This is a genomic window from Janthinobacterium sp. 35, assembly GCF_002754575.1.
Taxonomy (GTDB): domain Bacteria; phylum Pseudomonadota; class Gammaproteobacteria; order Burkholderiales; family Burkholderiaceae_D; genus Janthinobacterium; species Janthinobacterium tructae.
Window position 1 is genome coordinate 3,785,498 of sequence record NZ_PEFN01000001.1, and the last position, 55,936, is coordinate 3,841,433.

Here is a 55,936-nt window from a genome sequence, read left to right on the forward strand (position 1 = left end):
CGCGCAGGAACATCGGCATCAGCAAGGACGCGAAGAAGGAGCCGAAGTTGATGATCCAGTAAAACAGGTCGAAGACCAGCTTGGCCTTGTGCTTGTTGGTCTGGTCGAACTGGTCGCCGACAAACGAGGCGACAAGGGGCTTGATGCCGCCGGAACCGAAGGCGATCAGGAACAGGCCGAAATAGAAGCCGTTGACGCTGTTTTCAAACAGGGCCAGGCAGGCATGGCCGGCGCAATACACGAGGCTGAGCCAGAAGATGGTGTTGTACTTGCCGAAGAAGCGGTCGGCCAGCCAGCCGCCCAGCAGCGGGAAGAAATACACGCCGATGACGAAGGTGTGGAACACGTGCTTGGCTTCGCCCGTGCGTTGGTCGATCGGGATCATCAGCAGCAAGGTGCTGATGAGGAACGGCGTCAGGATATTGCGCATGCCGTAAAAGCTGAAGCGTTCACAGCCTTCGTTGGCGATGATGTACGGTATTTGCCGCGGCATTTTGCCCGTGGCGGTTTGTGTCTCGGCCGATGACATTGGCTCTCCCCCAAGTTTTTTTTGTAAGCCGCGATGCTAAGGCCTGCCGCGTTTGCTTGCAACAGAAAAAACGGCCTGTCCGCTATTTCGCAGGGATTTGTAAGGTATTGATTTTCATAAAGACATTACTTTCGGCACTTGGGCTTGCACTTGCACTGGCACTGGCACGAGCGGGGCGGGGCAGCAACAGCTGCAGTGGCAGCATGCCCTCCGCTGCGGGACCGTCCGCCAGGGTAAAACCGCAGCCCAGGTACAGGCTCAACGCCGCGTGGTTGTCCTGCGCCACGGCCAGGCGAACGCGGGCCAGCTCGGGAATGGCGCAGGCATGGTCGATGGCGGCCTGCACCAGTTGCCGTCCCGCGCCGCGTCCACGCGCCTGCGGCGCCACATACACGCCCCACAGACTGGCCTTGTCATGCACGACGGCGATCGGTTCGCGGCGCAGGCCGGCAATGGCGATCAATTGTTCTTCGTTGAAAGCGCCAAATATAATTTGGTGCGAGGTGGCGCGCAAGCGCTGGGCGATCTGTGCCAGCGGCAAACCGCTTTCCGCTGCGTGCGTGGTGCAGAAGGCGGCGGGCAGTTCGGCGATGCCGGCCAGGCGCAGCGCGCGGTAGGCGCTGGCGTCGTCTGGTGCAAGGGGGCGGACAGAGGTGGCGGGCATGTGGACGAGTATCGCGCTTCGATGCCAGAAAGTAAACCTTGCCGTCCACCGCCGCCATCCTTAAGATCTGCCGCATGAAACCTGTACCGAACCCTTCCCCTGATATGTCCGCTGGCGCGGCCCTGACGCCGGCGCGCGAACGCGCGATGCTGTGGCTGCTGGCGCTGACGCAATTTACCGTCATCATGGATTTCATGGTGATGATGCCGCTGGCGCCCCAGCTGATGCAGGCGTTCCACATCGGTCCGGCGGCCGTCTCGGGCGCCGTGTCCGCGTATGCCTGGTGCGCGGGCCTGTCCGGCTTGCTGGCGGCCACGTATATCGACCGCTTCGACCGCAAGCAGCTGCTGTTGACCATGTTTTGCCTGTTTACCGTGTCGAACCTGGCTTGCGCGCTGGCGCCGAATTTTCATGTGCTGCTGTGGTCGCGCGCGTTTGCGGGGCTGACGGGCGGCGTGCTGGGCGCCATCGTCATGGCCATCATCGGCGACGTGATCCCCGCCGAGCGGCGCGGCGCGGCCACGGGTATCGTCATGACCTCGTTTGCCATGGCGGCCGTGGGCGGCGTGCCCATCGGCGTGGTGCTGGCCGCACACTTTGGCTGGGCCTCGCCGTTTTTCCTGCTGGTCGTGCTGTCGCTGCTGATCTGGCTGGGTGCGGCGCGCGTGCTGCCCACGCTGACGGCGCACATGGGAGCGGCGCCCACGCCGCTGCGCCAGGTGCTGCCGAAGTTGCTGGCGCTGTTCCGGGAACGGCGCCACCTGGAAGCGTTTGCCTTGTCCATCGTTAACATGACGGCCGGCATGCTGGTCATTCCCTTCATCTCGCCTGTGCTGGTGGGCAATCTGGGGCTGGCGCCGGCCGACGTCACCTGGGTGTATCTGGCGGGCGGCTGCGCCACGATCTTCACGGCGCGCCTGATCGGCCGCTGGGCGGACCGGGCCGGCAAGCAGCAGGTGTACCGCTGGGTCTCCCTGATGTCGATCGCGCCGCTGCTGCTCATGACCCACTTGCCCCAGTTGCCGCTGCTGGCGCTGATGCTGGTGTTTCCGTTTTTTATGGCTCTCGTCTCGGGACGCACGATACCGCTGCAGGCGCTGCTGACGACGATCCCGGAGCCGCACAAGCGCGGCGCGTTTCTGAGTGCCAATTCGGCCTTGCAAAGCCTGGGCAGCGGCCTCGGTGCCTGGCTGGGCGGCCTGACCCTGCAGACGGACGCGGCCGGCCATATCAGCGGCTATGGCATCAATGGCTGGCTTGCGGCAGGTTTGTCGCTGTGGACGGTGTGGTGGGTGGCGCGCGTGCGCGGCGCGGCGCCGGCCTAGGGCGTTATTGCGTGGCGATGCGCTGCATGGGCGCGCTGTCCTTGCGCCATTGTTCCAGGCTGATCAGGTCACCTGTGACGATGTCGTCGACGAGGATGCGCTTGCCATCGGGCGTGACGACAAAGCTTTCCCAGCGGTGGGCTGCGTCCGGCGTGCTTTCGAAAAAGCTCAGCTGATAGCTGGCGACGCCATCGACGAGGCGCGTCTCGGGCGACGTTTCCATCACGGCGCCATGGGCGCGGCCGCCCGATGCCTTTTCGATATGCGCCGACCACGCCTTGATTTCCGGCAACGCCAGCAGCGCATCGACGGCGCGCGCATTCTGCTCCTGCGCCGCCTGGCTGTTCGCGGCCGGGGCATTGCTTGCGTGCGGCGCGCCCTGCTGGTGCACGTAGAAAGCGACTAGCCCGGCGGCCAGCAAGCCGGCCAGGATGCCGGCAATGATGGTGGTTTTGGAAGAAGAGGCGCGTGGCGGCATGATGGTGGCATGGGAAAGAAGGACGATGGCGGCCATGCTAAAGCAAAAAGTGCAGGCGGGCAATCGCCGGGCTTGCCAAATGGTATGGCCAAACGGGTTTGCCAAACGGGTTTGCCAAATACATCGGCGAAAAAAAAGCTACCTTCCGTAGAAGATAGCTTTCGGGGCTGCCGGGCAGGCGCTGGCAGCTTTTGGTCTGCCTGTCCTGTCCCGGCGATGCATCCCCGCGTGCCGTCGCCTGCGCGCGGGGATGCCGGACATTACATCATGCCGTCCATGCCGCCCATGCCGCCCATACCACCCATGCCGCCGCCCATGCCGCCGCCTGCTTTGTCGTCAGCGATTTCGCAGACCATGCAGTCGGTTGTCAGCATCAGCGAAGCGATCGAAGCGGCGTTTTGCAGCGCCGAACGGGTCACTTTGGCTGGATCCAGAACACCCATTTCCACCATGTCGCCATACGTGCCGTTGGCAGCGTTGTAGCCGTAGTTGCCCGTGCCAGCCAGTACGGCTGCCACGACGACCGAAGCTTCTTCGCCAGCGTTTTGCACGATCATGCGCAGTGGCTCTTCCATTGCGCGCAGGACGATCTTGATACCGGCATCTTGATCAGGATTGTCGCCCTTGACCGTGATGTTGGCGCGTGCGCGCAGCAGGGCTACGCCGCCGCCTGGCACGATGCCTTCTTCCACGGCAGCGCGGGTCGCGTGCAGTGCATCTTCAACGCGGGCTTTCTTTTCTTTCATTTCGACTTCGGTGGCTGCGCCAACCTTGATCACGGCAACGCCGCCAGCCAGTTTGGCTACGCGCTCTTGCAGTTTTTCACGGTCGTAGTCCGAGGTCGCTTCTTCGATCTGTACACGCACTTGTTTTACGCGTGCTTCGATCGATGCTGCTTCGCCGGCGCCATCGATGACGATGGTGTTTTCCTTGCCCACTTCGATGCGTTTCGCCTGGCCCAGTTCGGCCAAGGTCACTTTTTCCAGGGTCAGGCCGACTTCTTCAGCGATAACCTGGCCGCCGGTCAGGACAGCGATGTCTTCCAGCATGGCTTTGCGGCGGTCGCCGAAGCCAGGTGCTTTCACTGCGCACGTTTTCAGGATGCCGCGGATGTTGTTCACAACCAGGGTGGCCAGCGCTTCGCCTTCGATGTCTTCTGCGATGATCAGCAGTGGACGGCCAGCTTTGGCGACTTGTTCCAGTACCGGCAGCAGGTCACGGATGTTCGAGATTTTCTTGTCGCACAGCAGGACGAATGGGCTGTCCAGTACGGCAACTTGTTTCTCTGGGTTGTTGATGAAGTATGGCGACAGGTAGCCGCGGTCGAACTGCATGCCTTCAACGATGTCCAGCTCGTCGTTCAGCGACTTGCCGTCTTCTACGGTGATGACGCCTTCTTTGCCGACTTTTTCCATCGCTTCAGCGATACGCTCGCCGATCGAGTAGTCCGAGTTCGCCGAGATCGCGCCAACTTGGGCGATTTCTTTGGTCGTGGTGCAAGGACGGGCGATTTTCGCCAGTTCTTCGACGGTCGCAGCAACTGCTTTGTCGATACCGCGCTTCAGGTCCATCGGGTTCATGCCGGCGGCAACGAACTTCATGCCTTCGCGCACGATGGCTTGTGCCAGCACGGTGGCGGTGGTGGTGCCGTCGCCGGCGTTGTCGCTGGTGCGGGAAGCAACTTCCTTGACCATTTGCGCGCCCATGTTCATGAGCTTGTCTTTGAGTTCAACTTCTTTCGCTACCGACACACCATCCTTGGTGACGGTAGGGGCGCCGAACGAGCGCTCCAGTACGACGTTGCGGCCTTTCGGGCCCAGCGTTACTTTGACTGCGTTGGCGAGGATATTGACGCCTTCGACCATCTTGGCGCGCGCTGCGTCGCCGAATACTACTTCTTTAGCTGCCATGTTCAATTCTCCTGAGTTTCGGGATGTATCTGTCTACAACGTGGAAACAATTACTTGACGACGATCGCCATGATGTCTTCTTCGCGCATGACCAGCAGCTCATCGCCGTCAACTTTGACGGTTTGGCCGGCGTACTTGCCGAACAGGACGCGGTCGCCCACTTTGACATCCAGAGGACGGACTTTGCCGTCGTCGAGAATCTTGCCATTGCCTACGGCAAGGACTTCGCCTTGATCCGGTTTTTCAGCAGCTGCATCAGGAATGATGAGGCCGGACGCAGTTTTGGTTTCCTGGTCGAGGCGTTTGACGATGACGCGATCGTTCAATGGGCGCAGATTCATACAAAACTCCTTAAAGTTCAATGGATAAGTGTTGCTAAATGAATACATGTCCGGCACAGCGCCAGACGTGCTTTCAGTGACCGCCGTTGAAAGCAGCCCGCAACGGTCAAGCAAACCCCATGGCATCGGTGCGTGTCGGCTTGAGCAGTGGTGCATCGCGGCGTCGCCCGCCGCGTAGCGTTCCCTGCTGTTGTCCGGCATGCACCATCAGTCCTGAGGATTGCTACGAAAGAGTTTGTTAGCACTCTCTACTAACGAGTGCTAATTATAGGGACGGTAGGGGGCTTATTCAAGGGCTTATTCTCCGGGAAGATAAGCTTAGACGTTCCGCGCAGCCTGCATTTACGCAGGGTTTGCGCAAACGCAAGCCTCGCTCCCGGGCGTCAGCAACATCAGCGACTCTAGCATGCCCTCCGGGCGGACGGCGTTCCTGTACGCACAGGAAACAGAGTTTTACTATGGACTTTGATAAGATGATTAGAATTGCATATCAATATCGCCATTCGCACCTGAAAGCTCACTCACCATGCCATCGACTCTTTCCCGTCCCGCCCTGCGCCTGCTGGGCGCCACCGTCCTCGGTTTTGCCTGCCTGGGCAATGCCGCCGCGCACACGCCCAGCATCGCCGACGAGATCACCGTGGCCACCCTGACGCCGCAGGAAAAAGAGAGGCTGCTGGGCGATTTGTTCAACGACCTCAACAAGGATGACGACGATCAGGAAGCACATGTGTGGGACAACGGCGGCGACAGTGGCGTGCTGGTGAAAGTCACGTATAACTTCAGCAACTCCGGCATGACGGAACACAGCCTGAAGGCACACATCTGCCGCGACCTGAAATTCGTCGTCACGGCGGGCGGCAAGTCGCAAGACCTGAGCCGGCGCACCTGTTCGCAAAACAGCGGCAAGTGGGACGTGCAGGGCAAGGACCCGGCGCCCGCCGTGTATCCGCCTTTCCTGTCCGACGTGACCATCGCCAAGCTGAATGCGAAGGAACAGCAAGCCTTGCTGACGGCCGCCGTGCGCACTTTGAAAGATGAAGAGGATGGCAAGACGCGCCAGTGGAGCAACAAGGGGTTGGGCAATGCAGTACCGCTGGCAGTGCGCCTGACGCCCTCGGGGACGGACGCCAAACCTGGCAGCTACCGCCGTACTTGCCGCGACTTGACGATGGTGCTTGATGGCAAGGGCGGACAACAGACGCTGGTGCGCCGCTCGTGCGAAAACCGCTATGGCGGACTCGATATCGAAGCCGATTACGTCGACGAGTAAAACGCTGCCATCGCGGCGCCGGCAGATGCGCGCACTTGGCGAAAAGCGCCGGAAAAAGCCTGTATTGTCCGCCAACTGCCCTGCATTGATGTAAATATGTGTGACAGCGGCGTGATTCGATTGACGCCCATGGAGCGTCCGCCCTATAGTGGCGGGATGATTTCCGAATTCAATGAATTATCCGACAAAATAGGCCTGCTGGCCGAAATGACCCATGCGCTGCGCCGTGAAAACGCGCAACTGCGCAAGGACAATGCCGCGCTGGCCGCTGAGAACGCCCTGTATGTGCAGCGCATGCGCGAGGCGCAGGAGCGGGTGGAAGCGTTGCTGGAAAAAATTCCCGAACTGGTGCAAGCTGGCCTGGAGCAAGCCGCTTCGGAAGCGGGTGCCTATATTGCCGAGAACGAGAAGGAAGCGTAATGCCGCGTGTCGATGTCAATATCATGGGCCAGTCCTACAGCATGGTGTGCCGCGACGGTGAAGAGCGCGCACTGCGCGAAGCGGCAATCTATCTCGATAGTAAAATGAAAGCCATTCGCGACGCGGGCAAGGTCAAGGGCAATGACCGCATCGCCGTGCTGGCCGCCCTGGGCGTGGCCGCCGAATTCCTCTCCGTGAAGTCGCCGCAAGGTCCGCTGTCGGAATTGACGATACTCGAAGTGAAGCAAAAGATCTCGGCCATGCACACTGTCCTGGATAGTGCACTGACGCCCCAGGAAAACCTTTTTTAAGCGTGCACGCGACGATTTGTCTTTGCGATGCGCGGCCAAAGGAGTAAACTTGGGTCTACCCTGCGGTGTTCGCGATTGCCATATATTCCTTGAACCATTTATGCGCATCGGTTGCGAATTTTGTTTGATGGGAGTGAGCGTCGCTCGTTCGACGAACCCGAAATTGAACTAACGTGACCACCTTGAACCGTTTGGTTCGGGATGCCGGCATAGCGGCACAGGCGGGGCCTAATTTGCATTACATTTGTAAGTACAACTGAAAACGGTTGCCGCATCATGCGCAACCGTTTTTTTACGTCTGTCGCTTTCACACGGAGTCTAGATGAAACAATATTGGCTGATGAAATCCGAACCCGATGAAGTAAGCATCGACGACCTGATGGCCGCGCCGCAGCACACCATGCCGTGGTTCGGCGTGCGCAACTACCAGGCGCGCAACTTCATGCGCGATGGCATGCGGCCTGGCGATGGCGTGCTGTTTTATCATTCCAGCTGCCCGCAACCGGGCGTGGCGGGCGTGGCCGAAGTGGCCAGCGGCGCGTATCCCGATCACAGCCAGTTTGAAGAGGGGGGCAAGTATTTCGACCCGAAGGCGACGCTTGAACAGCCGCGCTGGATCAGCGTCGACGTGCGCGGCGTGAAGAAGACGGCACTGCTACCCCTGTCCGAAATGCGCCAGATGCCGGAACTGGAAGACATGCTGTTGTTGAAGAAGGGCAGCCGTTTGTCCATCACGCCGGTGACGCCGGCGCAATGGAAAGTGATTACAAGCAGGTTGAAGGCCTAGGGCAGCCGATCAGGCGTCCGCCACGCGGGCCTTGGTGGGCGGCGTGCCCATCACCTGGCTTTTATACGCCCACACCAGCAGCGCGATGGCGCCGACGATCATCGGCAGCGACAGCATCTGGCCCGAGGTGATCGGCACGCCCAGCCAGACGACTTCCCAGTCCGGCGTGCGGAAGTATTCCGTGAAGAAGCGCGCGCAGCCGTACAGCAGGGTGAACATGGCGCCCACGGCCATGCGCGGACGCTGCTTGCGCGCAAACAGCCACAGGATGATGAACACCAAAATACCGTCGACCAGCATCTGGTAGAGGGGCGACGGGTGCACGGGATACGGGATGCCCGGCCACTGCATGGCCCATGGCAGGCTGTCCGGCGCAATGCGGCCCGGCAGTTCTGCATTGATGAAGTTGCCCAGGCGGCCGGCCGCATAACCGAGCGGCACCAGCGGCGCGATGAAGTCGAGCACGTCGAACAGGTTGCGTCCCGCCTTGCGGCTCCACAGATACATGGCCAGGATGACGCCGAGGAAGCCGCCATGGAAGGACATGCCGCCATGCCAGACCATGAAGATCTCGAGCGGATTGTGCATGAAGTATGCGGGGCGGTAGAACAGCACTTCGCCCAGACGCCCGCCGATCACCACGCCCAGCATGCCGTAGAACAGCATGTCATCGAGGTCTTCCTTCTTCCAGCCCAGCACGGCGATGTGCGGCTGCTTGATGCGCACTCTGCCCAGGATAATGAACAGGGCGAAGGCCAGCACGTACATCAGGCCGTACCAGTGCACGGCGAGCGGGCCGATTTGTATGGCGATCGGGTCGGGCATCGGGTGGATCAGCATGGGGTTTCTTTCTTTGTTTAAAGCCAAGGTTGCGTAGTATGGGGGCGCTTGCGGTTTTTTGCCTTAGCGGCCACTTAATTTAATCGGCAGTCGCGCTGATCTGCTTGCGCAGCAGCGCCAGGAAACCTTGCAGCACGGCGGACGGATTGTCGCGGCGCCAGGCCAGGCCCGTTTCCACCAGCGGCGTGGCGTCCTGCAGCGGCCTGTATTCTACGCCCGGGCGCATCAGATTCGATACCGATTGTGGCACAAGCGCGATGCCCATGCCAGCCGAGACGAGGCTGACGATGGTTTGCATCTGGATCGCTTCCTGGCCGATCTGCGGCGTGATGCCGGCCGCGCGGAACACGCCGAGGATGGCGTCGTGCAGGGCGGGCGATATCGCGCGCGGGAAAATGATCAAAGGCAGGGGCGGCAAGTCGCGCAGGCGCACGGGGCCGGGCGTAGTCAATATGGCGAGGCCGGACGGCGCGGCCAGCACCAGCGCTTCGGCCAGCACGGGCAGGTAATCGAGCTCTCCCTTCGCCTTCTCGGGCAGGGGCGGGATCAACAGGCCTGCATCCGTGCGCCCGGCCAGCAATTCGTCAAGCTGCAAGTCGGAGGTGGCTTCCTGCAGCGCGATCTGCACTTGCGGATAGGCCGTCTGGTAGGCGCGCAGCAAGGGCGGCAGCACGCTGTAGTCGGCCGAGGAAACGAAAGCCAGGCTCAGACGCCCCGCCTCGCCCTGCGCGGCCCGCCGTACCAGCGCGGGCAAATCGAGCGCCTGCGCCAGCAGCCGGCGCGCCTCGGGCAGCAGGGCGCTGCCGGCCGGCGTCAGCTGCACTTCGCGCCGGGTGCGCACGAACAGGGGCGCGCCCAGCAGCTCTTCCAGCGCCATGATGGTTTGCGACAGGGGCGGCTGCGTCATGTGCAGGCGCGCGGCGGCGCGGCCGAAGTGCAATTCCTCGGCAACGGTAACAAAATAGCGCAGCTGGCGCAGTTCAAGGTTCATATGCGTTTCCATGCGGATTGATTGCTGTGATATGCAAAACGACTCACAGACATGTGCATCATATATTTGACAGTGGGGCGCGCACAAGGCAATCTGACGTACCCCCACTGCATGCAGGGTTTTGTTGAAAATCCGCGCAGTCAGGCATCAATCATCCTTGGAAGGACCCCATCATGCCGCAATACCGCTCCCGCACCACCACCCACGGCCGCAACATGGCTGGCGCCCGCGCCCTGTGGCGCGCCACCGGCATGAAGGATGGCGACTTCGACAAGCCGATCATCGCCGTCGTCAACTCGTTCACGCAATTCGTGCCCGGTCATGTGCATCTGAAAGACCTGGGGCAGATGGTGGCGCGCGAGATCGAGGCGGCCGGCGGCGTGGCCAAGGAATTCAATACCATCGCCGTCGATGACGGCATCGCCATGGGTCACGGCGGCATGCTGTATTCGCTGCCCTCGCGCGACCTGATCGCCGACTCCGTCGAATACATGGTCAATGCCCACTGCGCCGACGCCATGGTGTGCATCTCGAACTGCGACAAGATCACGCCGGGCATGCTGATGGCCGCCATGCGCATCAACATCCCCGTCGTGTTTATTTCCGGCGGGCCGATGGAAGCGGGTAAGGTCGTCAAGGTGGTCAACGGCACGCAGAAGATCATCAAGCTCGATCTGGTCGACGCCATGATCAAGGCGGGCGACAGCAGCGTGTCCGACGCCGACGTGGCGGAAATCGAACGTTCGGCCTGTCCGACCTGCGGTTCCTGCTCCGGCATGTTTACGGCCAACTCGATGAACTGTCTGACCGAAGCGCTGGGCCTGGCCCTGCCCGGCAACGGCACGATTCTGGCCACGCACTCGGACCGCCAGCAGCTGTTCCTGCGTGCGGGTCGTCTGATCGTCGAACTGGCCAAGCGCCATTACGAGCAGGACGATTACTCGGTGCTGCCGCGCTCGATCGCCACCAAGGCCGCGTTTGAAAATGCCATGGCGCTTGACGTCTCCATGGGCGGCTCGACGAATACCGTGCTGCACCTTCTGGCCGCCGCGCACGAGGCGGAAGTGGAATTCACCATGGCCGACATCGACCGCATCTCGCGCAAGGTACCGTGCCTGTGCAAGGTAGCGCCGATGACGGACAAATACCATATCGAAGACGTGCACCGCGCGGGCGGCATCGTGGGCATTTTGGGCGAACTGGCGCGCGCCGGCCTGCTCAACACCACTTTACCGACCATCCACGCGCCGACCCTGGCCGACGCCATCGCGCAAAACGACATCATGTGCACGGACAATCCGGCCGTGCATGAACTGTTCCGTGCCGCCCCGGGCGGCGTGCCGACGCAGACGGCGTTCTCGCAGTCGGAGCGTTTTGCGGCCGTCGACAAGGACCGCGCCACCGGCTGCATCCGCGACAAGGCGCATGCGTATTCGCAGGATGGCGGCCTGGCCGTCCTGTACGGCAACCTGGCCGAAAAGGGCTGCATCGTCAAGACGGCCGGCGTCGATGAAAGCATTTTGAAATTTTCGGGCAAGGCGCGCGTGTTCGAAAGCCAGGATACCGCTGTTGCAGCGATTCTGGCCGATACCGTGCATGAGGGCGACGTCGTCATCATCCGCTACGAAGGCCCGAAAGGCGGTCCCGGCATGCAGGAAATGCTGTATCCGACCTCGTACATCAAATCCAAGGGCCTGGGCAAGGCGTGCGCGCTGTTCACGGACGGGCGCTTCTCGGGCGGCTCCTCGGGCCTGGTGATCGGCCACGCTTCGCCGGAAGCGGCCGAAGGCGGCGCCATCGGCCTGGTGGAAGAGGGCGACTTCATCGACATCGATATCCCCGAGCGCAGCATCAACCTGCGCGTCACCGATACCGAGCTGGCCGCGCGCCGCGCCGCCATGGAAGCGAAGGGCGACGATGCCTGGCTGCCCGTCAAGCGCGAGCGCTACGTGTCGCAGGCGCTGCAGGCGTATGCGGCGCTGACGACGTCGGCCGACCGCGGCGCCGTGCGCGACCTGTCGCAGCTGAAAAAGCAGAAACGCTGATTTGTTGTATATGTGCGACGGCCGGCCCCGTTTGACTGTGCGGGGCTGTCTGTCGTTACATCGCCTTACAAACAACATGGTCATGCGTGCGCAGATGGGGCAGAATATGAGTGCCTAATCGCTACTACATTGCGTTACTACATTGAAACGCTTGATCTGGGCTCGTGGTGCATCTGCGGAAACACAGTAAAATGCCGCAGGAAGTAACTTTGGAGAAAAGACAAATGAAACGTTTTATGTTGGTGAGTGTATTGACCGTATCGGCTCTGGCATCGCAAGCAGCGTTGGCCAATCCGGACCTGGCAAAAGCAAAAAACTGCATGGCTTGCCATGCGGTGAGCACGAAACTGGTGGGTCCTGCGTATAAAGACGTGGCGGCCAAATATGCCGGTCAAAAAGACGCGGAAGCCAAGCTCGTGGCGAAAGTCATGAAGGGCGGTTCCGGCACCTGGGGCGCGATCCCGATGCCAGCCAATCCGCAAGTGAGCGATGCGGAAGCCCGCACCCTGGTTAAATGGGTACTGGCACAGAAATAATCTGTGCCGCAGTACCTGCAATTAGCGCGCCGGCAATCCCGGCGCATTTTTTTTTGCCTGCCGTCTTGTGCAGATTAGCCATGCTCGCCAATGTCGTTCGCACCGCCTCGTCGAGCGGCGTATGCGGCTCCTGGCCCAGCACGGCCAGCAGTTGCGCGTTGTCCATCTGTAGCGGAGTTTGCCACAGATAGCGCATCTCGCGCATTTCGCGCAGAGTCGCCACAAACGGCGACGCCAATGCCACCTGCCACCATGGAAAGCGCCGGATGGCGGGCGTGGCTCCCGTGGCCTGTTTCACCACGCGGGCAATCGCCCCCGTCATTTGCCGGCCGTCGTGGTCCCAGTGGCCGGCCATGTGAAAGCGCGAAAACGCGGGCAAGGTGGCGCGCATGGCCAGCAATTGCAGCATGGTGCGCGCCACGTCGGGCAGGTAGGACCATTGATGGCCAACGCCGGGCGCACCCGGATACAGCACGCTGCGCACGCTCTGGCCAGGCTTGACGAGGCCCTGCGAAAACCAGTTATTGCCGGCGCGGGGACCGAAGAAGTCGCCCGCGCGCACGATCAGGACCCTGGCGCCCTGGGTACTGGCCCGTTCCAGCCGTGCTTCCAGTTCCACGCGGATGGCGCCCTTGCGCGTCTGCGGGTGCTGCGGCGCGTCCTCTGCCAGCACGGGAAACGCGTCGGGGCCAAAGTTGTACACGGTGCCGGGTAGCACGATGGTGGCGCCTTCGGCAATCGCCGCGGCGATGGTGTTGTCGAGCATGGGCAGCACCAGCCGGCCCCAGTGGCGGTAGCCGGGCGGGTTGACGGCGTGCACGATGACGGCGCAGCCTTTGGCGGCCGCCAGCACGTCCGCGCGCGACAGCGCATCGCCGCGCAGCCATGCAACACGGTCGCAATGCTCCGGCTGCGTTTCTCTCCGCGTCAAGGCGCGTACCTGCCAGCCCGCCGCCAGGAGCTGGCGCAGCATCTCGCCGCCGATGCCGCCCGTGGCGCCCAGTACCAATACTGTTTTGTCCATATTGTCCTCCGTGTGGTTGATGGCGCCAGTATCTGCCGCGCAAGGCTAATTGAGAATTGACGAACATCGAGCAGAGGCTATACATTTATGTATGACTACCACCATTGCCTGGGAATACTATCGTTCGCTGCTGGCCGTGCTGCAGCACGGCTCACTGTCTGGCGCGGCCCGCGCGCTGGGCATCACGCAGCCCACCGTCGGCCGGCACATCGCCGCGCTCGAGCAGGCGCTGGGCGCGACCCTGTTTACGCGTTCCCAGCAGGGCTTGCTGCCCACGGAAGTGGCGCTGGCGCTGCGGCCCCATGCGGAAACGATGGAGCACACGGCGGCCCTGATGCAGCGCGCCGCCAGCAGCCAGGGGCAGGGCGTGGCCGGCGTCGTGCGCATTGCGGCCAGCGAAGTGGTGGGCGTGGAGGTGCTGCCGCCCATCCTGGCGCGCCTGCGCGAACGCCATCCGGAACTGGTCATTGAACTGGTGCTGAGCAACAAGGTGCAGGATTTGCTGCGCCGCGAGGCAGATATCGCCGTGCGCATGCTGCGCCCGCGCCAGGAACAGCTGGTGGCGCGCAAGGTGGGCGATATCGAACTGGGCCTGTACGCGCACGCGGATTACCTGGCGCGCCATGGCGTGCCGGCGGGTTTGCCGGATCTGGCGCAACACGCCGTCATCGGCTACGACGAGGCGAGTCCCTTCGTGCGCAATGCGGGCGCTGCCTTTGAGGATTTTTCGCGGGAAAACTTTGCCTGGCGCAGCGACAGCGACCTGGCGCAACTGGCCCTGATACGCGCGGGCGCCGGCATCGGCGTGTGCCAGGCGGGGCTGGCGGCGCGTGATCCGGCCTTGCGGCGCGTGTTGCCGCAAGCGTTTGCGCTACCGATGGAAACCTGGGTCACCATGCATGCAGACTTGCGCGGCAGCCTGCGCTGCCGCGCCACCTTCGACGCGCTGGCCGAAGGTTTACTCGCTTATGTGGCTGAACAGCCGCTTACTTGATGACTTCCATCTTGGTTTTCTTGCCATCCCGATAGGTGAACAACGTCAGCGCGCCATCCTTGATGTCGCCGTTGGCATCGAACGAGATCGGGCCCGTCACGCCCTGGTAGTGCACCTTGGCCAGGAATGGCAGGTAGACGGACGGTTTCGACGATTTGGCGTCGGCCATGGCGGTGGCCATGGTCATCACGGCATCGTAGACGTACGGCGCGTACAGCTGCACTTCCATATTGTATTTCTGCTTGTAGCGGGCGCGGAAATCGTCCATGCCTTTTTGCTGCGTGCCCGTCACGCCGCCCGCTTCCGCGCAGGTGACCATGTCTTCGCCCACGGCGTCGCCGGCCAGCTTGCCCAGCGGTTCCGTGCACAAGCCATCGCCACCCATGAACTTGGCCTTGATGCCCAGTGCCTTCATCTGGCGCAGCATGGGGCCGCCCACGGAATCCATGCCGCCAAAGAAGATCAGGTCGGGACTCTTCGACTTGATGCTGGTCAGGATGGCATTGAAGTCGGTCGCGTTGGCATTCGTAAATTCCTTGCCAACGATTTGCACGCCAGGTGCCGCCTTCTTGGCGCCCTTGACGAACTGTTCTGCCACGCCCTGGCCGTAGGCCGTGCGGTCATCGATGACGGCGATTTTCTTCGCCTGCAGCTTGCCCACGGCATACGCGCCCAGCGTTCCCCCCAGCTTGTTGTCATTGGCCACGACGCGGAAGGCCGTGTTGAATTTCTGCTGCGTGTACGTCGGGTTGGTGGCGGCCGGCGAAATCTGTGGAATGCCGGCATTGAAGTAAATGCGCGAGGCGGGAATCGTCGTGCCCGAGTTCAGGTGGCCGACGACGCCGTTGACCTTGGCATCGACCAGCTTTTGCGCCACGGCCGTGCCCTGCTTGGGATCGGCTGCGTCATCTTCGGGCACCAGCACGAATTTGACGGCTTTGCCGTCGATCTTGAAGCCTTTGGCGTTCAAATCCTCGATGGCCATCTTGGCCGCGTTCTCGTTATCCTTGCCCAGGTGGGAGCTGGCGCCAGAGACCGGGGCGACGTGGCCTATCTTGATGATTTCCTGCGCGCCCGCATGGCCGGCAAAAGCGAGGGCGAGGGCGAGAGGAAGGACTTTGGTCTTGAGCAGCATAAACATTCTCCAATGGATAAAGATACGGCGGCGTCTCGTGAAACCGCTACGACTGGCGGTACGTGTGAAGAAAGGTACAACAAAAAACAGGCGGCGCAAAGCCGCATTTGGGGCTTTTTGCATTTTGTCGTCACAATCACCAAACTGAGGCGCGATGCACCGGTTTTGCAGGCGCGAGCGCACCAAAGAATGGCGTTGGAGGAAAGAATAGGATAGGTCGGGTAGGTCGGGTTAGCGCGCAGCGCGTAACCCGACATTGCGCGGCATGCTCATAACCCAACGGCAAGGACTGGGGTCGGACCCTCAGGGTCCGACCCCGGCAATTCGCTGTCAGGGGTAAAAGTGGCTTGATTGCTGTGCAGGCGGGTGCAGGTGTCCCAGCTCATGGCTGACGGCATGCGCCACGATCTGTTCCAGCGACTGCTGCAAGTCTGCGCGCAGGGCGCCGCGCATGCCGATCAGGGCGTTTTGCAGGGCCGTCTGCAGGACGTGGGCGATGCGTTCTTCCAGCAGATGGTCGATCTTGCCCTGCACCTGGTGCAGGATGCGCTGCGTCAGCCGCTGTTCGATGGCATCCCAGTCCGGCTGCACGGCGCTTGGTGGCAACGCCGACGCTTCCTCGACAGCCGCCGCGACGGGCGCCGCCTCCGACACTTCCGGCCCCAGCAGCACCTCCGTCAGCAGGGGAATGCCCTGGTCGAATGGCTGTTGGTTCATTGTTTGTCCGCTGAGTTACCCGCCACGAAGTGCGTCAGCTGCACGTCTTGCTGGCGGTAGTGCAGGAAACGCTGGCGGCCCGCCTGCGCATCTTGCTCATCCATGGAAACGATTTCAAAGACGCGCTGGAATTGCGCGTAATTGGTGGGCGGCAACTGCGACAGGTTGACGAGGATGTCGTGGTGCGGCAGCTCCGCCGCTTCGTCATCGGTCAGGATGATGGGCGTTTGCGCCGCCAGCGGGTCGCCGGCCAGCACATGCGGCAGGAAATCCGTGGCGGAAATGGTCCACATGGCGCTGTTCAAGGCGTCGAGCTGTGCGCTGTCGGCCGCCAGCACGACGACCTTGTTGCCAGCCATATACGCCTTGCGTGCCAGGCGGCAGGCGTAAGCCAGCTTGTCCGGCACGTTGCTGTGAAAATCGACGCGGCTCATGGTGTTGCTCATATTACCCTTCAGGCGGCCATGCCGCTATGGCGCAGCAGGGCATCGATCGACGGTTCGCGGCCACGGAAGGCCGTGAACGATTCGAGCGCCGGGCGCGAGCCGCCGACGGACAGGATTTCTTGCAGGTAGCGCTTGCCCGCTGCCGTGGTGGCGGCCGGTCCCAGCGCGCGGGCTTCTTCAAACGCCGCATAGGCGTCGGCAGATAGCACCTCGGCCCACTTGTAGCTGTAGTAGCCGGCCGCGTAGCCGCCAGCGAAGATATGCCCGAAGGCATTCTGGAAGCGGTTGAACGGGGGCGGGATGATCAGCGCGAACTTGGCGCGCACGCCGTCGATCAGCTGCTGCACGCTCTGGCCCGTGCTGGCATCGTAGTCATAGTGCAAATGCATGTCGAGCAAGGAAAATTCCACCTGGCGCAGGGTTTGCAAGCCGGACTGGAAATTCTTGGCCGCCAGCATCTTGTCGTACAGCGCGCGCGGCAGCGGCTCGCCCGTGACGGCATGCGCCGTCATGTGCTCGAGCACTTCCCATTCCCAGCAGAAGTTTTCCATGAATTGCGATGGCAGTTCCACGGCATCCCATTCGACGCCGGCAATGCCCGACACGCCCAGCTCGTCGACGACCGTCAGCATATGGTGCAGGCCGTGGCCGAATTCGTGGAACAGGGTGATCACTTCATCGTGCGTAAACAGCGCTGGCTGGACGTTACCGTCAAGCACGGCCGGCTGCGTGAAGTTACAGGTCAGATAAGCGATCGGCGTTTGCACGTGCTGTGCATCGGCGCGTCGGCCGCGCGCGTCGTCCATCCAGGCGCCGCCGCTTTTGCCCGCGCGCGCATACAGGTCTAGATAAAACTGGCCGACCAGCTGGCCGTCGCGCTCGATGCGGTAAAAGCGCACGTCCGGGTGCCAGACGGGCGCCGTATCGGGTTTGATCTCGACGGCGAACAGGTTCTGGATCTGGCGGAACAAGCCGTCGATCACCTTGTGTTCAGGGAAATACTGTTTGACTTCCTGGGCCGAGAACGCGTAGCGGCGTTCCTGCAGCTTTTCGGAAGCGTACGGCACGTCCCACGCTTGCAGTTCGGCGATGCCCAGTTCTTCGCGGGCGAACTGTTGCAGTTCCGCCAGGTCCTTTTCGGCGAACGGGCGCGCGCGTTGGGCCAGGTCTTCCAGGAAAGCGATGACTTGTGCGGGCGAGGTGGCCATTTTGGAAACCAGCGACACTTCGGCGAAATTGGCGTAGCCGAGCAGTTGTGCCTCTTCGTTGCGCAGGCGCAACAAGGTGACGATGTTGTGCGTGTTGTCCCAGTCCTCTTTCTTGCTGAAGACCTCGCCCTGGTCCGAGGCCTTGGTGGCGTTGGCGCGGTAGATGGTTTCGCGCAGCGCGCGATTGTCGGCAAATTGCAGGATCGGGTAATACGACGGGAAGTGCAGCGAGAATTCGTACCCTTGCTTGCCCGCTTTTTCGGCGGCGGCGCGCGCGGCGGCCTTCACGTCGTCGGGCAAGCCGGCCAGATCGCTTTCGTTCTCGACCAGCAACTTGTAGTCATTCGTGGCGTCGAGCACGTTTTCGGAAAAACGCGTACCGACGGCCGCATGTTCTTCCTGGATGGCGCCAAAGCGCTCTTTCTTGTCTTCGGGCAACTCGGCGCCGCCCAGGCGGAAGTCGCGTACGGCATTCTCGACGATGCGCCGGCGCGCCGGCGACAGGCTGGCGAAATCGGCACGGGCTTGCAATTGCTTGTATTTACCGAAGAGGATTTCGTTCTGGCCCAGCTCGGTCAAGAACTCCGTCACCTTGGGCAGGTTCGCATTGTAGGCGGCGCGCAGTTCCGGCGTATCGATCACGCTATTCAAGTGGTTGACGATGCTCCAGGCGCGGCCCAGGGTTTCGGCGATCTGGTCCTGGGGCGCGACGAAGTTGTCCCAGCTCACTTCTTCCATGGGCGCTTCCAGCTGCGCCACCGTGGCGCGTGCCTGTTCCAGGAGGGTATCGATGGCAGGCGTGACATGCTCGTGCGTGATCGCGTCGAAGCGTGGCAGGCCGGAAAAATCAAGCAGGGGGTTGGTATTCATCGTCGGTTCCATATATTAAAAGGGGCGGTCATGCCGCCCCCGGTGTCTTACACGCGCTCGGCAGCTTCGACCGTGTTCATCAACAACATCGTGATCGTCATCGGACCCACGCCACCCGGCACGGGCGTGATGTGCGAGGCGACTTCTTTCACGCCGGCAAAATCCACGTCACCGCACAGCTTGCCGTCATCGTCGCGGTTCATGCCCACGTCGATGACGATGGCGCCCGGCTTGACCATGTCTGCCGTCAGGGTGTTGCGGCGGCCGACGGCGGCCACGACCACGTCCGCCTGGCGCGTGTACAGGCCCAGGTCCGGGGTCGCACTATGGCAGATGGTGACGGTAGCGTTCGCTTGCAAGAGCAGCAGGGCCATCGGCTTGCCGACGGTGTTGCTGCGGCCGATGACGACGGCGTGCTTGCCGCGCAGGTCCACGCCCGTGCTTTCGATCAATTTCATGCAACCATACGGCGTGCACGGGCGAAAGCCCGGCAAGCCCGTCATCAGTTCGCCGGCGCTCAGGACGGAATAGCCATCCACGTCTTTCGTCGTGGAGATCGCTTCGATGACCTTGTGCGGGTTGATGTGCTTGGGCAAGGGCATTTGTACGAGGATGCCGTGGATGGCGGGGTCCGCGTTCAGGCTGGCGATGCGTGTCAGCAAGTCCGCTTCGGACAGGTCCGCTTCATATTTTTCCAGCACCGAGTGGAAACCCACGTCGCCGCACGCCTTGACCTTGTTGCGGACATACACCTGGCTGGCCGGGTCTTCGCCGACGAGTATCACGGCCAGGCCGGGCTGGGTGCCCTTGGCCGTGAGGGCGGCGGCGCGCGTGGCGATCTCGCTGCGCAGTTTTTGGGAGAGGGCGATTCCGTCGATCAGTTGTGCTGGCATGGTAGGGAGGCTGTGTGGGAGGGAAAAGACAGATTATAAAGCCGGGCGGCGCAAAGGGGCGGTTTTGGCGTAACAACAGCGGGCCAGAGACGCGGGCCTGAGAAAATGCCGATGGCGGCGTTGCAGCTCCTTGCCGTACTGGCGTACTGTCTGTGTCGCCGCGCCTTGCCCTCGACATTTTTCAGGCCCGCTTGGCCCGGCATAAAAGCGGGCCAGAGACGCGGGCCTGAGAAAATGCCGATGGCGGCGTTGCAGCTCCTTGCCGTACTGGCGTACTGTCTGTGTCGCCGCGCCTTGCCCTCGACATTTTTCAGGCCCGCTTGGCCCGGTATGCCTGTGCGGGCGACCGGGGTGTACATTCGTTTTTGGCACTTTGATCACCCTAATTTCCGGGCAGAATTTGCGGCAGTGCAGCATAAATTTCATAGGGTAATTTCATAATATGAAATGCTATATCGTAATTTGAAAAATAGTAAATACGCTGTTAGAATCCCCACACTAAACCGACTTAATAGTAAATAATCAGCGAAATACCGTCCGACAGCGATCCGGAAAATCGGGGTGGGGCGTTCACAAAGGAGACTCAACAGATGTCAGCTCAACTGAACCAGGTAACGACACAGATCGGCACCGACCCGGATATGCAGGAAACCAAGGAGTGGCTGGACGCGCTCGAAGCCGTTCTGGAAAATGAAGGTCCGGAACGCGCGCATTACCTGATGGAGCGCATGGTTGACCTGGCCCGCCGCCGTGGCGCCCAGATCCCGTTCTCCAGCACCACCGCCTACGTCAATACCATCCCCACCAAGCAAGAAGCACACTGTCCCGGCAACCTGGAATACGAAGAGCGCCTGCGCTCGTGGATGCGCTGGAACGCCATGGCCATGGTGGTCAAGGCGAATCGCGCCGACGGCGACCTGGGTGGCCACTTGTCCTCGTTCGCTTCGCTGGCGAACATGCTGGGCATCGGTTTCAACCACTTCTGGCACGCGCCAACGGCCGACCACGGCGGCGACCTGCTGTACATCCAGGGCCACTCCTCGCCTGGCGTCTACGCGCGCGCTTTCCTCGAAGGCCGCCTGACGGAAGAGCAAATGCTGAACTTCCGCAAGGAAGTCGACGGCAAGGGCCTGTCTTCGTACCCGCATCCTAAACTGATGCCGGATTTCTGGCAGTTCCCGACCGTGTCGATGGGCCTGGGCCCGCACATGGCGATCTACCAGGCGCGCTTCCTGAAATACCTGCACGCACGCGGCATCGCCAAGACCGACAACCGCAAGATCTGGGCCTTCTGTGGCGATGGCGAGATGGACGAGCCGGAATCCCTGGGCGCGATCGGCCTGGCCGCACGCGACATGCTCGACAACCTGGTCATCGTGGTCAACTGCAACCTGCAGCGCCTGGACGGCCCTGTGCGCGGCAACACCAAGATCATCCAGGAACTCGAAGGCGAATTCCGTGGCGCCGGCTGGAACGTCGTCAAGGTCATCTGGGGTCCGGGCTGGGATGCCCTGCTGGCGCAAGACAAGGAAGGCATCCTGCAGCGCGTGATGATGGAAACCGTCGACGGCGAATACCAGAACTACAAGGCCAAGGACGGCGCCTACGTGCGCAAGCACTTCTTCGGCAAGCATCCGAAGCTGCTGGAAATGGTTGCCAACATGACGGACGACGACATCTGGCGCCTGACCCGTGGCGGCCACGATCCGCACAAGATCTACGCGGCCTTCAAGATCGCCCAGGAACACAAGGGCCAGCCGACCGTCCTGCTGGTGAAAACCGTCAAGGGCTACGGCATGGGCAAGTCCGGCGAAGCGCGCAACACGGCGCACCAGACGAAAAAACTCGACGACGAAGCCATCCGCGAAATGCGCGACCGCTTCTCGCTGCCTATCCCTGACGACAAGCTGGCCGATATTCCGTTCTTCAAGCCAGCCGACGACGCGCCGGAAATGGTCTACCTGCACGAGCGCCGCAAGGCCCTCGGTGGCTACCTGCCGCAGCGCCGCCAGAAGTCGGAAGAAACCCTGCCCGTGCCTGGCCTGGACGCGTTCAAGAACGTGCTCGATGCCACGCCGGAAGGCCGCGAAATCTCGACCACGCAAGCGTTCGTGCGCGTCATTTCGACCCTGCTGAAAGACCCGAACCTGGGCCAGCGCGTGGTGCCTATCCTGGTCGATGAATCGCGTACCTTCGGCATGGAAGGCCTGTTCCGCCAGATCGGCATCTACAACCCGAAAGGCCAGTTGTACGAGCCGGTCGACAAAGACCAGGTCATGTACTACCGCGAAGACAAGGCCGGCCAGATCCTGCAAGAGGGCATCAACGAAGCGGGCGGCATGAGCTCGTGGATCGCTGCGGCGACGTCGTATTCGACCAACGACCGCATCATGATCCCGTTCTACACCTTCTACTCGATGTTCGGCTTCCAGCGCATCGGCGACCAGGTGTGGGCTTCGGCCGACATGCGCGCCCGCGGCTTCCTGATGGGCGGCACGGCCGGCCGCACGACCCTGAACGGCGAAGGCTTGCAGCACGAAGATGGCCACAGCCATATCTTCGCCGCGACCATCCCGACCTGCATGCCGTACGATCCGACCTTCAGCCATGAAGTCGCCGTCATCATCCAGGACGGCCTGCGCCGCATGATCGCCAACCAGGAAGATGTGTTCTACTACATCACGATCATGAACGAGAACTACGCCCAGCCAGGCATCAAGCCAGGCCAGGAAGAAGGCATCCTGAAAGGCATGTACAAGCTGCAGGAAGGCCAGGCGGACGCCAAGCTGCGCGTACAACTGATCGGCTGCGGCACCATCCTGCGCGAATCGATCTTCGCCGCCGAACTGTTGCAAAACGACTGGGGCGTGGCCGCCGACGTGTGGTCGGCGCCGTCGCTGACCCTGGTGGCCCGCGATGGCCAGGATGCGGAACGCTGGAACATGGTCAACCCGTCGAAACAGCAGCGCGTGCCTTACGTGACGTCGCTGATGCAGGACACGGACGGCCCGATCGTCGCCACGACCGACTACATGCGCGCGTTTGCAGAACAGATCCGCGCCTTCATGCCGAAGGGCCGCACCTACAAAGTGTTGGGCACCGATGGCTTTGGCCGCTCGGACAGCCGCGCCAAGCTGCGCGAGTTCTTCGAAGTGAACCGTTATTATGTCACCGTGGCCGCGCTCAAATCGCTGGCTGACGAAGGCAAGATCGACGTGTCGGTGGTGGAGCAGGCGATCGCCAAGTACGGCATCGACGCGAACAAACCGAATCCGGTGACCCAGTAATCGTTGTGCGGACCCGATGATGCCAGGGCGGTGCGAAAGTGCCGCCCTGGCGTGTGTGCGGGTCCATCTGACAAATAAAATAACGGAGCAAGCTATGAGCATTGTGGAAGTCAAAGTCCCGGATATCGGCGATTTCAAGGAAGTCGAGATCATTGAACTGATGGTCAAGCCAGGCGACACGGTCAAGGTTGACCAGTCCCTGATCACGGTCGAATCGGACAAGGCCAGCATGGAAATTCCATCGAGCCACGCCGGTGTCGTCAAGGAATTGAAAGTCAACGTGGGCGACAAGATCGCCGAAGGTTCGCTGGTGCTGCTGCTGGAAGTGGCGGATGACGCCTCGGCGCCTGCGCCTGCCGCCGCCGCACCAGTTGCCGCACCTGCCGCTGAAGCCGCCCCCGCCGCTGCCGCGCCAGCTGCCGCCGCCCCTGCCGGCGCGCCGGCTCTGGTGGAAGTGACCGTGCCCGATATCGGCGACTTCAAGGAAGTCGAAGTCATCGAACTGATGGTCAAGGTCGGCGACGCGATCAAGGTGGACCAGTCGCTGCTGACGGTCGAATCGGACAAGGCCAGCATGGAAATTCCATCGAGCCACGCTGGTATCGTCAAGGAATTGAAAGTCAAGGTCGGCGACAAGGTCGCCAAGGGTAGTCTGGTACTGGTGGTGGAAACGACGGGCGCCGCTGCCGCTGCTGCCCCAGCCGCTGCGCCAGCGCAAGCTGCCGCCGCACCAGCCGCTGCCGTCGCTTCGGCACCGGTCGCCGCCGCAGCACCAGCACCTGCCGCCGCGCCTGCCGTCAACGGCAAGCTGGCGCACGCGTCGCCATCGATCCGCAAGTTCGCACGCGAACTGGGCGTGGAGCTGGCCAGCGTGGGCGGTTCCGGTCCGAAGGGCCGCATCACCCAGGAAGACGTGCAGAACTTCGTCAAGGGCGTGATGTCGGGCGCTGTTGCCGCGCCAGGTGCTGCCAATGCACCGGTCGCCAAGGCCGGTTCCGGCGTGGGCCTGGACTTGCTGCCATGGCCGTCGCTGGACTTCAGCAAGTTCGGCACGACCGAACTGCTGCCGCTGTCGCGCATCAAGAAAATCTCGGGTCCGAATTTGCACCGCAACTGGGTCATGATCCCGCACGTCACGCAGTTCGACGAAGCGGATGTGACGGACCTGGAAGCGTTCCGCGTCGACACCAACGCCGCCAATGCGAAGAACAAGGATGCGGCCAAGCTGACCATGCTGGCCTTCGTCATCAAGGCGTCCGTTGCCGCGCTGAAGAAATTCCCCGCGTTTAACGCCTCGCTCGACGCCAAGGGCGAAAACCTGATCCTCAAGCAGTACTACAACATCGGCTTCGCGGCCGACACGCCGAATGGCCTGGTGGTACCCGTGATCAAGGGTGCGGACCAGAAGTCGGTCTCGCAGATCGCCCGCGAAATGACGGAACTGTCCTTGCAGGCGCGCGAAGGCAAGCTGAAACCGGCCGACATGCAGGGCGCCAGCTTCACGATTTCGTCCCTGGGCGGCATCGGCGGCACGCACTTCACACCTATCGTGAATGCGCCGGAAGTGGCGATTCTCGGTCTGTCGAAAGCCTCGATCAAGCCGGTATGGGATGGCAAGGCCTTCCAGCCACGTTTGATGATGGGCACTTCGCTGTCGTACGACCACCGTGTGGTCGATGGCGCGATGGGCGCGCGATTCTCCGTGTACCTCGGCGAAGTCCTGGCCGACATGCGCAAAATTCTGCTGTAAGGAGCGATTGATGAGCACAGTAGAGGTAAAAGTACCGAATATCGGCGACTTCAAGGAAGTCGAAGTCATCGAACTGATGGTCAAGGTGGGCGACACCATCAAGGTGGACCAGTCGCTGATCACGGTTGAATCGGACAAGGCCAGCATGGAGATTCCATCGACCCACGCCGGTGTCGTCAAGGAAATCAAGGTCAAGGTCGGCGACAAGATCGCCGAAGGCAGCGCGCTGCTGGTGGTGGAAGCGGCTGAAGGCGCCGCTGCTGCCCCAGTAGCCGCTGCTGCGCCTGCCGCAGCCGCTCCGGTAACTGCTGCAGCCCCTGTCGCCGCCATCCCGGCCGGCAGTTACAGCGGCCAGGTCGACATCGACGTCGACATGATGGTACTGGGCGGCGGTCCTGGCGGTTACTCGGCGGCGTTCCGCGCGGCCGATCTGGGCCTGAGCACCGTCATCGTCGAGCGCTACGCCACCCTGGGTGGCGTGTGCCTGAACGTGGGCTGCATCCCGTCGAAGGCGCTGCTGCACGTCGCTTCCGTCATCGATGAAACGGCGCACATGGGCAATACCGGCGTGACGTTTGCCAAACCGACGATCGACATCGACCAGGTACGCAAGTACAAGGAAGGCGTGATCTCGAACATGACGGGCGGTCTGGCCGGCATGGCCAAGGCGCGCAAGACGCAAGTGGTGACGGGCGTAGGCCAGTTCCTGTCCGCGAATCACATTGAAGTGACGGCAGGCGACGGCTCGAAAAAAGTCGTGCAGTTCAAGCAAGCCATCATCGCGGCCGGTTCGTCCGTGGTGAAACTGCCCTTCGTGCCGGAAGACCCGCGCATCGTCGATTCAACGGGCGCGCTGGAATTGCGCCAGATCCCGAAACGCATGCTGGTCATCGGCGGCGGCATCATCGGCCTGGAAATGGCGACCGTGTATTCCACGTTCGGTGCGCGCATCGACGTGGTCGAAATGATGGATGGCCTGATGCAGGGCGCGGACCGCGATGCGGTCAAGGTGTGGCAGAAGTTCAATGAAAAACGCTTCGACAACATCATGACCAAGACCAAGACGGTCGCGGTGGAAGCGCTGCCGGAAGGCATCAAGGTCACGTTCGAAGCAGCTGAAGCGGGTGCCACGGCGCCGGCGCCGCAAGTCTACGACCTGGTATTGGTGGCCGTGGGCCGCAGCCCGAACGGCAAGAAGCTCGCTGCCGACAAGGCCGGCGTCACTGTCACCGACCGTGGCTTCATCGAAGTCGACAGCCAGATGCGCACCAATGTGCCAAACATCTTCGCCATCGGCGATCTGGTGGGCCAGCCGATGCTGGCGCACAAGGCCGTGCATGAAGCCCACGTGGCAGCGGAAGCTGCCGCCGGCCAGAAGTCGCACTTCGACGTCAAAGTGATCCCTTCGGTCGCCTACACGGACCCGGAAGTGGCATGGGCCGGCATCACGGAAGACGAAGCGAAAGCCAAGGGTATCAAGGTCGAGAAGGGCCACTTCCCGTGGGCCGCCTCGGGCCGCGCCGTGGCCAATGGCCGCGCCGAAGGCTTCACCAAGCTGCTGTTCGATGCGGAAACGCACCGCATCATCGGCGGCACCATCGTCGGCACGCATGCGGGCGACATGATTGGTGAAATCGCGCTGGCCATCGAAATGGGCTGCGACGGCACCGACATCGGCAAGACCATCCACCCGCACCCGACGCTGGGCGAGTCGATCGGGATGGCTGCTGAAGTGTACGAAGGCGTGTGCACGGACTTACCGCCGCCGCGCAAGCGCTGATAAAGAGTTAACTTTCAGTACAAGAAACCGGGACATGTTCCCGGTTTTTTTATTTCCATTGACCTGCGGCATAGTAAAACGTGGCGCGGCGGCGTCTTGTGAAAATTGGTGAGTATTGCCGTGTGGAAAAAGTGGCAGAATGGAGGTCTGTCACCATGTTCTGCTTCAATTGAAACGCGTGATTTTTCCAGGAATGTTGCCAGTGTGGGGTTCGGTCAAATTCCGCTGTACTGAAAGAGTTTTGCAACGATGAAAAAATTTACCGCCCTTCATATTGCCGATGTCCGGTTGCGTCGGGCTGATGAGCAAGAGCAAGCCGTGATGCTGCATGCCTTGTGCCAGGATGTGGCCGCTATCCTGGCGGCGGGCAAGCAGATCGATGCGATTTTCTTCACGGGCCAGCTGGTGGCGCCCGACGCCTGTGCCGGCACGACACCCGTGTATGTCTACGAATACTTCCTGCGCCCCCTGCTGCAGGCGGCCAGCTTGCCCGGTGCGCGTTACTACCTGGTGCCGGGCAGCCGACAGCAGGGTGTCGCGGCGGCGGCGCTGGGCAATGCGGGCTTCAGTTTTTTCTCCGCAGATGAGCACGCCAGCGCCGAGCAGCGCGCGCACTACAAGAATATCCACGCCGTGTTCCATGGCCACCAGCATACGGGTGATGCCAGTTCACTGATGAAGTCGCTGGGCATCCTGTTCAAGAGCAATCCCGGTAGCCTGTACGGTGCGCATGGCCAGATGGCGGCGTTTTCCGTGCTCGAGTTCGGTACAAGCGAGGCTGCGGCCGATGGCGGCGCGGCAGGCACGCAGTGGACGGTGTCGCTGCGCGAGTTCGACGACGTGAGCAAGAACTTCGCTCTGTCGGTGTTGTACACGCCGAATGGCCAGGAAACGGGGCAGATGGATGCCGAGCATGTGTTTGCCACCTTGCTGCCGCAGCTGGCAGGCGAACGCGCTTATCTCGATGGTTTGCTGGGTCAGGCGGGCGTGCAGCAGCGCGCGGCTGCCGGCGCGGCGGCCGATGCGCGCGAATTCCTGATCGAGCTGGCGTTCGTGATGTTCGAAGCCAAGAGCGTATTCCTCGGCGAAGCGGAACTGCAGCGTTTTGCCAGCGACTATTGTGCTGTGAAGGGCTGGAACATAGCCGCCGGGGACTGGCTGGCACCGCTGTATGCGCAGGGCTTGCTGCTGCGGACCGATGGCCAGGTGGCGTTTTCCTTCGATTATTTCCGCACCTATTTCCTTGCGCAGCGCTTTGAAACCTCGTTCGACCTGATGCGTTATGGCCCGGAACGGCATGATGGAAGTGAGTCTTCACTTGGCTTGGATGCTGCGTCGGCAGCCCAGCCTTTCCTGCGTGCGCTGGGCTTGAACGAGGAGCATGCCGCAGCGGCGATGCAGGAAGAGGGCGGCCGCCCTGGCTGACCTTCGCGGCCAGCCTTCCCGCGTCAGTTCGCCAGCGGCTGGCGCAAGGTGCCGCGCAAGAACAGGTCCAGGCTGAGCGCTACCTTGGCGCGCAATTGCGCCACGTCCGGTTGGGCTTGCGGCGGAAACAGCAGGCGCGACATCTGATCTCCCAGCAGGCAATTGAGCAGGTGCAGCGTCAGGATGGAGGGCGTCAATTCCGCGCGAAACAGCGGCGCGATGTCGGGACGGCTGAAAAACCTGGTCAGCATCTCGCGCGTCTGTCCCGGTCCCACCTTGTAAAACGTTTCCGCCAGTTCCGGGTGCGTGGCCGCTTCGGCCACCACCATGCGATTCAGGCGGATGGCCGCCGGCATGGTAACGAGCTGCACGAACAGCAGGCCGAATTCGCCCAGGATGGTGGGCAGGGGCCGCATATCCGTTTCCAGCGCCGGCATGGTCGAGAAGTAGGCGGCACGGCGCAATTCCACCACGGCATTGAACAAGCCAGCCTTGCCGCCAAACTTCACGTAAATCGTGCGCACGGCCACATGGGCTTCGCGGGCGATCATTTCCAGGCTCACCTTCCCATACCCTTTTTCCAGAAACAGGCAGCCGGCCGTGTGCAGCAGGTTTTCCATGCGCGCCTCCATGTCGGCCGCGCGCGGCCGGCCGGCCGGCTTGCCGCAGCAGGAAAGCTCCTGGGCGGCGTCGGATTCTGTCGTGGTGGGCAAGGTATCGCTGAGGCCGGGATCGGACATGGTCTGGGTCTCTTTATAAGGTGGAAGGTAAGTGATGGCTCACACTGTAGTGCAAATTAAAATGAAATGCAATCGTTTCATTTCTTGACTTTGGTTTTTCTTTGCCCAATAATGAACCTATATCATTTCATTTTCGGAGCGAGTATGTCCAACCAGCCAGGCCAGGCAGAGCACAAGGTGCTGAGCGCCGTCCCACCCGCGGCCCCTGCCGCACCTTCCACGCCCGCTGCTTCCGCCAGCTCCGCCCCACCCAACAACCGCGTCAAAATCATCGCCGGCCTGATTGTCCTCGTCGCGCTGGGCGCCGGCGCGCGCATGTGGTACCGCAGCCACTATTTCGTGGAAACGGAAAACGCCTATGTGTCCGGCCACGTGCACCCTGTCTCGGCGCGCATTTCCGGCGTCGTCACCAAGGTCTTCATCGACGACAATCAAATGGTGAAAGAGGGTGACGTGATCGCTGAACTCGATCCATTCGACCAGCGTGTGAAAACCGAGCAGATCGCCGCGCAGATCGCCAGCGCCGAGCAGCAAGTGCTGCAAGCGGACGCGCAGATCGCGCAAGTGCAGGCGCAGGCCAGCGCCGCCCAGGCGCAAGTGGCGCAAGCCGATGCGCAATTGCTGCGCGCGAAACAGGATGCGGAGCGTTATGGCCAGCTGTACACGAGCCAGATGAAAGCCGTCTCGAAAGCGGAACTGGACGGCGCCAACGCGGCCCGCTCGAGCGCCGTGGCCGACCTGGCCGCCCGCCGCGACAGCGCCTCGGCCGCGAAGGCGCAGATCGGTGCGGCGCAAGCTGCGCGCGACGTGGCCAAGGCACAAGTGGCCGTGCTGCGCGTGCAATTGAAAGACGCGGAACAGCAGCTGCAATACAACCGCATCCTGGCGCCTGTCGCCGGCCGCATCGGCAAGCGCAACGTGGAAACGGGTATGCGCGTGCAGCCTGGCCAGCAATTGACGGCCATCGTGCAGGATAACGTCTGGGTTACCGCCAACTTCAAGGAAACCCAATTGGCCGATCTGCACCGCGGCCAGAGCGTGCACGTGACGATCGACGCCATGCCGGGCAAGAAACTGCTGGGTACCGTGGATAGCTTCGCGCCTGCCTCGGGTGCGCAATTCGCGCTGCTGCCGGCCGATAACGCCACCGGCAATTTCACCAAGATCGTCCAGCGCGTGCCCGTGAAAATCGTCTTCCAGCCGCAAGACATCAAGGCCATGAATGGCCGCCTGGTGCCGGGCATGTCGGTGATCGCCGAAGTGGAAGTCAATCAGCCTGAAACGCAGCCGGCTGCGCGCCACGCCGCAGCTCCTGCCGCTCCTGCCGCCCAGACCACCGCCCGCTAAGCTTCCATGAGCAGCCCCTCCACCACGCTGGCGAAGCCGCCAGCGTTTCCCGTGATCGACGAGCACGTCTCCGGGCGCACCTGGCTGGCGGTCGCCGCCGGCATGCTGGGCGCCTTCATGGCGGTGCTCGACATTCAGATCACCAACTCCTCGCTCAAGGATATCCTTGGCTCGCTGTCGGCCACCCAGGAAGAGGGCTCGTGGATTTCCACGGCCTACCTGGTGGCGGAAATTATCGTCATCCCGCTCACCGCGCTGCTGGCGCGCGTGTTCGGTTTGCGCACCTACATGATCGGCACCACCGCCTTCTTCCTGCTGTTCTCCACCCTGTGCGGGGCGGCCTGGAACCTGGAAAGCATGATCGTCTTCCGCATGCTGCAGGGTTTTACGGGCGGCGCCCTGATCCCCATGGCGTTCACGCTGGTGATGCTCAAGCTGCCGCCGTCGAAGCGCGCCGTCGGCATGGCCATCTTCGGCCTGACGGCGACCTTGGCGCCGGCCATGGGCCCGACCCTGGGCGGGTATCTGAGTGAGCTGTATGGCTGGCCCTCGATCTTCTATATCAACTGGGTGCCGGGCGTGCTGCTGATCGCCGGCATGATCTATGGCCTGGACAAAGAGCCGATGAAGCTGGCGATGTTTTGGAAAGCCGACTGGCTGGGCATTTTCTTCATGGCCCTGGGCCTCGGCTGCCTGACCATCTTCCTGGAAGAGGGCAATTCGAAGGACTGGTTCGACTCCGGTTTCATCATCGCCTTTGCCGCGCTGGCCCTGACGGGCATCCTGGGCTGGGTCGTCACCAGCGCCACGCGCGCCGAGCCGTTCGTCAACCTGGCCTTGTACGGCCAGCGCAATTTTCTGGTCGCCACCGTGCTGTCGGCCGTGACGGGCATGGGCCTGTATGGCTCGGCCTTTTTGCTGCCGCTGTTCCTGGGCCAGATCGCCGGCTACTCGCCGATGCAGATCGGTGAAGTCATCATGTGGGTGGGCTTGCCGCAGCTGTTCATCATGCCCTTCGTCGCCAAGCTGTCGTCCGTGGTGGACAACCGCATCCTGTGCTCGATCGGCCTGCTGCTGTTTGGCGGCTCGTGCATGATGAATGCCTACATGGACGCGTCCACCGGCTACGACCAGCTGCTGTGGTCGCAAGTGGTGCGCGCGCTGGGCCAGCCCTTCGTCATGCTGACGCTGTCGAACTTCGCCATGAAGGGCATCGCGCCGAAGGACATGCCGTCCGCATCGAGCCTGTTCAACATGACGCGCAACCTGGGCGGCTCCATCGGCATCGCCCTGCTGGCCACGGCCCTGAGCACCCGCGAGCACTTCCACTCGCAGCGCCTGGGCGAAGCGATCAATGCGTATTCCAGCGCCACGCAGCTGCGCATCGACCAGCTGACGTCGTCGTTCATGGCCAAGGGCTATGACGCCGTCACGGCCGGCAACCAGGCCTTGCAGGCGATCGACGGCATCGTGCGCCGCGAAGCGTATGTGATGGCCTACAACGATGGCTTCTTCCTGATCGGTGCCATCCTGCTGGCCTGCATCGTGCCCCTGTGGCTGGCCGACAAACTCAAAGCTCCCGGTGGCGGTGGCGGCGGTCATTGACCGCGCACAGCAGCCCCTCAAGAACAAGAAGGTAATCATCATGCAAACCATCATGCAAACAGTATTGACGAAAATCGCGCTGGCCGCTTCCCTTGCCGTGGCGCTGTCCGCTTGCGGCACCGTGGGCCAGGATTTCACGGCCCCGGCAAACGTGGCCGGCGTCGACAACGGCGTCTTTCGCCACGGCGCGGCCGCAGCGGATGCCGCGCAGCTGCCCAAAGAGTGGTGGCGCATCTACGGCGACGCCACCCTGGATCGCCTCGAGCACAGCGCGCTGCAGGACAATCCCGGCGTGAAGGCGGCCGGCGAGCGCTTGCTGCAGGCGCTGGCGCAAAGCGGTACGGCGCGCGCCAACCAGGGCCCGAGCGTCAACGTCAGCACGGGTATTTCGAACTCGCGCACCTCGGCCAACACTTCGCAGGGCCTGGCCCTGGGCAACCGCTCCATCAGCGGTAATAACTTTTCCGTGGGCGGTTCGCTGTCGTATGAAGTCGACTTGCTGGGGCGTGTAAAACGCATGGTCGAAGCGGCGGACTCGCAGGCGCTGGCGGCGCAGGCCGACCGCGACGGGGTGCTGCTGATGCTGTCGGCGCAAGTGGCCAGCAATTACTGGCAGCTGCGCGGACTCGATGCGGAAATGGCGATTTTGAATGGCGCCCTGGACACGCGCCGCGAGTCGGCCGACCTGGTCGAGGCGCGCTTCAATGCGGGCTTGACGAATGAGCTGGACCTGGCGCGCGCGAAAGTCGAACTGTCGAACGCCCAGGCCGACCTGCATGAAGTCAAGCGCCAGCGCAACCAGCTGGAAAACAGCCTGGCCACGCTGACGGGCAAGCCGCCGTCGGCGCTGCAATTGCCGGTGGCCGCCGAGCCATCGAGCCTGCCGCTGCCGCCCGCCATTCCCGTCGGCTTGCCGGCCAGCCTGCTGGCGCACCGTCCTGACCTGGTTTCCAGCGTGGCGGGCCTGCGCGCGGCGAACGCGCAAGTGGGCGTGGCCGAAGGCGCGTTTTATCCGTCGCTGCAATTGACGGGCAATTTCGGCTACGCCTCCGAAAAACTGCGCGACCTGGCGCAGGGCGGTTCGCGCCAGTTCAGCTTTGGCCCGCTGGCCCTGTCCCTGCCGGTCTTCGACGCTGGCCGCAACCAGGCGAATCTGGACTTGTCCAAGGCGCGCTATGCGGAAGCCGTGGCGAATCACGAAACCAAGCTGCTGACGGCCTTGCGCGAAGTGGAAGATGCGCTGTCCGACGTGGAGCAGCGCCAGTTGCAGGGCGACGCCCAGGCCCTGTCGCAGGCAGCCGCCGCGCGCGCCTATCTGGTGGCGCGCACGCGCTATGAGCGCGGTATCTCGACCTATCTGGACGTCACCGATGCCCAGCGCAGTTCGCTGACGGCGGACCGCGCCGCCGCGCAGATCAAGACCCAGCGTCTGCTGGCAACGGTCGCCGTAGCGAGGTCTCTCGGCGCAGGCTGGCAGCCGGACGGCGAGCTGGCGAAGCTGGCGTCGGCGCCCGCCGCAAAAGCAAACTAAGCTCCCCAAGTTACGTGAGCGTGGCCGGTGGCGGTGTCGCCGCCGGCCCGTAGCGTTGCAGCAGAAAATCGATGAAGGTCGTCAGCTTGGGTGTGGGCTGGCGGTCGCGCGCATACACGAGGTGCATGGGGCGCGGCGCCGGCACGTAGCTGGCCAGCAGTGGCACCAGGCGGCCCGCCGCGATATCGTCGGCCAGCAGGATCTCCGCCTGCATGACGATGCCGAAGCCGTGCAGGGCTGCCATGCGCAGCGCTTGCCCATTGTTCGAGCGGAAGCGGCTCTCGGCCGCCGCGCCATCGTGGCGCGCTGCCTTGCCGCTCAGGCGCCAGCGCATGTGGCGCGACCACTGCATGAAATCCACGCATTCGTGCCGCGCCAGGTCGTCCGGCGTGCGCGGCGTGCCATGTTTCGCCAGATAGGCGGGCGAGGCGCAGATCACCATCGCATACGGCCGCAGCACGCGCGCGACCATGCCGGAATCTTCCAGCTTGCCGATGCGGATGGCCGCATCGAATCCTTCTTCCACCAGGTCCACCATCCTGTCGTTCAGATTCAATTCCAGGCTCACGTCCGGGTAGGCCGTCAGGTATTCGGCCATCAGCGGCGCGATGCACTCGCTGCCGAACGATACGGGTGCCGTGATTTTCAGCTTGCCGCGCGGCGTGGCCCGCATCGCTTCCGCGCCCGTTTCGGCCGCGGCGATCTGCGCCAGGATCTGGCGGCACTGCTCCACGTACTGCTGGCCGATTTCCGTCAGGCTTTGCCGGCGCGTGGTGCGCACCAGCAAGCGCGTGCCCAGCCGCTCTTCCAGCTGCTTGATGTGCTTGCCTACCATCACGGGCGATATCTGGAACGCCTCGGCGGCGGCCGTGAAACTGCCCGCATCGACGACGGCGACAAAAATCTCCATGCTGCGCAATTTATCCATACGCCTCGATTGCAAATTGTGGGTTAGTAATCTTGTAAATTCTAGCGTATTTATTCCTTTTTGGAAGCGGCGCATACTGGCTGCATCGTTCAACCCACACAAGGAAGCAACATGAAAATCGTCATCATCGGCGCCAGCGGTACCATCGGCACGGCCGTCGCGGCGCAACTGGCGCAACGCCATGAAATCATCGAAGTGGGCAGCCGCAGCGGCACGCACCAGGCCGACATGGGCGATATCGCGCAAGTGCGCGCCCTGTTCAAGCGCCTCGGCAAGGTCGATGCCGTCGTCGTCACGGCGGGCAAGCTGCATTTCGGCCCCCTGGCCGAATTTACCCCTGAGCAATTCCAGCTGGGCCTGGACAGCAAGCTGATGGGCCAGGTCAACGTGGCGCTGGTGGCGCAGGAATACCTGAACGACGGCGGCTCGATCACCCTCACCAGCGGCATCGTGGCCGAGCAGCCGATCCGCTTCGGCGCGGCCGCCAGCATGACCAACGCGGCCGTGGAAGGCTTCGTGCGGGGCGCCGCCATCGAACTGGCGCGCGGCGTGCGCATCAATGTCGTCAGCCCCACGGTGCTGGCCGAATCGCTGGACGCATATGGCCCGTTCTTCTACGGCTTCGAGCCGGCCGCCGCCAGCCGCGTGGCCCTGGCTTACAGCCGCAGCGTGGAAGGGGCGCAGACGGGGCAGGTGTACCGCGTCTGGTAAGTCCGGCTGGGCCGGGCGGGCATTTTGAGGGGCCGCCAGCGGCCGTGCAACATTCATGATAAATTGATCTTTATTTCCGTAGCTCAATATATCGATGATGCTGGGGTCAATCACTTTCATGAATGGATGGATATGCAAAGCACCAAAATCAGCACACGGCTTTATACGGGATTTGGCCTGGTCCTGTTGCTGCTGATCATCGTTACCGCACTCGGCATCAACCGGGTGCAAAAGATCGACGCCATCCTCACCAATATCAGCGACGTCAACAACGTCAAGCAGCGCCATGCGATCAATTTCCGAGGCAGCGTGCATGACCGCGCGATCGCCCTGCGCGACGTGGTGCTGGCGGCCGACGCGGCGTCGGCCAAGCCGGAAATCGCGCGCATCGAAACGCTGGCCGCCAATTACGCGCAGGCCGCCGCGCCGCTGGACCAGATCATCGGCAGCGGCAAGGATGTGATCGAAGCGGAACGCACGGCCCTGGCCGGCATCAAGGCCAGTGAAGCCAAGGCCCAGCCGATCATCGCCAAGGTGATTCAATTGCGCCTGGCCGACGATGTGGCCGGCGCCACCGCCTTGCTGCAGCAGCAGGGCGCCGCCGCCTTCACGGGCTGGCTCGCGTCGGTCAACCAACTGATCGACCTCGAAGAAAAGATGAGCCGCGAACAGGCCGACAGCGCCAGCACGGTGGCGCGCAGCTTTTTCTTCTTCATGGTGCTGCTGTGCCTGGGCGCGATTGTGATAGGCACGATGGCGGCCTGGCGCATCAGCCACGGCTTGCTGCGCCAGCTCGGCGGCGAGCCCGGCTACGCGGCCGCCATCGCCGGTGAAATTGCCGCTGGTAACCTGGCAGTGACCATCACTACCGAGCCAAACGACCGCAACAGCTTGCTGTACGCCATGCGCGGCATGCGCGACAGCCTGGTGGCCATCGTCAGCCAGGTGCGCTCCGGCACGCAGACCATCGCCACCAACTCGCGCGAAATCGCGGCCGGCAACCTGGACCTGTCGAACCGCACGGAACAGCAAGCCGGTTCGATCGAGGAAACCGCCACGTCGATGGAGCAATTGACGGGCACCGTCAAGCAGAACGCCGAGCACGCGATCGAAGCGAATCAGCTGGCCGTATCGGCCTCGGGTGTGGCCGTCAAGGGCGGCGCCGTCGTGGCGCAGGTGGTGCAGACCATGGCCGCCATCAACGCATCGTCGAAAAAGATAGTCGACATTATCGGCGTGATCGACGGCATCGCTTTCCAGACGAATATTCTGGCGCTCAATGCCGCCGTGGAAGCGGCGCGCGCCGGTGAACAGGGCCGTGGCTTTGCCGTCGTCGCCACCGAAGTGCGCAGCCTGGCCCAGCGTTCCAGCCAGGCCGCCAAGGAAATCAAGGCGCTGATCGACGACTCGGTCGAGCGCGTCGACGCGGGCGCGCGCCTGGTCGATGAAGCGGGTACGACCATGCAAGATATTGTTGACAGCGTCAAGCGCGTGACCGACATCATGGGCGAAATCAGCGTGGCCACGCGCGAGCAGTCGTCCGGCATCGAACAGGTGAACCAGGCGATCGGCCTGATGGACCAGGTGGTGCAGCAGAACGCGGCGTTGGTCGAACAATCGGCTTCGGCCGCCGCTTCGCTGGAAGAGCAGGCCGGCAGCCTGTCGCAGGTGGTGAGCATCTTCAAGCTCGACAACTCGCAGGTGCCGCCGCCGGCGCGTGCGCGTCCGGCCGCCAGGCCGCTCGTCAAGGCAGCAGCGAAGCCGGCACCGAAAAAGCTGGCCGCCAAGGCGCCCGCCGATGACGCATGGGAAGAATTTTAAGCGGCGCTCGTTTACAATCGGGACCTTACATTGTTTGCTGAGGTCCCCATGAAACGTATCCTGTTCCCTCTGCTGATGGCCGCCGCCGTCGGCAGCGCCTGCGCCGCAACGCCGGGCACCCCGGCAACCCCGGCCACCGCGCAACAACTGACCAGCATGAGCGCCCGCTATGCGCCCGTCGCGCTGACTGCCGATGTCACGCATCTGTCTGCGGGCGACCGCCAGGCCATCGCCAAGCTGGTCGAGGCGGCCAAGCTGGTCGACGTGCTGCAGCTGCGCCAGCGCTGGTCCGGCAATGAAGCGCTGTGGGCAGCGCTGAAGAAGGACAAATCCAAGCTGGGCCAGGCCCGTCTGAACTATTTCTGGATCAACAAGGGGCCTTGGTCGGTGCTCGACGCGCATGCCTCGTTCATGCCCGCCAGCTATGCCGGTATCGCCATTCCCGCGCACAAGCCGGAAGCGGGCAATTTCTATCCGCAGGGCGCCACCAAGGCCAGCCTGGAAACGTGGATGAATGGCTTGTCGGCGGATGACAAGCAGCAGGCGCAATGGTTCTTCACGACGATTCGCGCGGGCAAGGATGGCAAATACCAGACCGTCAAGTATTCGGACGAATACAAGGTGGAACTGAAGCAGCTGGCCAGGCTGCTCGACGAAGCGGCGGCCGCCACGGACAACGCATCGCTGAAGAAATTTCTGACCCTGCGCGCCAAGGCTTTCCTCGACAACGATTACTTGCCGTCCGACTTCGCCTGGATGGACCTCGATTCGCCCGTCGACATCACCATCGGCCCGTATGAAACGTATAACGACGAGCTGTTCGGCTACAAGGCCGCGTTCGAAGCGTATGTGAACATCCGCGACCAGGCGGAAACGCAAAAGCTGAACTTCTTCGCCAAACACATGCAGGAGCTGGAAGACAACCTGCCGCTCGACGCCCGGTACCGCAACCCGAAAGTAGGCGCGCTGGCGCCGATGGTGGTGGTCAACCAGGTGTATGGCGCCGGCGATGGCAACATGGCCGTGCAGACGGCCGCCTACAACTTGCCCAATGACGAGCGCATCATCAGCGCGCGCGGCTCGAAGCGCGTGATGCTGAAAAACGTGCAGGAAGCCAAGTTCAAGGCCACCCTGACGCCGATCTCGAAACTGGTGCTGAGCGCCGAAGCGCAGCAGGACGTGGATTTCAATTCCTTCTTCACGCACATCCTCGCGCATGAAATCATGCACGGCCTGGGCCCGCACGCCACCGTCGTCGATGGCAAGCCATCGACGCCACGCCAGGACTTGAAGGAAGCATACTCGACCATCGAAGAAGCCAAGGCCGACATCACGGGCCTGTTCGCGCTGCGCTACATGATGGACAAGGGTCAGCTCAACGATACCCTGGGCCAGGGCGACGTGGCCGAGCGCAAGCTGTACAACACCTTCCTTGCCTCCGGTTTCCGCACCCTGCATTTCGGCCTGACCGATTCGCACGCGCGTGGCATGGCCATTCAGATCAATTACATCCTCGACAAGGGCGGCTTTGTCTCGCTGGGCGATGGCAAGTTCGGCGTCGATTTTGCGAAGATCAAGCAAGCCGTGATCGACCTGGACCGTGAATTTCTGACCATCGAGGCGACGGGCGACTATGCGCGCGCGCAAGCGATGATGACCAAATACGTGGTCATCCGCCCTGAAGTGCAGGTGGCGCTCGACAAGATGAAGGCCGTGCCCAACGATATCCGTCCGGAATTCGTCACGGCCCGCGCGCTGGACAAAGCAATGACTGCGAAGAAATAATCCCGACCTTGACTATTGTCAGTGTGAAAAGCCGGTGCACTGCACCGGTTTTTTTTCGTCTTTATTTATGAAAAGTTGCCAGTTTTTCCTTGTGGAAATATTTTCACCGCTTACTCTGCAGTGATAAATCCTCCTTTCTTCCTGTCGATTCCATGTTGAAACCGCTCTTGCTGATGAGCTTGCTCATCGCTTTATCCCCTGTGCCCGCCGTGGCTGCCGCCCAGCTTGCCGATCTGGAAAGCCGCTGGCTGCAGGCGGGCCAGCCCGTCATCGCATTCGCGCGCGCGCAAGGTTTGCCCATCGATATCATCGTGCAGCCGCAGGATGCGTCCGGCGCCGTGCCGCTGGCGCTGGGCTACGAAGGGGGGCGCTGCAAGCTGGTGCTGTCCTTGCGCGGCAATGCGCAGGCGGACAGTGTCTTGCAGGGCGTGCCGGCTGCGCGCCAGGGCCTGATGATCGAAGCGATGACGGCGCATGAAATCGGCCATTGCCAGCGCTATGCGCAGGGCGACTGGCACGCTTTGCCGCGCGGCTTTGTCGAGCCGCCCGGCACGCAGCGCGGCAGGTTGACACCGCTGGCGCAGGAGGTGCGCGAGACGCGTCGCGAAGAGGCCTATGCGGATCTGGTAGCCCTGGCCTGGATGCATGCACGCCACCCCGGGCAATACCGGGAGGTGCTGGCCTGGATGGGCGGCGTGCGCGCGGGGGGCGAGGCTGCAGGCGGGTCGCACGCCACGCAGGCATGGCTGGCGCTGGCAGATGGCGCGGGTGTATTTGATGGGGCCGCTTCACCATTTGAACAGGCGCAAGTATTGTGGCGGAAGGGCTTGAGCGGCGACAAATAAACGCTGATTTTTACGCGGATGACCTGTCAGCGTGTGTTGTCGCACGGAGCTTTGCGTGCGGCAGGGGTCTAATCTGGGCATCAACTAACCAGAGAGGAACCATCATGAACAAAATGATCGCACTCATGCTGGCCGCCAGTGCCAGCGCCCTGCTTGCCGCCGCGCCCGCGTATGCGCAGGATGCCTCGTACAAGAGCTTGACGGACAAGGCAACGGCCGACTACAAGCAGGCCAAGGCTGCCTGCGATGCCCACAGCGGCAACGCGAAAAAAGTCTGCGTGGAAGAAGCCAAGGTGGCGCGCGCCAAGGCCGAATCGGACGCCGTGGCGCAATACCGCAACACGCCGCGCGAACTGGGCAAGGCCCGCAAGGATGTTGCCAATGCCGAGTATGACATGGCCAAGGCCAAGTGCGGCGACCGCACGGGCACCGATAAAACCACGTGCATGAACGATGCCAAGGCGGCGAAAACGGCCGCGCTGGCGGACGCCAACACGGGCGCCAGGGCCGGCTCCAACGTGGCGCAGAATCCCCCCGCCACGATGAAAGAAAATTGCGATGCCATGGATGCGACGGCCAAGGCCGCCTGCATGACGCGCAATGCGGCCAGCAGCACCAAGGTGGCAGTGGAAGACTCCGTCATCACCACCAAGATCAAGGCAGACCTCGTCAAGGACAATGACTTGAAAGCGCTCGACGTGCACGTGGAAACGGTGAATGGCGTCGTCATGCTCAGCGGCTTTGTGCCTTCCCAGGCGCAAGTGAAAAAAGCCGCCGACCTGGCCCGTGGCGTGGAAGGCGTGACGGATGTGAAGAATGGCTTGAAGGTGAAATAAGCGCACTCTGTAATGCGTTAAAGCCGGGACTGGAGCCGCACGCAGCAGTGTGGCTCCAGTTTTTTTTGATTGTATAAATTACGATCATAATATAACATGAGGAAAATCCCATCGGCTGATGCTGACCGGCATCCACTCTTTCTCTTCACTCTTTCTCATGAGGACTGCATGCTTTCCTATCCTGTTTCGCAATGGATGGCGCGGCGCGGCATCCACTTTGCCTGGGTCATCGTCGCCATCACTTTCCTCACCGCCTTGACCTCGTCGGCCGCGCTGGGCTTGCCAGGGGCGCTGATGCAGCCCTTGAGCCGCGAGTTCGGCTGGGATGCCGAGCAGATTTCCTCGGCCCTGGCCGTGCGCTTCGTGCTGTTTGGCCTGATGGGGCCGTTTGCCGCCATCCTGATGGAGCGCTTCGGCTTGCGCAATGTCATCTGTGTGGCGCTGGGCCTGATCGCTTGCGGCATGCTGCTGGCCACGCGCATGACGCAGTTCTGGCATCTGGTGGCCCTGTGGGGCATCCTGCTGGGGCTGGGTTCGGGCATGACGGCGCTGGTCTTGAGTGCGGTGGTGGCGAACCGCTGGTTCGAGACGCACCGGGGCCTGGTGGTGGGCGTGCTGACGGCCAGTTCGGCAACGGGCCAGCTGCTGTTCCTGCCCGTAGGCGCCTGGCTGATCGAGCACTTCGGCTGGCGCACGGCCGTCATGCCTGTGTTTGCCAGCTGCGCCATCGTCGCCGTGCTGGCCTTCCTGTGCATGCGCAACCGCCCGCAGGATGTGGCCTTGCGTCCGTATGGCGCCGACCCGGCCACGCCCCTGATGGCGGCGCCGACAGCGAAGATGACGTTTGCCACACCTTTTTTGATCTTGCGCAGCGTGGCGGCGCACCGCACCTTCTGGATCCTGTTCGGCACGTTTTTCATCTGCGGCCTCAGCACGAATGGCCTGATCCAGACGCACTTTATTTCCCTGTGCGGCGACTCGGGCCTGTCCGCCGTGCCGGCCGCCTCCGTGCTGGCCATGATGGGCGCGTTCGACCTGTTCGGCACGATCTTGTCCGGCTGGCTGTCGGACCGCTACGACAACCGCAAACTGCTGTTCTGGTACTACGGCTTGCGGGGGCTGTCGCTTTTCTGGCTGCCGTATTCGGAATTTACCCTGTACGGCCTGTCGCTGTTCGCCATGTTTTACGGCCTGGACTGGATCGCCACCGTGCCGCCCACCGTGAAACTGGTGGGGGCCACGTTTGGCCGGGAGCGGGCGGGCATGGTGTTCGGCTGGATCTTCGCCGGCCACCAGTTGGGCGCCGCCGTGGCCGCGTACGGTGCGGGCCGCATCCGCACCCTGATGCTGACCTACAACCCGGCCCTGTTCGCCGCTGGCGCCGCCTGCCTCGTCGCCGCGCTGCTGGTGCTGGCGATCGCCCGCCAGAAGGCGGCCGTGAGCGCCGTGCAAGCGGCATGAAAAAAGCCAGGCCCGCGTGTGCGGGGCCTGGCTTCTATTTCACGCTTTCAAGAACGTTTCAGGATTTACTTGAGGTATTTGGCCAGCCATCCCTCGACTTCGCTGTAGAAGAAACGGCTGTTCTCGCCCTTCAAGATCCAGTGGTTTTCGTCCGGGAAGACCAGCAATTTTGCCGGCACGTTCAGGCGTTGTTGCACGGCAAAGTTCATCAAGGCATTGTTAGCCGGCACGCGGTAATCGAGCTCGCCCACGGTGATCAGAATGGGCGTGGTAAAGCCCGTGCCTTTTTCATGGTTGCCCGCTTGCATGACGGGGCTTTGGTCGCGCCACACGGGCAGGTTCGACCAGACGGGGCCGCCCGCATTCGTTTCACGACCGAAACCGCCGTCGCTGGTGCCCCATTGCATGATCAGGTCCATTTCGCCCGCGTGCGAGACGATGGCCTTGTAGCGCGTGGTGGTCGCTTGCAGCCAGTTGGCCAGGTGGCCGCCATAGCTGGCGCCGCCGGCCGCCAGCTTCGTGCTGTCGATAAAGGGATATTTCTTGATGGCCTCATCGACGCCCTGGTTGACTTCATCGCCCGGGCCTTTCAAGGGGTCGAACTGAATCGAGCGCGAGAATTCCTCGCCATAGCCGGTGGAACCCTTGTAGTCGGTCAGCAAGACAACGTAGCCGGGCTTGGCCAGCAGGTGATAGTTCCAGCGCAGCACGAACTGGTCGCGCCACATGCTGGCCGCGCCGCCGTGGATGACGGTCAACAGCGGGTATTTCTTGTTCGGGTCAAAATTGGCCGGCTTGACGAGCATATTGTGGATCTGGCGGCCGTCGGCCGTGGTGAACCAGAAGTGCTCGGGCGCCTGCCAGTCGATTTTATTTGCCTTGTCCGTGTTGAAGGCCGTCAGGCGTTTCGGCTGCTTGCCGTTGAACGCATAGATTTCCGGTGGGTTGATGGACGACTCCCACACGCCGACCAGGGCTTTGCCGCCGCTGCTCAGCGAATTGATGCTGCCCGTCGGCAAGGATGGCTCCTCGTGCACGTCACCGCCCTTGGCATCGATCGAGTACAGCTTTTCCAGGCCCGCGTGTTCATAGCTGAAAATGACGCGCTTGCCGCCTTCGGGCAGCACGAAGCGGGAGATTGAACGGTCCAGCTTGGCCGTGAGTATCGTTGGCGCAGGGTTGCTCATCGGCCAGGCGAAACTGGCCAGGCGCTTCACGTCATACACTTTACCGGGCGTTTGCGCATCGCTGAGGGCGAACAGGGTCTTGCCGTCGGCCGAAAATTTCAGGGAAGCGTAGCTATGTTTGTCTTGTGTCAAACGCTGCGCTTCGCCGCCTGCCACGGGCAGCAGATACAGTTGTGAATACACGGCTTCGCGCTGCGCCGCATCGCGGTTGGTGGCCGCATTGAAGACGACGGCCTTGCCATCGGGCGTCCAGACGGCGTCCAAGGATTGCCCCTCGTCGCCCTGGCCGCCGCCAAAGCCCGGCAGGGTGACCAGTTGCGTGCCCGACAGGATGTCGCGCGCTGTGTTGTCACCTCGTGCTGCTGCGTCGGCGTCGATGACGAACAGGCGCACCTGCTTGTCGGTCAGCCATTTGTCGAAATAGCGGGGTGCCGTCGTTTCATATGAGCGGGCGCTGACTTTGCGCTCCTTGCGCTCCTTCGCGCTTTGCTTGACGTCGGCTTCCGTCTTGTTGCCTGGATAGATGTCGCTGATGAACAGCAATTGCTTGCCATCCGGACTCCATTTCGGCATGCGCGCGCCCAGGGTGAGCGAGGTCAGGCGCTGCGCTTCGCCGCCAGCGGCCACGTCGAGGCGGTAAATCTGGCCCGCTTCATCGCCGTCGCGCCTGGCGATGAAGACCAGCTGGCGGCTGTCCGGCGACCAGGCCACGGCGCTTTCGCCGCTTTTGGAATACGTCAGGCGCCGCGCGGGGCTGTCGTCGCCAAGGGACTTGATCCACAGGTCCGACCACTGCTCCTTGCTGTCGTAGGCGCTGTCGACCACGGAAAACACGGCCCACTTTCCATCCGGGCTGGCGACGGGCGCGCCCACGCGTTTCATCAGCCACACGTCTTCATGCGTGATGGCATGTTTGGCATTGGCTTGCGTGGCGGCAACTGGGGTGGTGGCCTTGGTATCGGCGGCGTGGACGGTCGTTGCCAGCGAGGCGCAGGCCGCTGCGATCAGCAGGGAGCCGAGGGAACGGCGAAGACGGGGTAGGGTCATGGGCGTGGTCCGGGAAGTGAAAAAGAGTACAGCGGGCAACATTATTGCCCATGGTTTCCTGCACTGCCAAGCCGGAGTACCGTTACTTACCAGGCGGGATAGGCGCGTAACGGGCGGGTGCAGCCTGGCTGATCAGTTAAACTTGCCGCTTTACTCACGCTGGCGCTGCCTGAACATGAAAATTTGTCTACCCTCATTGAAAACGCTATTGCTGGGCGCGAGCGCGCTGCTGGCCGCTCAGGGCTTTGCCGCTGCCGCCGCTCCGTACCCGAATACCAGCGCCATGGGCGTGGGCCACGCGGAAAGCACGGCCTGGTATGCGACTTGCCTGAAGGTCAAGGATGCGACGCCGCCGCCCGCCGACCTGCCGGCGCCGTCCGCCGTGGCATCGTTGCAGCAGTGCCAGGCAACAGACCTGTATTACGATACCAAGAGTATGTCTTCGCCCAAGCCGGCCGACTGGCGTCCCGCGCGCCATTGCGCGATGGCCACGCAAAACAGCGCCGTCTTGATGATGCTGTACCAGAATGGACAGGGCGTGCAGAAAGATCCGCTGCTGGCGCTCAAGTATGCGTGCAGCATCGATGCGGCGCCGGCCGAGATGCAGGGCCGCATCGAACACTTGCAGCAGATCAATGCCAGCGGACGCGGCATGATGGACTGGTGCGACGACATCACCAGCGGCTATATGATGGGCGTGTGCAGCGCCATCGATGCGCGCCAGAAACAAAGAGTGCGTACGCAGGCAACAGGCAAAGTCAGCGCAAGCATGCCTGCCGTAGCCCAAGCGTCGCTGCAAAAACTGCAGGCGGCGGCCAGCAAGTTTGCCGACGCGCGCGCAGCGAACGAAACGGACTTGAGCGGCACGGCACGCGCCGCCCTGAGCATCGCCGCCCGCACGGCCGAGCTCGATTTGCTGGCGCACGATGTGCGCGAGTACGAAGCGGGCAAGTTACCGGCCAGCATGTCCAAAGAGCAGGTGGCGGCGCTCGACAAGGAGCTCAACGCCATCTACGGCAAGCTGATGAAGAAGCCGGCCGAGACATACGCGGGTGCCGTGGGCAAGGAGGGCATCCGCGCCACCCAGCGCCTGTGGCTGGCGTACCGCGATGCCTGGATGAATTTCGGTGCCGTGCGCTATCCGTCCGTCACCAGCGAGACCTGGGCCGGCCGGCTGACGGCGCGGCGCAATGCCCAATTACAAGATCTGCTGGAGAATTGAAGCATGCGCGAAGCGTATTACCACGAAGATGATTTTTGCATGATCGAACTGCTGCCGCTGGATAACTTGCAGCACTGTTTGACGCAGATGGGCGAGCAGCAGGTGTTTGCTGACGCGCACCGCAGCGGCGCCGGCTGGACGCAGATGTACGTGCCCGAGGCGCCGCCGTCGCAGATGCGCGCGCTGGGCCTCACGATGGAACAGCTGCGGCTGGCGCTGGCGGACGCCATGCCGCCCTACGATGCCGTCTACACGGGCTACAGCAGTTACCGTGTGGAATGCAAGAACGTGCTGGCCTTTGGCGGCGAGAAAACGGAAACCCTGTTTGCCGGCCTGGGTGACGACGGCATCGTGGTGGATTTGTGGTGCAGCGACGCCATGCCGCAATTGCTGCTGCTGCCCTTGAAAGAGCAGTTGCTGCTGGCCGACTGGGGCGCGGGGTTTGCGTGCCCTCTGGCCGATGGCGACTTGTTTGCCCGTTATTTAGAGGAATACGAACTCGATTAGCGTAGGTAAACTTACTACTCGCAGGCGATGGCGTTAGGTTGCGCCACCTTTATCACCGATTGCAAACGCGCCATGTCGTTGCCGTCGCCTTGCTCGACGTACGGTTGATAGGTGTCGATGACGATGCGCGCACGCGCTTGCCAGCCGCAATTGTCAGCCTGGCGCGCGGGCACGCGCAGCAGCCGGCGCGCCTCGCCATCGTTGCTGAAACAAAACCACGCGGCGTGCGTGGCGGCAGGGCGGGGCAGACGGCCCCACTGCGCCTTGTCGGGCGCGAAGCAGACGCGGTTGCCGATGATCTGCAAGCTCATCTCGTCCGTGCGCGCGCTGTATTGGCCGTCGAGCACGATGGGCGGCTGTACTTGTGCTTGCGCCTGGGCGGACAGGCAGGCGGCCAGGAGGAGGGGGGCGGCAAGTTTCATGCGTTTCTTTCAGGGCTGGCAAGACGAAGAAGCAGTATAACCGTGGAGCATGAAACGAAAAAAGCCCATCCGTGAGGATGGGCTTTTTAGTACTGCGCATTCGTGGTAGGCCGTGCGGGATTCGAACCTGCGACCAACGGATTAAAAGTCCGCTGCTCTACCAGCTGAGCTAACGACCCGAAAGAGGCCGCATTATATATCAGTTGAAAAAGAATGCAAAGCATTCCTGCGAGAAAGTGCAGGCCGGCTAAGGCAGGGCTGCCGTGAGCTTTTGCACTTCGTCGATGCTGGTCGTGCCATCGATGATTTTGCGCGCGCCCGCGATGCGCAGCGGCGTCATGCCGTCGAGGATGCTTTGGCGGCGCAAGGCGTGCAGGTCGGCGCCTGCCTTGACCAGCTGGCCAAACGCTTCCGTCACGCTCAGCACTTCATAAATGCCGGCACGCCCCAGGTAGCCGCTGTGCCGGCACAGGGCGCAGCCGACGGGGCGGTACGTGGCCTGCGGCCGTTCCAGCTGGCCGCCCGTCAGGCGCTGCCATGCGGCGCTGTCCGGGGCGGCGCCCGGCTGCTTGCAGTCCGGACACAGGCAGCGCAGCAGGCGCTGCGCCAGCACGCCGGCCAGGCACGCTTCCAGCAAATAGGGGGGCAAGCCCAGTTCCAGCAGGCGCATGACGGCAGAGGGCGCGTCGTTGGTGTGCAGGGTCGATAGCACCAAATGGCCCGTCAGCGCCGCCTGCATGGCCATCTCGGCCGTGGCCAGGTCGCGAATCTCGCCCACCATGATGATGTCGGGATCTTGCCGCATCAGCGCCCGCACGCCATCGGCAAACGACAGTTCGATGCCGGCCTGGGTTTGCACCTGCATCTGGTTGAAGGCCGGCTCGACCATTTCGATGGGGTCTTCCACCGTGCACACATTGACTTCGCTGCTGGCCAGCGCCTTCAGGGTGCTGTACAGGGTGCTGGTTTTGCCCGAGCCGGTGGGGCCCGTCACCAGCACGATGCCGTGCGTACGCGCCGTCAGCTGGCGCCAGCGTTCGGCGTCTGCGGGCGGAAAGCCCAGCTCAAACAGGCTTTTGACGGCCACTTCCGGATCGAAGATGCGCATGACGAGCTTTTCGCCGAAGGCCGTGGGCAAGGTCGACAGGCGCAGCTCGATTTCCTGGCCCTGCGCATTGCGCGTCTTGATGCGGCCATCCTGGGGGCGGCGCTTTTCCACCACGTCCATGCGCCCGAGCAACTTGATGCGCGCCGTCATGGCCAGCAAGACCACGGGCGGTAATTGATACGCCTGGTGCAGGCGGCCATCGATGCGCAGGCGCACGAGGCCCGCATCGCGCTTCGGTTCCAGATGGATGTCGGAGGCGCGCTGGGCAAACGCGTATTGCCACAGCCAGTCGACGATGCGCACCACGTGCTGGTCGTTGGCGTCGAGGCTGGTCTTGTTGCGCCCCAGCTCCACCAGCTGCTCGACATTCTGGCGCAGCGCCATGTCTTGCGTGGACGCCAGTTTTGCCACCTTGACGGAAGTGGCCAGGCTGAAAAATTGCGCGATGGCGTCGGCGATGTGCAGCGGATTGGCGATGACCAGGCTCAGCTTGCGTGGCGCCAGCGTTCCCAGTTGCGCCTGCCAAGCGAGCGCGTAGGGCTGGGCCGTGGCGATGACGATGCGCTCAAGCGTGCTGTCCACGGGCAGGATGTTGAAGCGGGCCGCATAGCTGGCCGTCATGACGTCGGCCACCTGGCTGAAATCGATGTGCAAGGGATCGATGCGCACATACGGCAAGCCCGAGCGTTGCGCCAGCCAGGCACACAGGGTGTCGAGCGTGAGTGCGCCATGGGCGATGCTGCATAGCGGATGCAAGGGGGGCGCCGGCAGCAGGGTGGCCTGGGCGACGATGGCCGCCGCTTGCGCCGCATCGAGCAAGCCGTCTTCCTGCAGCCAGGCCAGCAGTTGCGGCAGTTGCAGCGGCGTGTTGGGTGATATGGGGGAGGGAGGAGGGGAAGCGGACATGGCCGGTGCCTTTCAGGGCTGCCGGCCTGGCGTGGGTGTACCGGCGCTTACAGGGTGCTGACGATGCCCTTGACCCAGGTCTTGGCGGGCAGCTTGGTCTCGGCGACGATCTGCTTGGCGCGTTCCAGCAGGGCCGCTTGCGCTTCGGCATCGAGCGCCACTTTCGTCTTGAACGCGATCGCCACCACGTTCCCATCATGGACTTCCGGCAGGCAGATCACCTGCGCAAACGCAAACTTCATCGCCTTGATGTTCTTCGCGTAGCTGGGGTGGTCGCCGAACAGGTTGACCGTCATGATGCCGTGCGGCGCCAGGCAGGCACAGCAGGCGGAATAGAAATCGGCGCTGTCGAGCACGGGGCCGCGTGCTGTGGCGTCATACAGATCCACCTGCAGGGCGTCCAGGGTGCCATGGTTGGCGTCGTCGTTGACGTAGTCGAGCGCATCCATCTCGCGCACGTGCAGGCGCTCATCGTTGGGCGGCAGCTTGAACATCGAGGCGCAGATGGTGATGACGGACGGGTTCAGTTCGATGGCTTCGACTTGCGCCTGCGGGAACTGGCGATAGCAGAACTTGGTCAGCGCGCCCGTGCCCAGGCCCAACTGGGCGAGGCGCTGCGGCTGCTCGATCCACAGCATCCACGCCATCATCTGCTGCGCGTATTCGAGTTCCGGCCAGTCCGGTTTGCGGATGCGCATGGCGCCCTGCACCCATTCCGTGCCGAAATGCAGATAGCGCACGCCATCCATTTCCGACAGGGTGACTGGAGCATAGCGGGGCTTGCGCGCGGGGCGCGAGGATTCGACTTGTTCGATGGATTTTCGTTTGATAAGCATAAGGCAGCCTGAAAGTGTGCCGCATTATAGCCCGTGGCAGGGCGCCATAAAAAATGCCAGCCGCTGGGGCTGGCATGGTACGGGCCGCTTGCTGCGCTTATTGCTGAGCGGGTTCGATGGAGACGCGCAGACGGATGCGCTCGCCCGGATCGTAGGACATGATGCTCGTGTAGTTGCGGCCGCGGTAGTCGTAGGTGACCTGGTAGCCGTTGTTGCGCGATTCCCAGTGGTCGACCTGGCGGCATTGCTTGACGGCTTGTTCCTGCATGCCGCCCTGGTAATTGTTCTGGTTGTCGACACGGTCGCCGACGACGGCACCGGCAATCGCGCCGGCAGCAGCGGCGGCCGTGCGGCCATTGCCGCCACCGACCTGGCTACCGAGCAGGGCGCCGGCGATACCGCCGACGATGGAGCCGCCAGCGCTGCGCTGTTGCGGCGGCGCTTGCACTTGCACGTATTCCGTACGGCATTCCTGGCGTGGACGATTGATCTGTTCCACTTGCGGCACGACGCGCACGACTTTGCCGAAATCTTCAAAGTCGGCGGCTTGGGCGAGTGGCAATGCACCGATACAAAGGGCTGACATCGTCAATTTGGCTTGCAAGTTCATTTCTAACCTCATTATGTAGAGAATCTTTCAGGTTTTTTTTTACAACTTGGGACTATAGTAATCCCGCCAGCCCGAGGCAAGTGTTTCGCATGGCAACAAAATGTAACAGCCCAAGCCCCTTGCCCCACAGTCTGTAACATGCACTTTCAATCGATACAAGATGTTGAAGTGCCTTGAAACCAGCGGTTTGTAACAAATCTTGCGTTTGACATCATATTCGGGTTGATTCATACAGGACAACACGTTACCCTAATACGCGTATGGCTTATATAAAATCGCACTGAATCGCATAAAAGTTGATACAGATCGAATCACCGCGTGCGCATTGACCCGCGTGCGGGGATGCAATAAGAAGAGCAGCTAGAAAAAATCCATACATAACAGGTCGATTTGAGGGAAAAATGAGTTTGTTACTAACCGTGCCGCCCAACCTTGTCCAGTCCATCCGTGCCTTTCGCGTGACCGAGTTACAAGACGAGGCGATCCGTCTCGGGCAGCACTTTTTATATGCGCATTGCAACGCTGGACAGACCAAACAACAAGTCATCGGCATTATTGCAGAAGCATTCCTGTTTCCTAAAAACCTGGCCAAGAATTTTGATGCCCTGCGCCTGTGCCTGACGGATACCATGCACAAGGCCGGCACGCAAACAGGCTTCCTGGTGGTGCTCGAGCAATTGCCAAATACGCAAAAATTCGACAAGGAAGCGCGCGAGATCCTGCTCGACGTGTTTCGCGACGCGGCCGACTACTGGGCTGAGAAGAAAGTGCCGTTCCGCGTCTTCTATTCGTTCGAGTAAATACTTACTCTTGCCGCGATGCTCTGAGGCCGGCCTCCCGTGCCGATGGGACTCAGCATCGCCGGGCGGCTGCGGCGCGTCGGCGCTTATGTTGCGCCGCAACAATAATACCGGCCTTTCTAGATTCGCATCGCCATAGCGGGTACAATGCGCGCTATGAAAAATATCGTTATCCTCATTTCCGGACGCGGCAGCAACATGGAAGCGGTCGTCCGCGCGGCGCAAGCCGAGCAATGGCCAGCCCGGATTGCCGCCGTCATCAGTAACCGGGCCGACGCCCAGGGACTGGTTTTTGCCGCGGAACATGGGATAGCGACGGCAGTCGTTGCCAACAAGGATTATGCCAGCCGCGAGCAGTTCGATGCGGCGCTGCAAGCCGTGATCGACGGCTTCGCCCCCGACCTGGTCGTGCTGGCCGGTTTCATGCGCATCCTGACGCCGCCCTTCGTCGAGCATTACGCGGGGCGCATGCTCAATATCCACCCGTCGCTGCTGCCGCTGTTCCCGGGCATGGCGACGCACCGCCAGGCGCTCGAGGCGGGTGTGACGGAACACGGCGCGACCGTGCATTTCGTGACTGCCGAGCTCGATCATGGCCCGGCCGTGGCGAGTGCGGTGGTGCCGGTCTTGCCAGGCGACACAGAAGACAGCTTATCGGCGCGCGTGCTGGTACAGGAACATCTGCTTTACCCGCGCGCCATCCGCCTGTTCATTGACGATAAACTGTCAGTCGAGCATGGCCAGGTCCGCGTGGACCCTCAATAAAATATTACAGGAAGAATAACAATGAGATTGCCACCAGCGATACTTGCCAATGCTGAAGAAGTATTGCGCGAAATTTTACGTTTCACGGCCCCGGCCGACACCACCCTGTCGCGCTATTTCCGCGACCATCCGCGCCTCGGTTCGCGCGAACGCGGCGCCATCGCCGAAGGCATTTATGCCGTGCTGCGCAACAAGTCGTTCTTTACCGATTTCGCCGAAGCGGGCAGTGGTCCGACCATGCGCCGTTTGACCATCCTCGGCCTGGCCGAAGCCGTTGGTGCCGACTCCCTGGGCGGCCTGACGGAAGAAGAAGTGGAATGGCTGGAACGCATCACGCAGATCGACCGCAGCCTGATGCCGTCGAACATGCGCGCCAACATGCCGACCTGGCTGTTCGACAAGCTGATCGCCCAGTTCGGCGAAGCGGAAACCATGAAGCTGGCCGATGCGCTGAACGCACCGGCGCCGCTGGACTTGCGCGTCAACTCGCTCAAGGCCACGCGTGAAGACGTGATGCTGGCCCTGGCCGAAGCGCCTATCCTCAGCACCCCGACGCCTTACGCGCCGCTGGGGCTGCGTGTGATCAAGAAGCCTTCGCTGCAAAACATGCCGTTGTTCCAGAGCGGCGCCATCGAAGTGCAAGATGAAGGCAGCCAGATCCTGTCGCAAATCGTCGGCGCCAAGCGCGGCGAGATGGTGGTCGATTTCTGTGCCGGCGCGGGCGGCAAAACGCTCGCATTGGGCGCGCTGATGCGCAACACGGGCCGTTTGTATGCGTTCGATGTGTCGGAAAAGCGTCTGGCCAAGCTGAAGCCACGCATGGCCCGCAGCGGCCTGTCGAACGTGCATCCGGTGCAGATCGCACATGAACGCGATGCCAAGATCAAGCGCCTGGCCGGCAAGATCGACCGCGTGCTGGTCGACGCCCCGTGCAGCGGCCTGGGTACCCTGCGCCGCAATCCGGACGTGAAATGGCGCCAGCAGCCGAACTCGATCGTCGAACTGCAAGCCAAGCAGGCAGCCATCCTGGCCGGCGCGGCGCGCCTGGTCAAGGGCGGCGGCCGCCTGGTGTACGCCACCTGCAGCTTCCTGAACGAAGAAAACGATTTTATCGCCGAGCAATTCCTGGCGGCCCATCCCGACTTCACCCTGGTGCCGATGAGCAAGGTGCTGGCCGAACAGAAGATCGAGCTGGACATGGGCGACTACCTGAAATTGCTGCCGCATTTGCACCATACCGACGGCTTCTTCGCCGCCGTGTTCGAGCGCAAGGTCATGCCGAAAAAAGTCTACGCCGATGAAAAACCGGCCGACGACGCTGACGCTGAACCAGCCGAATAAGTTGGTCACGGGCCGCCGCTGCAGCATCGCAGCGGTGGCCATGCACTTGCGCCAGCCAGTCTGGCGCAGGCTGTGGGCGCCCCGCCCGGTTATTTCCCTGCACCATCTTCCAGACCATCCGCCATGAACCAAACCCCGCTGCTCAACCTGATCACTGACTTTGTCGACGATTTCCGTCAACCGGCCATCCTGTGGCAGGCATTGGTCATCGTCGCTTGCCTGGCACTGAGCTGGTTGCTGGTGCGGCAGTTGCGCGCATTCCTGCACCAGCGGGCGGAAGCGGCGGCTGTCCCGGCCACGCCGGAAACCTTGCAGCGCACGGACAGTTTCATCCGCATCCTGACGCCCGTGCTGGCGGCCATGTTGCTGGGCATTGCGCAGCATTTCCTGGCCAAGTTCCAATCGGTGAATCTGCTCAGTATCGCCATTCCCCTGTGTACCTCGATGGCGCTGGTGCGCTTCGGTTTTTATGTGTTGCGCCGCATTTTTGCCCGCCATGGCGATATCAGCCCCACCATGTTGTTGCTGGAAAAGATCTTTACGGTGGTGGTGTGGGCGGGCATGGCCCTGTATATCACGGGCCTGTGGCCGGAATTGCATACCTTCCTGGAAGGCATCGTCGTTCCGCTGGGCCGCAATAAAGTATCGGTGGCTGCCATCTTGCAAGCCGCTATTTCCGTGGCCGTGCTGCTGGTGCTGGCCATGTGGGCCGGCACTTCGCTCGACGAGCGCCTGATGAAAATGCAGGGCTTGCACACCTCCTTGCGCGTGGTGCTGTCGCGCATGGGGCGCGCCGTGCTGATCCTTGTTTCCGTGCTGGTCAGCCTGTCGCTGGTGGGCATCGACCTGACGGTGCTGTCCGTGTTTGGCGGCGCTTTCGGCGTGGCGCTGGGCTTCGGCTTGCAAAAGATCGCCGCGAACTTTGTCTCCGGTTTCATCATCCTGCTCGACCGCAGCCTGACCATCGGCGACATGATCACGGTGGGTCAATTTACGGGCAAGGTAACGCAGATCAATACGCGCTATACTGTGTTATTGGGTGGCGATGGGGTTGAATCCATCGTGCCGAATGAAATGCTGATTTCCGGCGGCGTGCAGAATATGTCGCTGAGCAACCGCATGGTCTGGCTGTCGACAGCCGTGTCGGTGGGCTATGAAACGGATATCGATGTCATCTTCCCCTTGCTGGAAGCGGCGACGGCCAAGGTGCCGCGTGTGTCGCAAAGCAATCCACCATCGGCGACCCTCGTGCGTTTCGGCGCCGACGGCCTCGATGTGCAGATCGGCTTCTGGATCGCGGACCCGGAAAACGGCACCGGCGGAGTGAAGTCGAATGTAAACCGCGCCATCTGGCGCACCTTGCAGGAACATAAGGTCACTGTACCGTTTCCGCAACGCGAATTGCGTATTGTTGGTACGCCTCCTGCCCCGCTCGTGGGCGCGGCAGAGGGTGAGTCCGCGCCATCCGGCACCCAGCCTTAACCTCGCTGCCTGCCTCCGATTTTGCCTGATCGCACCCATTAGGGCGTACAATCACGCCTAAAATTAACTCTGCCGGACCTCCAGAGTCACTGGAGCGACCGTGCGCATGCCCTGTCCACTTGGAGTAGCAGTAATGACATTGAGTTCCGTTTTACACGACGTTTTGCAGTTCATGGCCACTGGCATTGCCGATCTGACCGCATGGCAAGTTTTCCTGTACACCATGGTGGTCACGCATATCACGATCGCCAGCGTCACGATTTATCTGCACCGCCACCAGGCCCACCGGGCGCTGGAATTGCACGCCATCCCCAGTCATTTCTTCCGTTTCTGGCTGTGGCTGACGACCGGCCAGGTCACCAAAGAGTGGGCGGCCATCCACCGCAAGCACCATGCCAAGTGCGATACGGAAGAAGATCCGCACAGCCCCGTGACGCGCGGCATCAAGAAAGTGTTCTGGGAAGGCGCCGAGCTGTACCGCGCTGAATCGAAGAACATGGAAACCATGGCCAAGTACGGCCACGGCACGCCGACGGACTGGATCGAGCGCAACCTGTACACCAAGTACAGCTGGCTGGGCGTGGTGTCGCTGTTCGTCATCAATTTCGTGTTGTTCGGCGTGATCGGCATTTCCGTGTGGGCCGTACAAATGATGTGGATCCCCATCACGGCGGCCGGCATCATCAACGGCATCGGCCACTACTGGGGTTACCGCAACTACGATTGTGCCGATGCGGCCACCAACATCATTCCCTTCGGCATCCTGATCGGCGGCGAAGAGTTGCATAACAATCACCATACATATGCGACGTCGGCCAAGCTGTCGTCGAAATGGTATGAAATCGATATCGGCTGGGCGTATATCCGCGCGCTGGAAATGCTGGGCCTGGCCAAGGTGAAAAAGCTGGCGCCGGAACCGAAGTTCTCGCACGGCAAGCTGGAAGCGGACTTCGAGACCTTGCAGTCGGTCATCGCCAACCGCTACGACGTGATGGCCAAGTACGCGAAATCGATCAAGCATGCCTGGAAGGAAGAGCTGGAACACCTGAAGCACAAGGCCGAGCTGGAAAAGCGTTTCCTGAAATCGTCGCGCAAGCTGATGCAGCGCGAGCCGGGCAAGCTGGCCGAGGCGCACCATGAGCAGCTGTCTGAATTGTTCCAGCACAGCAAGGCGCTGGAAACCATGCACCACATGCGCGTGGAACTGGGCGCCATCTGGGAGCGTTCGCACTTTACGCGCGAGCAGTTGCTGCAAAAGCTGCAAGACTGGTGCACGCGCGCCGAAGCGTCGGGCATCCAGTCGCTGCAAGATTTCTCGTTGCGCCTGCGCAGCTATGCCTGATTAGCCTGTTGCGCCATATCAAGGCCCTGGATTCCAGGGCCTTTTTTTCGTCCTGGCAAAGGGGGAGGGCGGCGTCAAAATAAGGACGAAAAAAAACCGCTCATCGGAGCGGCTCTTTTTACAGAACACAAGATCAATTACTTGATTTTGGTTTCTTTGTACGTTACGTGCTTGCGTGCTTTAGGATCAAATTTCATGATCTCCATTTTCGCAGGCGTCGTACGCTTGTTTTTGGTAGTCGTGTAGAAGTGACCCGTACCGGCGGTCGATTCTAACTTGATTTTGTCGCGGCCTGATTTTGCCATGATAGCTCCCTTATTCTGCTAATTAGACTTTTTCGCCACGAGCGCGCATATCGACCAATACGGCGTCGATGCCGACTTTATCGATGACGCGCAGACCGGCGTTGGACAAACGCAGGGAGACCCAGCGGTTTTCAGATTCAACAAAAATACGACGATTCTGCAAGTTAGGCAAAAAACGACGTTTGGTTTTGTTGTTTGCATGGGAAACATTGTTGCCGACCATCGGCTTCTTCCCAGTGACTTGGCAAACACGTGCCATGGCGCACTCCTTAAAGATATTCCAAATTGGAAAAACGAGAGTATATCCAAAATAAGCAGATTTATCAATGACTTGCGAAAAACAATTGTGTCATGTTGTATTGAAATAATTTAACAATTAGACTTTTACCCTTCTTCATAGGGGAAAGCACTGGTAAACAGAACTGTTTACTGTTAGATAAGCGTCCCGCTGCTGTCACGTATGTCCT

At 62.0% G+C, this 55,936-nt stretch carries 50 protein-coding genes, 1 tRNA gene and 1 other RNA gene (1 of these 52 only partly in view); 29 read left to right on the forward strand and 23 right to left on the reverse strand.

Going from position 1 to position 55,936, the window contains the following annotated elements:
* Both CLU93_RS16810 and CLU93_RS16815 read right to left on the reverse strand, forming a co-directional pair.
* Positions 1–493, reverse strand: the 5' end (the start) of a protein-coding gene (locus CLU93_RS16810; RefSeq protein ID WP_165829528.1) for a POT-type proton-dependent oligopeptide transporter. 1,046 nt of this gene lie to the left of the window's left edge; 493 of the gene's 1,539 nt are visible here — the first part of the coding sequence; it begins with the start codon at positions 491–493; the stop codon falls past the left edge of the window.
* 118 nt (positions 494–611) lie between these two features.
* Positions 612–1,193 (reverse strand): GNAT family N-acetyltransferase, encoded by a 582-nt coding sequence (locus CLU93_RS16815; protein ID WP_099762384.1) that lies wholly within the window; start codon positions 1,191–1,193, stop codon positions 612–614.
* Positions 1,194–1,267: 74 nt separating this feature from the next.
* Here CLU93_RS16815 and CLU93_RS16820 point away from each other — a divergent pair, with 74 nt between their 5' ends.
* A complete protein-coding gene (locus tag CLU93_RS16820; protein WP_257224997.1) occupies positions 1,268–2,518 on the forward strand; it encodes an MFS transporter in 1,251 nt (416 codons plus the stop codon).
* 4 nt (positions 2,519–2,522) lie between these two features.
* Here CLU93_RS16820 and CLU93_RS16825 read toward each other — a convergent pair whose 3' ends face one another.
* From CLU93_RS16825 to groES, 3 genes are all read right to left on the reverse strand, one after another.
* Positions 2,523–3,032: a hypothetical protein gene (locus tag CLU93_RS16825; protein WP_099762386.1), complete on the reverse strand. Its 510-nt coding sequence runs from the start codon at positions 3,030–3,032 to the stop codon at positions 2,523–2,525.
* A 224-nt stretch (positions 3,033–3,256) separates the two neighbouring features.
* Positions 3,257–4,906, reverse strand: a complete 1,650-nt coding sequence (groL, locus tag CLU93_RS16830) for a chaperonin GroEL (RefSeq protein ID WP_010400981.1) — start codon at positions 4,904–4,906, stop codon at positions 3,257–3,259.
* A gap of 50 nt (positions 4,907–4,956) precedes the next feature.
* On the reverse strand, positions 4,957–5,247 hold the full coding sequence (gene groES, locus CLU93_RS16835; RefSeq protein WP_010400979.1) for a co-chaperone GroES: 291 nt from the start codon (positions 5,245–5,247) through the stop codon (positions 4,957–4,959).
* Positions 5,248–5,773: 526 nt separating this feature from the next.
* Here groES and CLU93_RS16840 point away from each other — a divergent pair.
* The 5 genes from CLU93_RS16840 to CLU93_RS16860 all read left to right on the forward strand — a co-directional run bounded on the left by CLU93_RS16840 (position 5,774) and on the right by CLU93_RS16860 (position 8,038).
* The gene (locus CLU93_RS16840; protein WP_099762387.1) at positions 5,774–6,520 is read left to right on the forward strand and encodes a hypothetical protein; all 747 of its coding nucleotides are present in this window, start codon (positions 5,774–5,776) and stop codon (positions 6,518–6,520) included.
* Between the two features lie 129 nt (positions 6,521–6,649).
* Positions 6,650–6,940 (forward strand): DUF904 domain-containing protein, encoded by a 291-nt coding sequence (locus CLU93_RS16845; protein ID WP_306594795.1) that lies wholly within the window; start codon positions 6,650–6,652, stop codon positions 6,938–6,940.
* Complete coding sequence (locus CLU93_RS16850; protein ID WP_034747344.1) at positions 6,940–7,251, forward strand: cell division protein ZapA; 312 nt, start codon at positions 6,940–6,942, stop codon at positions 7,249–7,251. Before CLU93_RS16845 ends, CLU93_RS16850 begins: the two co-directional genes overlap by 1 nt.
* 54 nt (positions 7,252–7,305) lie before the next feature.
* Positions 7,306–7,483: non-coding RNA, 6S RNA (gene ssrS, locus CLU93_RS16855), on the forward strand.
* 90 nt (positions 7,484–7,573) lie between these two features.
* The gene (locus CLU93_RS16860) at positions 7,574–8,038 is read left to right on the forward strand and encodes an EVE domain-containing protein (protein WP_099762388.1); all 465 of its coding nucleotides are present in this window, start codon (positions 7,574–7,576) and stop codon (positions 8,036–8,038) included.
* A gap of 9 nt (positions 8,039–8,047) precedes the next feature.
* Here CLU93_RS16860 and lgt read toward each other — a convergent pair whose 3' ends face one another.
* The gene (gene lgt / locus CLU93_RS16865; RefSeq protein WP_099762389.1) at positions 8,048–8,878 is read right to left on the reverse strand and encodes a prolipoprotein diacylglyceryl transferase; all 831 of its coding nucleotides are present in this window, start codon (positions 8,876–8,878) and stop codon (positions 8,048–8,050) included.
* A 79-nt stretch (positions 8,879–8,957) separates the two neighbouring features.
* Positions 8,958–9,869, reverse strand: coding sequence for a LysR family transcriptional regulator (locus tag CLU93_RS16870; protein ID WP_099762390.1), 912 nt, complete (start codon positions 9,867–9,869; stop codon positions 8,958–8,960).
* A 173-nt stretch (positions 9,870–10,042) separates the two neighbouring features.
* Between CLU93_RS16870 and ilvD the strand changes: the two genes are divergently transcribed.
* Both ilvD and CLU93_RS16880 read left to right on the forward strand, forming a co-directional pair.
* Complete coding sequence (gene ilvD, locus CLU93_RS16875; protein ID WP_099762391.1) at positions 10,043–11,914, forward strand: dihydroxy-acid dehydratase; 1,872 nt, start codon at positions 10,043–10,045, stop codon at positions 11,912–11,914.
* A 224-nt stretch (positions 11,915–12,138) separates the two neighbouring features.
* Entirely contained in the window at positions 12,139–12,450 is a 312-nt protein-coding gene (locus CLU93_RS16880) for a c-type cytochrome (RefSeq protein ID WP_099762392.1), read from the forward strand.
* Here CLU93_RS16880 and CLU93_RS16885 read toward each other — a convergent pair.
* Positions 12,425–13,474, reverse strand: coding sequence for an NAD(P)H-binding protein (locus tag CLU93_RS16885; RefSeq protein ID WP_099762393.1), 1,050 nt, complete (start codon positions 13,472–13,474; stop codon positions 12,425–12,427). The genes CLU93_RS16880 and CLU93_RS16885 overlap by 26 nt on opposite strands.
* Positions 13,475–13,565: 91 nt before the next feature.
* On the opposite strand from CLU93_RS16885, the gene CLU93_RS16890 reads away from it, so the two are divergent.
* Positions 13,566–14,468, forward strand: coding sequence for a LysR family transcriptional regulator (locus tag CLU93_RS16890; protein ID WP_099762394.1), 903 nt, complete (start codon positions 13,566–13,568; stop codon positions 14,466–14,468).
* On the opposite strand, the gene CLU93_RS16895 is transcribed toward CLU93_RS16890, so the two are convergent.
* From CLU93_RS16895 to folD, 5 genes are all read right to left on the reverse strand, one after another.
* Positions 14,461–15,603, reverse strand: a complete 1,143-nt coding sequence (locus tag CLU93_RS16895; RefSeq protein ID WP_099762395.1) for a branched-chain amino acid ABC transporter substrate-binding protein — start codon at positions 15,601–15,603, stop codon at positions 14,461–14,463. The genes CLU93_RS16890 and CLU93_RS16895 overlap by 8 nt on opposite strands.
* A gap of 330 nt (positions 15,604–15,933) precedes the next feature.
* Positions 15,934–16,320 carry a hypothetical protein gene (locus CLU93_RS16900; RefSeq protein WP_099762396.1) on the reverse strand — a complete coding sequence of 129 codons (387 nt, stop codon included), beginning with the start codon at positions 16,318–16,320 and terminating at the stop codon, positions 15,934–15,936.
* Complete coding sequence (locus CLU93_RS16905; protein ID WP_099764433.1) at positions 16,317–16,754, reverse strand: DNA polymerase III subunit chi; 438 nt, start codon at positions 16,752–16,754, stop codon at positions 16,317–16,319. The genes CLU93_RS16900 and CLU93_RS16905 overlap by 4 nt, the downstream gene beginning before the upstream one ends.
* 20 nt (positions 16,755–16,774) lie before the next feature.
* Positions 16,775–18,844: a M3 family metallopeptidase gene (locus CLU93_RS16910; protein WP_099762397.1), complete on the reverse strand. Its 2,070-nt coding sequence runs from the start codon at positions 18,842–18,844 to the stop codon at positions 16,775–16,777.
* Between the two features lie 47 nt (positions 18,845–18,891).
* On the reverse strand, positions 18,892–19,737 hold the full coding sequence (folD, locus tag CLU93_RS16915) for a bifunctional methylenetetrahydrofolate dehydrogenase/methenyltetrahydrofolate cyclohydrolase FolD (RefSeq protein WP_099762398.1): 846 nt from the start codon (positions 19,735–19,737) through the stop codon (positions 18,892–18,894).
* A 590-nt stretch (positions 19,738–20,327) separates the two neighbouring features.
* Between folD and aceE the strand changes: the two genes are divergently transcribed.
* The 4 genes from aceE (at position 20,328) to CLU93_RS16935 (ending at position 27,979) form a co-directional block, all read left to right on the forward strand.
* A complete protein-coding gene (gene aceE, locus CLU93_RS16920) occupies positions 20,328–23,024 on the forward strand; it encodes a pyruvate dehydrogenase (acetyl-transferring), homodimeric type (RefSeq protein WP_099762399.1) in 2,697 nt (898 codons plus the stop codon).
* A 94-nt stretch (positions 23,025–23,118) separates the two neighbouring features.
* On the forward strand, positions 23,119–24,774 hold the full coding sequence (gene aceF, locus CLU93_RS16925) for a dihydrolipoyllysine-residue acetyltransferase (RefSeq protein ID WP_099762400.1): 1,656 nt from the start codon (positions 23,119–23,121) through the stop codon (positions 24,772–24,774).
* Between the two features lie 10 nt (positions 24,775–24,784).
* Entirely contained in the window at positions 24,785–26,554 is a 1,770-nt protein-coding gene (lpdA, locus tag CLU93_RS16930) for a dihydrolipoyl dehydrogenase (RefSeq protein WP_099762401.1), read from the forward strand.
* A 318-nt stretch (positions 26,555–26,872) separates the two neighbouring features.
* On the forward strand, positions 26,873–27,979 hold the full coding sequence (locus tag CLU93_RS16935) for a hypothetical protein (RefSeq protein WP_133250818.1): 1,107 nt from the start codon (positions 26,873–26,875) through the stop codon (positions 27,977–27,979).
* Positions 27,980–28,002: 23 nt separating this feature from the next.
* On the opposite strand, the gene CLU93_RS16940 is transcribed toward CLU93_RS16935, so the two are convergent.
* A complete protein-coding gene (locus CLU93_RS16940; RefSeq protein ID WP_099762403.1) occupies positions 28,003–28,719 on the reverse strand; it encodes a TetR/AcrR family transcriptional regulator in 717 nt (238 codons plus the stop codon).
* 144 nt (positions 28,720–28,863) lie between these two features.
* Between CLU93_RS16940 and CLU93_RS16945 the strand changes: the two genes are divergently transcribed.
* The 3 genes from CLU93_RS16945 to CLU93_RS16955 are packed head-to-tail and all read left to right on the forward strand — an operon-like array spanning position 28,864 to position 33,202.
* Complete coding sequence (locus CLU93_RS16945) at positions 28,864–30,066, forward strand: HlyD family secretion protein (RefSeq protein ID WP_099762404.1); 1,203 nt, start codon at positions 28,864–28,866, stop codon at positions 30,064–30,066.
* Positions 30,067–30,072: 6 nt separating this feature from the next.
* Positions 30,073–31,671, forward strand: a complete 1,599-nt coding sequence (locus tag CLU93_RS16950) for a DHA2 family efflux MFS transporter permease subunit (RefSeq protein WP_099762405.1) — start codon at positions 30,073–30,075, stop codon at positions 31,669–31,671.
* Between the two features lie 52 nt (positions 31,672–31,723).
* Positions 31,724–33,202 carry an efflux transporter outer membrane subunit gene (locus CLU93_RS16955; protein ID WP_243420332.1) on the forward strand — a complete coding sequence of 493 codons (1,479 nt, stop codon included), beginning with the start codon at positions 31,724–31,726 and terminating at the stop codon, positions 33,200–33,202.
* A 10-nt stretch (positions 33,203–33,212) separates the two neighbouring features.
* Here the strand turns inward: CLU93_RS16955 and CLU93_RS16960 are convergent, their stop codons facing one another.
* A complete protein-coding gene (locus tag CLU93_RS16960) occupies positions 33,213–34,130 on the reverse strand; it encodes a LysR family transcriptional regulator (protein ID WP_099762407.1) in 918 nt (305 codons plus the stop codon).
* Between the two features lie 111 nt (positions 34,131–34,241).
* On the opposite strand from CLU93_RS16960, the gene CLU93_RS16965 reads away from it, so the two are divergent.
* The 6 genes from CLU93_RS16965 (at position 34,242) to CLU93_RS16990 (ending at position 41,589) form a co-directional block, all read left to right on the forward strand.
* Entirely contained in the window at positions 34,242–34,841 is a 600-nt protein-coding gene (locus CLU93_RS16965; protein ID WP_099762408.1) for a short chain dehydrogenase, read from the forward strand.
* A gap of 126 nt (positions 34,842–34,967) precedes the next feature.
* Positions 34,968–36,662, forward strand: a complete 1,695-nt coding sequence (locus CLU93_RS16970) for a methyl-accepting chemotaxis protein (protein WP_099762409.1) — start codon at positions 34,968–34,970, stop codon at positions 36,660–36,662.
* 48 nt (positions 36,663–36,710) lie between these two features.
* Positions 36,711–38,447 (forward strand): dipeptidyl-peptidase 3 family protein, encoded by a 1,737-nt coding sequence (locus tag CLU93_RS16975; protein ID WP_099762410.1) that lies wholly within the window; start codon positions 36,711–36,713, stop codon positions 38,445–38,447.
* A gap of 152 nt (positions 38,448–38,599) precedes the next feature.
* On the forward strand, positions 38,600–39,292 hold the full coding sequence (locus CLU93_RS16980) for a hypothetical protein (RefSeq protein WP_099762411.1): 693 nt from the start codon (positions 38,600–38,602) through the stop codon (positions 39,290–39,292).
* A gap of 104 nt (positions 39,293–39,396) precedes the next feature.
* Positions 39,397–40,128, forward strand: coding sequence for a BON domain-containing protein (locus CLU93_RS16985; protein ID WP_099762412.1), 732 nt, complete (start codon positions 39,397–39,399; stop codon positions 40,126–40,128).
* Positions 40,129–40,296: 168 nt separating this feature from the next.
* Entirely contained in the window at positions 40,297–41,589 is a 1,293-nt protein-coding gene (locus tag CLU93_RS16990; protein WP_099762413.1) for an MFS transporter, read from the forward strand.
* A 65-nt stretch (positions 41,590–41,654) separates the two neighbouring features.
* Here CLU93_RS16990 and CLU93_RS16995 read toward each other — a convergent pair whose 3' ends face one another.
* Complete coding sequence (locus CLU93_RS16995; RefSeq protein ID WP_099764434.1) at positions 41,655–43,823, reverse strand: alpha/beta hydrolase family protein; 2,169 nt, start codon at positions 43,821–43,823, stop codon at positions 41,655–41,657.
* Between the two features lie 175 nt (positions 43,824–43,998).
* Here CLU93_RS16995 and CLU93_RS28450 point away from each other — a divergent pair, with 175 nt between their 5' ends.
* Together CLU93_RS28450 and CLU93_RS17005 are read left to right on the forward strand one after the other, a co-directional pair.
* Positions 43,999–45,045 carry a lysozyme inhibitor LprI family protein gene (locus CLU93_RS28450; protein ID WP_218968343.1) on the forward strand — a complete coding sequence of 349 codons (1,047 nt, stop codon included), beginning with the start codon at positions 43,999–44,001 and terminating at the stop codon, positions 45,043–45,045.
* A 3-nt stretch (positions 45,046–45,048) separates the two neighbouring features.
* On the forward strand, positions 45,049–45,552 hold the full coding sequence (locus CLU93_RS17005) for a hypothetical protein (protein ID WP_099762414.1): 504 nt from the start codon (positions 45,049–45,051) through the stop codon (positions 45,550–45,552).
* 14 nt (positions 45,553–45,566) lie between these two features.
* On the opposite strand, the gene CLU93_RS17010 is transcribed toward CLU93_RS17005, so the two are convergent.
* The 5 genes from CLU93_RS17010 to CLU93_RS17030 all read right to left on the reverse strand — a co-directional run bounded on the left by CLU93_RS17010 (position 45,567) and on the right by CLU93_RS17030 (position 49,434).
* Positions 45,567–45,974, reverse strand: coding sequence for a hypothetical protein (locus CLU93_RS17010; protein ID WP_099762415.1), 408 nt, complete (start codon positions 45,972–45,974; stop codon positions 45,567–45,569).
* Positions 45,975–46,077: 103 nt separating this feature from the next.
* A tRNA-Lys gene (locus tag CLU93_RS17015) sits at positions 46,078–46,153 on the reverse strand.
* A gap of 68 nt (positions 46,154–46,221) precedes the next feature.
* Positions 46,222–47,988 (reverse strand): GspE/PulE family protein, encoded by a 1,767-nt coding sequence (locus CLU93_RS17020; protein ID WP_180287872.1) that lies wholly within the window; start codon positions 47,986–47,988, stop codon positions 46,222–46,224.
* 47 nt (positions 47,989–48,035) lie between these two features.
* A complete protein-coding gene (locus CLU93_RS17025; RefSeq protein ID WP_096237577.1) occupies positions 48,036–48,824 on the reverse strand; it encodes a spermidine synthase in 789 nt (262 codons plus the stop codon).
* 97 nt (positions 48,825–48,921) lie between these two features.
* Positions 48,922–49,434 (reverse strand): glycine zipper 2TM domain-containing protein, encoded by a 513-nt coding sequence (locus tag CLU93_RS17030; protein ID WP_099762416.1) that lies wholly within the window; start codon positions 49,432–49,434, stop codon positions 48,922–48,924.
* 401 nt (positions 49,435–49,835) lie between these two features.
* Between CLU93_RS17030 and CLU93_RS17035 the strand changes: the two genes are divergently transcribed.
* From CLU93_RS17035 to CLU93_RS17055, 5 genes are all read left to right on the forward strand, one after another.
* Positions 49,836–50,234: a barstar family protein gene (locus tag CLU93_RS17035; RefSeq protein ID WP_071075771.1), complete on the forward strand. Its 399-nt coding sequence runs from the start codon at positions 49,836–49,838 to the stop codon at positions 50,232–50,234.
* A 156-nt stretch (positions 50,235–50,390) separates the two neighbouring features.
* Entirely contained in the window at positions 50,391–50,999 is a 609-nt protein-coding gene (gene purN / locus CLU93_RS17040; protein WP_099666788.1) for a phosphoribosylglycinamide formyltransferase, read from the forward strand.
* A gap of 21 nt (positions 51,000–51,020) precedes the next feature.
* Complete coding sequence (locus CLU93_RS17045) at positions 51,021–52,340, forward strand: RsmB/NOP family class I SAM-dependent RNA methyltransferase (protein WP_099762417.1); 1,320 nt, start codon at positions 51,021–51,023, stop codon at positions 52,338–52,340.
* Positions 52,341–52,463: 123 nt separating this feature from the next.
* Entirely contained in the window at positions 52,464–53,822 is a 1,359-nt protein-coding gene (locus CLU93_RS17050) for a mechanosensitive ion channel family protein (protein ID WP_099762418.1), read from the forward strand.
* 133 nt (positions 53,823–53,955) lie between these two features.
* Positions 53,956–55,164, forward strand: a complete 1,209-nt coding sequence (locus CLU93_RS17055; RefSeq protein ID WP_099762419.1) for a DesA family fatty acid desaturase — start codon at positions 53,956–53,958, stop codon at positions 55,162–55,164.
* A gap of 137 nt (positions 55,165–55,301) precedes the next feature.
* Here CLU93_RS17055 and rpmG read toward each other — a convergent pair whose 3' ends face one another.
* Positions 55,302–55,469: a 50S ribosomal protein L33 gene (gene rpmG / locus CLU93_RS17060; RefSeq protein WP_010400929.1), complete on the reverse strand. Its 168-nt coding sequence runs from the start codon at positions 55,467–55,469 to the stop codon at positions 55,302–55,304.
* A 22-nt stretch (positions 55,470–55,491) separates the two neighbouring features.
* A complete protein-coding gene (rpmB, locus tag CLU93_RS17065) occupies positions 55,492–55,728 on the reverse strand; it encodes a 50S ribosomal protein L28 (protein ID WP_010400928.1) in 237 nt (78 codons plus the stop codon).
* Positions 55,729–55,936: the final 208 nt, after the last annotated feature.

What these genes read in the sequence shown, in the direction of transcription:
- CLU93_RS16815 (WP_099762384.1), bottom strand. Translation starts at nt 1,193, where the DNA reads ATGCCCGCCACCTCTGTCCGCCCCCTTGCACCAGACGACGCCAGCGCC.
- CLU93_RS16820 (WP_257224997.1), top strand. Translation starts at nt 1,268, where the DNA reads ATGAAACCTGTACCGAACCCTTCCCCTGATATGTCCGCTGGCGCGGCC.
- CLU93_RS16825 (WP_099762386.1), bottom strand. Translation starts at nt 3,032, where the DNA reads ATGGCCGCCATCGTCCTTCTTTCCCATGCCACCATCATGCCGCCACGC.
- groL (WP_010400981.1), bottom strand. Translation starts at nt 4,906, where the DNA reads ATGGCAGCTAAAGAAGTAGTATTCGGCGACGCAGCGCGCGCCAAGATG.
- groES (WP_010400979.1), bottom strand. Translation starts at nt 5,247, where the DNA reads ATGAATCTGCGCCCATTGAACGATCGCGTCATCGTCAAACGCCTCGAC.
- CLU93_RS16840 (WP_099762387.1), top strand. Translation starts at nt 5,774, where the DNA reads ATGCCATCGACTCTTTCCCGTCCCGCCCTGCGCCTGCTGGGCGCCACC.
- CLU93_RS16845 (WP_306594795.1), top strand. Translation starts at nt 6,650, where the DNA reads ATGGAGCGTCCGCCCTATAGTGGCGGGATGATTTCCGAATTCAATGAA.
- CLU93_RS16850 (WP_034747344.1), top strand. Translation starts at nt 6,940, where the DNA reads ATGCCGCGTGTCGATGTCAATATCATGGGCCAGTCCTACAGCATGGTG.
- CLU93_RS16860 (WP_099762388.1), top strand. Translation starts at nt 7,574, where the DNA reads ATGAAACAATATTGGCTGATGAAATCCGAACCCGATGAAGTAAGCATC.
- lgt (WP_099762389.1), bottom strand. Translation starts at nt 8,878, where the DNA reads ATGCTGATCCACCCGATGCCCGACCCGATCGCCATACAAATCGGCCCG.
- CLU93_RS16870 (WP_099762390.1), bottom strand. Translation starts at nt 9,869, where the DNA reads ATGAACCTTGAACTGCGCCAGCTGCGCTATTTTGTTACCGTTGCCGAG.
- ilvD (WP_099762391.1), top strand. Translation starts at nt 10,043, where the DNA reads ATGCCGCAATACCGCTCCCGCACCACCACCCACGGCCGCAACATGGCT.
- CLU93_RS16880 (WP_099762392.1), top strand. Translation starts at nt 12,139, where the DNA reads ATGAAACGTTTTATGTTGGTGAGTGTATTGACCGTATCGGCTCTGGCA.
- CLU93_RS16885 (WP_099762393.1), bottom strand. Translation starts at nt 13,474, where the DNA reads ATGGACAAAACAGTATTGGTACTGGGCGCCACGGGCGGCATCGGCGGC.
- CLU93_RS16890 (WP_099762394.1), top strand. Translation starts at nt 13,566, where the DNA reads ATGACTACCACCATTGCCTGGGAATACTATCGTTCGCTGCTGGCCGTG.
- CLU93_RS16895 (WP_099762395.1), bottom strand. Translation starts at nt 15,603, where the DNA reads ATGCTGCTCAAGACCAAAGTCCTTCCTCTCGCCCTCGCCCTCGCTTTT.
- CLU93_RS16900 (WP_099762396.1), bottom strand. Translation starts at nt 16,320, where the DNA reads ATGAACCAACAGCCATTCGACCAGGGCATTCCCCTGCTGACGGAGGTG.
- CLU93_RS16905 (WP_099764433.1), bottom strand. Translation starts at nt 16,754, where the DNA reads ATGAGCCGCGTCGATTTTCACAGCAACGTGCCGGACAAGCTGGCTTAC.
- CLU93_RS16910 (WP_099762397.1), bottom strand. Translation starts at nt 18,844, where the DNA reads ATGAATACCAACCCCCTGCTTGATTTTTCCGGCCTGCCACGCTTCGAC.
- folD (WP_099762398.1), bottom strand. Translation starts at nt 19,737, where the DNA reads ATGCCAGCACAACTGATCGACGGAATCGCCCTCTCCCAAAAACTGCGC.
- aceE (WP_099762399.1), top strand. Translation starts at nt 20,328, where the DNA reads ATGTCAGCTCAACTGAACCAGGTAACGACACAGATCGGCACCGACCCG.
- aceF (WP_099762400.1), top strand. Translation starts at nt 23,119, where the DNA reads ATGAGCATTGTGGAAGTCAAAGTCCCGGATATCGGCGATTTCAAGGAA.
- lpdA (WP_099762401.1), top strand. Translation starts at nt 24,785, where the DNA reads ATGAGCACAGTAGAGGTAAAAGTACCGAATATCGGCGACTTCAAGGAA.
- CLU93_RS16940 (WP_099762403.1), bottom strand. Translation starts at nt 28,719, where the DNA reads ATGTCCGATCCCGGCCTCAGCGATACCTTGCCCACCACGACAGAATCC.
- CLU93_RS16945 (WP_099762404.1), top strand. Translation starts at nt 28,864, where the DNA reads ATGTCCAACCAGCCAGGCCAGGCAGAGCACAAGGTGCTGAGCGCCGTC.
- CLU93_RS16950 (WP_099762405.1), top strand. Translation starts at nt 30,073, where the DNA reads ATGAGCAGCCCCTCCACCACGCTGGCGAAGCCGCCAGCGTTTCCCGTG.
- CLU93_RS16955 (WP_243420332.1), top strand. Translation starts at nt 31,724, where the DNA reads ATGCAAACAGTATTGACGAAAATCGCGCTGGCCGCTTCCCTTGCCGTG.
- CLU93_RS16960 (WP_099762407.1), bottom strand. Translation starts at nt 34,130, where the DNA reads ATGGATAAATTGCGCAGCATGGAGATTTTTGTCGCCGTCGTCGATGCG.
- CLU93_RS16965 (WP_099762408.1), top strand. Translation starts at nt 34,242, where the DNA reads ATGAAAATCGTCATCATCGGCGCCAGCGGTACCATCGGCACGGCCGTC.
- CLU93_RS16970 (WP_099762409.1), top strand. Translation starts at nt 34,968, where the DNA reads ATGGATATGCAAAGCACCAAAATCAGCACACGGCTTTATACGGGATTT.
- CLU93_RS16975 (WP_099762410.1), top strand. Translation starts at nt 36,711, where the DNA reads ATGAAACGTATCCTGTTCCCTCTGCTGATGGCCGCCGCCGTCGGCAGC.
- CLU93_RS16980 (WP_099762411.1), top strand. Translation starts at nt 38,600, where the DNA reads ATGTTGAAACCGCTCTTGCTGATGAGCTTGCTCATCGCTTTATCCCCT.
- CLU93_RS16985 (WP_099762412.1), top strand. Translation starts at nt 39,397, where the DNA reads ATGAACAAAATGATCGCACTCATGCTGGCCGCCAGTGCCAGCGCCCTG.
- CLU93_RS16990 (WP_099762413.1), top strand. Translation starts at nt 40,297, where the DNA reads ATGCTTTCCTATCCTGTTTCGCAATGGATGGCGCGGCGCGGCATCCAC.
- CLU93_RS16995 (WP_099764434.1), bottom strand. Translation starts at nt 43,823, where the DNA reads ATGACCCTACCCCGTCTTCGCCGTTCCCTCGGCTCCCTGCTGATCGCA.
- CLU93_RS28450 (WP_218968343.1), top strand. Translation starts at nt 43,999, where the DNA reads ATGAAAATTTGTCTACCCTCATTGAAAACGCTATTGCTGGGCGCGAGC.
- CLU93_RS17005 (WP_099762414.1), top strand. Translation starts at nt 45,049, where the DNA reads ATGCGCGAAGCGTATTACCACGAAGATGATTTTTGCATGATCGAACTG.
- CLU93_RS17010 (WP_099762415.1), bottom strand. Translation starts at nt 45,974, where the DNA reads ATGAAACTTGCCGCCCCCCTCCTCCTGGCCGCCTGCCTGTCCGCCCAG.
- CLU93_RS17020 (WP_180287872.1), bottom strand. Translation starts at nt 47,988, where the DNA reads ATGTCCGCTTCCCCTCCTCCCTCCCCCATATCACCCAACACGCCGCTG.
- CLU93_RS17025 (WP_096237577.1), bottom strand. Translation starts at nt 48,824, where the DNA reads ATGCTTATCAAACGAAAATCCATCGAACAAGTCGAATCCTCGCGCCCC.
- CLU93_RS17030 (WP_099762416.1), bottom strand. Translation starts at nt 49,434, where the DNA reads ATGAACTTGCAAGCCAAATTGACGATGTCAGCCCTTTGTATCGGTGCA.
- CLU93_RS17035 (WP_071075771.1), top strand. Translation starts at nt 49,836, where the DNA reads ATGAGTTTGTTACTAACCGTGCCGCCCAACCTTGTCCAGTCCATCCGT.
- purN (WP_099666788.1), top strand. Translation starts at nt 50,391, where the DNA reads ATGAAAAATATCGTTATCCTCATTTCCGGACGCGGCAGCAACATGGAA.
- CLU93_RS17045 (WP_099762417.1), top strand. Translation starts at nt 51,021, where the DNA reads ATGAGATTGCCACCAGCGATACTTGCCAATGCTGAAGAAGTATTGCGC.
- CLU93_RS17050 (WP_099762418.1), top strand. Translation starts at nt 52,464, where the DNA reads ATGAACCAAACCCCGCTGCTCAACCTGATCACTGACTTTGTCGACGAT.
- CLU93_RS17055 (WP_099762419.1), top strand. Translation starts at nt 53,956, where the DNA reads ATGACATTGAGTTCCGTTTTACACGACGTTTTGCAGTTCATGGCCACT.
- rpmG (WP_010400929.1), bottom strand. Translation starts at nt 55,469, where the DNA reads ATGGCAAAATCAGGCCGCGACAAAATCAAGTTAGAATCGACCGCCGGT.
- rpmB (WP_010400928.1), bottom strand. Translation starts at nt 55,728, where the DNA reads ATGGCACGTGTTTGCCAAGTCACTGGGAAGAAGCCGATGGTCGGCAAC.